This window comes from Bradyrhizobium sp. Y36, assembly GCF_002531575.1.
Lineage (GTDB): Bacteria > Pseudomonadota > Alphaproteobacteria > Rhizobiales > Xanthobacteraceae > Bradyrhizobium.
The window spans coordinates 165,244-222,914 of record NZ_NWTI01000008.1; the positions used below are offsets into that span (position 1 = coordinate 165,244).

Annotated in this window: 47 protein-coding genes (2 of these 47 only partly in view); 22 read left to right on the top strand and 25 right to left on the bottom strand. The window is 65.3% G+C overall.

Annotated features, from left to right (window positions below; all coding sequences use genetic code 11):
• The 9 genes from CO669_RS16655 to CO669_RS16695 all read right to left on the bottom strand — a co-directional run.
• Nucleotides 1–475: the beginning of a sensor histidine kinase gene (locus CO669_RS16655; RefSeq protein WP_097660878.1), read on the bottom strand. It extends 629 nt beyond the left edge of the window; 475 of the gene's 1,104 nt are visible here — the first part of the coding sequence; it begins with the start codon at nt 473–475; its stop codon lies beyond the left edge, outside the window.
• Nucleotides 472–912 carry a response regulator gene (locus tag CO669_RS16660; RefSeq protein ID WP_097660879.1) on the bottom strand — a complete coding sequence of 147 codons (441 nt, stop codon included), beginning with the start codon at nt 910–912 and terminating at the stop codon, nt 472–474. The genes CO669_RS16655 and CO669_RS16660 overlap by 4 nt, the downstream gene beginning before the upstream one ends.
• Nucleotides 909–2,435: a sensor histidine kinase gene (locus CO669_RS16665; RefSeq protein WP_097660880.1), complete on the bottom strand. Its 1,527-nt coding sequence runs from the start codon at nt 2,433–2,435 to the stop codon at nt 909–911. The genes CO669_RS16660 and CO669_RS16665 overlap by 4 nt, the downstream gene beginning before the upstream one ends.
• Before the next feature lie 105 nt (nt 2,436–2,540).
• On the bottom strand, nt 2,541–3,896 hold the full coding sequence (accC, locus tag CO669_RS16670) for an acetyl-CoA carboxylase biotin carboxylase subunit (protein ID WP_097660881.1): 1,356 nt from the start codon (nt 3,894–3,896) through the stop codon (nt 2,541–2,543).
• A 78-nt stretch (nt 3,897–3,974) separates the two neighbouring features.
• Nucleotides 3,975–4,463, bottom strand: coding sequence for an acetyl-CoA carboxylase biotin carboxyl carrier protein (gene accB / locus CO669_RS16675; protein ID WP_097660882.1), 489 nt, complete (start codon nt 4,461–4,463; stop codon nt 3,975–3,977).
• Between the two features lie 37 nt (nt 4,464–4,500).
• Entirely contained in the window at nt 4,501–4,968 is a 468-nt protein-coding gene (gene aroQ, locus CO669_RS16680; RefSeq protein ID WP_063194278.1) for a type II 3-dehydroquinate dehydratase, read from the bottom strand.
• 255 nt (nt 4,969–5,223) lie between these two features.
• On the bottom strand, nt 5,224–6,036 hold the full coding sequence (locus tag CO669_RS16685; protein ID WP_097660883.1) for a DUF1236 domain-containing protein: 813 nt from the start codon (nt 6,034–6,036) through the stop codon (nt 5,224–5,226).
• A gap of 209 nt (nt 6,037–6,245) precedes the next feature.
• Nucleotides 6,246–7,013, bottom strand: a complete 768-nt coding sequence (locus CO669_RS16690) for a DsbA family protein (protein ID WP_097660884.1) — start codon at nt 7,011–7,013, stop codon at nt 6,246–6,248.
• Between the two features lie 100 nt (nt 7,014–7,113).
• Nucleotides 7,114–8,514: a M48 family metalloprotease gene (locus CO669_RS16695; protein WP_097660885.1), complete on the bottom strand. Its 1,401-nt coding sequence runs from the start codon at nt 8,512–8,514 to the stop codon at nt 7,114–7,116.
• Nucleotides 8,515–8,705: 191 nt separating this feature from the next.
• Between CO669_RS16695 and CO669_RS16700 the strand changes: the two genes are divergently transcribed.
• The 3 genes from CO669_RS16700 to CO669_RS16710 all read left to right on the top strand — a co-directional run bounded on the left by CO669_RS16700 (nt 8,706) and on the right by CO669_RS16710 (nt 11,960).
• The gene (locus CO669_RS16700) at nt 8,706–9,893 is read left to right on the top strand and encodes a pyridoxal phosphate-dependent aminotransferase (RefSeq protein WP_097660886.1); all 1,188 of its coding nucleotides are present in this window, start codon (nt 8,706–8,708) and stop codon (nt 9,891–9,893) included.
• 89 nt (nt 9,894–9,982) lie between these two features.
• On the top strand, nt 9,983–10,540 hold the full coding sequence (locus CO669_RS16705) for a biotin transporter BioY (protein ID WP_097660887.1): 558 nt from the start codon (nt 9,983–9,985) through the stop codon (nt 10,538–10,540).
• A gap of 85 nt (nt 10,541–10,625) precedes the next feature.
• Nucleotides 10,626–11,960: a dicarboxylate/amino acid:cation symporter gene (locus CO669_RS16710; protein ID WP_097660888.1), complete on the top strand. Its 1,335-nt coding sequence runs from the start codon at nt 10,626–10,628 to the stop codon at nt 11,958–11,960.
• A gap of 35 nt (nt 11,961–11,995) precedes the next feature.
• Here CO669_RS16710 and CO669_RS16715 read toward each other — a convergent pair whose 3' ends face one another.
• A complete protein-coding gene (locus CO669_RS16715; RefSeq protein ID WP_097660889.1) occupies nt 11,996–12,880 on the bottom strand; it encodes an SDR family oxidoreductase in 885 nt (294 codons plus the stop codon).
• A 102-nt stretch (nt 12,881–12,982) separates the two neighbouring features.
• Here CO669_RS16715 and CO669_RS16720 point away from each other — a divergent pair, with 102 nt between their 5' ends.
• The gene (locus CO669_RS16720; RefSeq protein WP_097660890.1) at nt 12,983–13,819 is read left to right on the top strand and encodes a helix-turn-helix transcriptional regulator; all 837 of its coding nucleotides are present in this window, start codon (nt 12,983–12,985) and stop codon (nt 13,817–13,819) included.
• Nucleotides 13,820–13,879: 60 nt separating this feature from the next.
• A complete protein-coding gene (locus tag CO669_RS16725; RefSeq protein ID WP_097660891.1) occupies nt 13,880–15,964 on the top strand; it encodes a tetratricopeptide repeat protein in 2,085 nt (694 codons plus the stop codon).
• On the opposite strand, the gene CO669_RS16730 is transcribed toward CO669_RS16725, so the two are convergent.
• Both CO669_RS16730 and CO669_RS16735 read right to left on the bottom strand, forming a co-directional pair.
• Nucleotides 15,961–17,193 carry an NAD(P)/FAD-dependent oxidoreductase gene (locus CO669_RS16730; RefSeq protein ID WP_097660892.1) on the bottom strand — a complete coding sequence of 411 codons (1,233 nt, stop codon included), beginning with the start codon at nt 17,191–17,193 and terminating at the stop codon, nt 15,961–15,963. The genes CO669_RS16725 and CO669_RS16730 overlap by 4 nt on opposite strands.
• Before the next feature lie 245 nt (nt 17,194–17,438).
• Nucleotides 17,439–19,802, bottom strand: coding sequence for an Rne/Rng family ribonuclease (locus CO669_RS16735; protein ID WP_283806793.1), 2,364 nt, complete (start codon nt 19,800–19,802; stop codon nt 17,439–17,441).
• Between CO669_RS16735 and CO669_RS36530 the strand changes: the two genes are divergently transcribed.
• From CO669_RS36530 to CO669_RS16765, 7 genes are all read left to right on the top strand, one after another.
• Nucleotides 19,746–20,630 (top strand): hypothetical protein, encoded by an 885-nt coding sequence (locus CO669_RS36530; RefSeq protein ID WP_283806794.1) that lies wholly within the window; start codon nt 19,746–19,748, stop codon nt 20,628–20,630. The genes CO669_RS16735 and CO669_RS36530 overlap by 57 nt on opposite strands.
• Before the next feature lie 617 nt (nt 20,631–21,247).
• The gene (locus CO669_RS16740) at nt 21,248–22,543 is read left to right on the top strand and encodes an N-acetylmuramoyl-L-alanine amidase (RefSeq protein ID WP_097660894.1); all 1,296 of its coding nucleotides are present in this window, start codon (nt 21,248–21,250) and stop codon (nt 22,541–22,543) included.
• A 320-nt stretch (nt 22,544–22,863) separates the two neighbouring features.
• Nucleotides 22,864–25,377 carry a penicillin-binding protein 1A gene (locus tag CO669_RS16745; RefSeq protein ID WP_097660895.1) on the top strand — a complete coding sequence of 838 codons (2,514 nt, stop codon included), beginning with the start codon at nt 22,864–22,866 and terminating at the stop codon, nt 25,375–25,377.
• 111 nt (nt 25,378–25,488) lie between these two features.
• Nucleotides 25,489–26,620, top strand: a protein-coding gene (gene prfB / locus CO669_RS16750) for a peptide chain release factor 2 (RefSeq protein ID WP_097660976.1) whose coding sequence is annotated in 2 segments (ribosomal slippage) — nt 25,489–25,557 and nt 25,559–26,620 — 1,131 coding nt in all. Because the reading frame shifts where the segments join, the coding sequence is not laid out codon by codon here.
• A gap of 2 nt (nt 26,621–26,622) precedes the next feature.
• Entirely contained in the window at nt 26,623–27,501 is an 879-nt protein-coding gene (locus CO669_RS16755) for an NAD(P)-dependent oxidoreductase (RefSeq protein ID WP_097660896.1), read from the top strand.
• 142 nt (nt 27,502–27,643) lie between these two features.
• Nucleotides 27,644–28,555, top strand: a complete 912-nt coding sequence (locus CO669_RS16760; protein WP_097660897.1) for a DMT family transporter — start codon at nt 27,644–27,646, stop codon at nt 28,553–28,555.
• 106 nt (nt 28,556–28,661) lie between these two features.
• Nucleotides 28,662–29,897 (top strand): ABC transporter substrate-binding protein, encoded by a 1,236-nt coding sequence (locus CO669_RS16765; RefSeq protein WP_097660898.1) that lies wholly within the window; start codon nt 28,662–28,664, stop codon nt 29,895–29,897.
• On the opposite strand, the gene CO669_RS16770 is transcribed toward CO669_RS16765, so the two are convergent.
• The 5 genes from CO669_RS16770 to CO669_RS35985 are packed head-to-tail and all read right to left on the bottom strand — an operon-like array spanning nt 29,898 to nt 35,404.
• Nucleotides 29,898–31,163: an O-antigen ligase family protein gene (locus CO669_RS16770; RefSeq protein ID WP_097660899.1), complete on the bottom strand. Its 1,266-nt coding sequence runs from the start codon at nt 31,161–31,163 to the stop codon at nt 29,898–29,900.
• The gene (locus CO669_RS16775; RefSeq protein WP_198964060.1) at nt 31,160–32,554 is read right to left on the bottom strand and encodes a glycosyltransferase family 4 protein; all 1,395 of its coding nucleotides are present in this window, start codon (nt 32,552–32,554) and stop codon (nt 31,160–31,162) included. Before CO669_RS16775 ends, CO669_RS16770 begins: the two co-directional genes overlap by 4 nt.
• Nucleotides 32,551–33,291, bottom strand: coding sequence for an ABC transporter ATP-binding protein (locus CO669_RS16780; protein ID WP_097660900.1), 741 nt, complete (start codon nt 33,289–33,291; stop codon nt 32,551–32,553). The genes CO669_RS16775 and CO669_RS16780 overlap by 4 nt, the downstream gene beginning before the upstream one ends.
• 3 nt (nt 33,292–33,294) lie before the next feature.
• The gene (locus CO669_RS16785; protein ID WP_097660901.1) at nt 33,295–35,235 is read right to left on the bottom strand and encodes a glycosyltransferase; all 1,941 of its coding nucleotides are present in this window, start codon (nt 35,233–35,235) and stop codon (nt 33,295–33,297) included.
• 7 nt (nt 35,236–35,242) lie between these two features.
• The gene (locus CO669_RS35985) at nt 35,243–35,404 is read right to left on the bottom strand and encodes a hypothetical protein (RefSeq protein ID WP_198964061.1); all 162 of its coding nucleotides are present in this window, start codon (nt 35,402–35,404) and stop codon (nt 35,243–35,245) included.
• 123 nt (nt 35,405–35,527) lie between these two features.
• Between CO669_RS35985 and CO669_RS16790 the strand changes: the two genes are divergently transcribed.
• On the top strand, nt 35,528–36,427 hold the full coding sequence (locus CO669_RS16790; protein ID WP_198964070.1) for a DUF6502 family protein: 900 nt from the start codon (nt 35,528–35,530) through the stop codon (nt 36,425–36,427).
• Nucleotides 36,424–37,614, top strand: a complete 1,191-nt coding sequence (locus CO669_RS16795) for a DUF5666 domain-containing protein (protein WP_097660903.1) — start codon at nt 36,424–36,426, stop codon at nt 37,612–37,614. The genes CO669_RS16790 and CO669_RS16795 overlap by 4 nt, the downstream gene beginning before the upstream one ends.
• A gap of 34 nt (nt 37,615–37,648) precedes the next feature.
• Here CO669_RS16795 and CO669_RS16800 read toward each other — a convergent pair whose 3' ends face one another.
• Both CO669_RS16800 and CO669_RS16805 read right to left on the bottom strand, forming a co-directional pair.
• The gene (locus tag CO669_RS16800; protein ID WP_198964062.1) at nt 37,649–39,001 is read right to left on the bottom strand and encodes a M23 family metallopeptidase; all 1,353 of its coding nucleotides are present in this window, start codon (nt 38,999–39,001) and stop codon (nt 37,649–37,651) included.
• 111 nt (nt 39,002–39,112) lie between these two features.
• Nucleotides 39,113–39,802: a peroxiredoxin gene (locus CO669_RS16805; RefSeq protein ID WP_097660905.1), complete on the bottom strand. Its 690-nt coding sequence runs from the start codon at nt 39,800–39,802 to the stop codon at nt 39,113–39,115.
• 195 nt (nt 39,803–39,997) lie between these two features.
• Between CO669_RS16805 and CO669_RS16810 the strand changes: the two genes are divergently transcribed.
• Nucleotides 39,998–43,819 (top strand): YhdP family protein, encoded by a 3,822-nt coding sequence (locus CO669_RS16810; protein WP_198964063.1) that lies wholly within the window; start codon nt 39,998–40,000, stop codon nt 43,817–43,819.
• Nucleotides 43,820–44,013: 194 nt separating this feature from the next.
• On the opposite strand, the gene CO669_RS16820 is transcribed toward CO669_RS16810, so the two are convergent.
• From CO669_RS16820 to tyrS, 4 genes are all read right to left on the bottom strand, one after another.
• Entirely contained in the window at nt 44,014–45,708 is a 1,695-nt protein-coding gene (locus CO669_RS16820; protein WP_097660908.1) for a methyl-accepting chemotaxis protein, read from the bottom strand.
• Nucleotides 45,709–46,094: 386 nt separating this feature from the next.
• Nucleotides 46,095–46,499, bottom strand: a complete 405-nt coding sequence (locus CO669_RS16825) for a DoxX family protein (protein ID WP_097660909.1) — start codon at nt 46,497–46,499, stop codon at nt 46,095–46,097.
• A 218-nt stretch (nt 46,500–46,717) separates the two neighbouring features.
• Nucleotides 46,718–47,977, bottom strand: coding sequence for an MFS transporter (locus CO669_RS16830; RefSeq protein ID WP_097660910.1), 1,260 nt, complete (start codon nt 47,975–47,977; stop codon nt 46,718–46,720).
• A gap of 57 nt (nt 47,978–48,034) precedes the next feature.
• Nucleotides 48,035–49,288, bottom strand: a complete 1,254-nt coding sequence (gene tyrS / locus CO669_RS16835) for a tyrosine--tRNA ligase (RefSeq protein WP_097660911.1) — start codon at nt 49,286–49,288, stop codon at nt 48,035–48,037.
• Between the two features lie 169 nt (nt 49,289–49,457).
• Between tyrS and CO669_RS16840 the strand changes: the two genes are divergently transcribed.
• The 5 genes from CO669_RS16840 (at nt 49,458) to CO669_RS16860 (ending at nt 54,155) form a co-directional block, all read left to right on the top strand.
• Nucleotides 49,458–50,561, top strand: coding sequence for an anhydro-N-acetylmuramic acid kinase (locus CO669_RS16840; protein ID WP_097660912.1), 1,104 nt, complete (start codon nt 49,458–49,460; stop codon nt 50,559–50,561).
• A 147-nt stretch (nt 50,562–50,708) separates the two neighbouring features.
• The gene (locus CO669_RS16845; protein WP_097660913.1) at nt 50,709–51,764 is read left to right on the top strand and encodes a hypothetical protein; all 1,056 of its coding nucleotides are present in this window, start codon (nt 50,709–50,711) and stop codon (nt 51,762–51,764) included.
• A 50-nt stretch (nt 51,765–51,814) separates the two neighbouring features.
• Nucleotides 51,815–53,050, top strand: a complete 1,236-nt coding sequence (locus tag CO669_RS16850) for a deoxyribonuclease II family protein (RefSeq protein WP_158228771.1) — start codon at nt 51,815–51,817, stop codon at nt 53,048–53,050.
• A 92-nt stretch (nt 53,051–53,142) separates the two neighbouring features.
• Complete coding sequence (locus CO669_RS16855) at nt 53,143–53,820, top strand: glutathione S-transferase family protein (protein ID WP_097660915.1); 678 nt, start codon at nt 53,143–53,145, stop codon at nt 53,818–53,820.
• A gap of 11 nt (nt 53,821–53,831) precedes the next feature.
• A complete protein-coding gene (locus CO669_RS16860; RefSeq protein ID WP_097660916.1) occupies nt 53,832–54,155 on the top strand; it encodes a DMT family transporter in 324 nt (107 codons plus the stop codon).
• A 106-nt stretch (nt 54,156–54,261) separates the two neighbouring features.
• On the opposite strand, the gene CO669_RS16865 is transcribed toward CO669_RS16860, so the two are convergent.
• Nucleotides 54,262–54,909, bottom strand: coding sequence for an alpha/beta hydrolase (locus CO669_RS16865; RefSeq protein WP_024337874.1), 648 nt, complete (start codon nt 54,907–54,909; stop codon nt 54,262–54,264).
• A 338-nt stretch (nt 54,910–55,247) separates the two neighbouring features.
• On the bottom strand, nt 55,248–56,231 hold the full coding sequence (locus CO669_RS16870; RefSeq protein ID WP_198964064.1) for a LytTR family DNA-binding domain-containing protein: 984 nt from the start codon (nt 56,229–56,231) through the stop codon (nt 55,248–55,250).
• 53 nt (nt 56,232–56,284) lie between these two features.
• Between CO669_RS16870 and CO669_RS16875 the strand changes: the two genes are divergently transcribed.
• A complete protein-coding gene (locus CO669_RS16875; RefSeq protein WP_097660918.1) occupies nt 56,285–57,478 on the top strand; it encodes an acyltransferase family protein in 1,194 nt (397 codons plus the stop codon).
• 51 nt (nt 57,479–57,529) lie between these two features.
• A protein-coding gene (locus tag CO669_RS16880) for a cysteine desulfurase family protein (RefSeq protein ID WP_097660919.1) crosses the window boundary here: on the top strand, nt 57,530–57,671 show its 5' portion. It continues 998 nt past the right edge of the window; the window shows 142 of its 1,140 coding nt (coding positions 1–142); it begins with the start codon at nt 57,530–57,532; the stop codon falls past the right edge of the window.

The window sequence follows — 57,671 nt, forward strand, 5'->3', positions numbered from 1 at the left end:
CGCGCTCGGCGGCAAGCGCCGCGTAACGGTCGCGCGAGGCATGGATCTCGGCCTCGGCTTCCTCGCGCGCCTTCTGCAGTTCGGCTTGGCGCAGCGCGCCCTCGCACGCGACGTGGAGCAGGGGGATGAAATCGCCGGTGACGTCCTTGACGAGATAATCGGAAGCGCCCGCCTTCAGCGCAGTGACGGCGATGCTGGAATCCTGCGAGGCCGTGACGAACACCACCGGCGGCGCGCCCGGGATCGCCATGACCTGCTCCAGCGTCTCCAGGCCGTCGAGGCCGGGCATGTACTGGTCGAGCGCCACGACATCGATGCCGCCCTCGGCCCCGGCGCGGCGGATGCGCTCCAGGCCCTCCTCGCCGCTCGCGGCATGCACGACCCGGTAGCCGCGGCGCGTCAGGCCGCGTTCGACCAGGTGCGCCAGCGCACCGTCGTCATCGATGTAGAGCAGGGTGGGCGTGCGCTGGTTCATGGGGCGGCGGGCGGGACCTGGATGACCGAGAAGAACAGGCCGAGCTGCCGGATGGCATTGGCGAAATTCTCGTAGTTGACGGGCTTGGTGATGTAGACGTTGCAGCCGAGCTCGTAGCAGCGCTTGATTTCCTGGCTGTCGTCGGTGGTGGTCAGCACCACGACGGGCGAGGCCTTCAGGTATTTGTTTTCCTTGATCTGCTTCAGGATGTCGATCCCGGTCATGTCGGGCAGGTTGAGGTCGAGCAGGATCAGGAGCGCGTTGCCCTTCTGCACGAGCCCGCTGCCGTCCGCGCCGAACAGGTGCTTCATCGCATCCGTGCCGTTCTGGAAGGAGACGATCTCGTTATTGACCCCCGAGCGGCGGATGTTGCGCTCGATCAGGCGGGCGTGGCCCTCGTCGTCCTCGATCATGATGATGGTGACTGGCTGGGTCATCGTTCTGCGTTCCGGTTGCTCTCATTCCAGGCGATCGGCAGCGTGATGGTGAAGGTGCTGCCCGCGTTCAGTTCCGATGATACCGACATGGTGCCGCCGAGGCGACGCACAAGTGCACGCACATGCGCAAGACCGATGCCCTGGCCGGGCTTGTCCTGGGTTCCCGCCCGGCGGAACAGGTCGAAGATGCGCTGGTGATCCTTCGGATCGATCCCGCGGCCATTGTCGCTGATCTCGAAGATAGCGTAGCCGAGCTTGGTCCGCCCGCGGATTCTGATCTCGCCGGGCACGCCGCTTTTCAGGTACTTGATGGCGTTGTCGATCAGATTGGAGAAGATCTGCTCGAGTGCGAGGCGGTCGCTCACGATATGAGGCAGCGGCTCGAGGCGGATCTCGGCCTGTGCTTCCGCCGCCTGATGCGCCAGCGTCGACACGACGGCCTCGATCAGCTCGCCCGTGTCGACCTTCACCGGCTGGAATTCGCGCCGGCCCTCGCGGGTGAGGTTGAGGATGGCCGAGATCAGCCGGTCCATCTTGGCGATCGACGTCTTGATGAAGCCGAGCGCTTCGGAAAAGTCCTCGGAAAGCTGCTTATCGGCGCCCTCGAGTACGATCTCGCCCGGCCCGGCGGGGGCCAGCGGCGCGCCCTCCGCGGAAACCTGGGCGAGGCTGCCGATGCGGCGGAAGATGTCGCCGCTGAGCTCTTCGAGCTCGCTGGTGAAGCCCATGATGTTGACGAGCGGCGAGCGCAGATCGTGGCTGACGATATAGGCGAAGCGCTGGATCTCGTCGTTGGCCTCGCGCAGGTCGGCGGTGCGCTCGTCGACGACGGATTCCAGATTGACGTTGGCATCGCGCAGGCGCGCTTCAGCCTCGTCCCGGGCGCGGGCCGAGCGCCGCACCAGCCAGGTCGAGATCAGCGCCAGCACAACGACCAGACCGGAGCCGATACCGGTCATCGATGCAGCCAGGGTCTGGCTGCGGTCGGAGTTGGCGGAGCGGATCTGGAACAGCCGCTCTTCCTCGCGGATCATCGCGTTGGCCTGGTTGGTGATCGTGGTCGTGCTGTTGCTGCGGGCTGCCTCACGGACGAGCTCCGTGGCCCGGTCGAGCTGACCCTGCTTGACGAAGGTCATCTCGCGCGAGAACTGGTCGAGCCGGGTCTCGATCGCCGCGCTCAGCTTCTCGATACTTTCACGTTGCGCCTGGTTGTCACCGATCTGGCGCGTGAGCTTGTCGAGCGCCGGTACGATGGCCGCGACGGCCTTCTCATGGTCCGACTGAAAATCCGGTCCCCGCGTCAGGAGAAAGCCGCGGGCGCTGCTCTCGGCGCGCCGGACTTCGAGCAACAGGGCGTTGATCTGGTTCTCAACCTCGATGGTGTGAACCACCCATTTGCCGTCCTCGCGCGCCTTGTTGACGAGATAGACCGAGCCGGCGCTGATGACGGTCAGAATCAGAAGACCCGCCGCGATCAGCAGGATCTGCCAGAATGCGCGCCGTCGTTGGGCTTCGGCCGTCACGACGGCCTCACTCTGTCACATTCAGTGGAAATCAAAGCGCCCCCATGGAACTGTCCCCGCGTCGAGAACGCAATAGGGGCCAAAGGGTTCCCGCCGGAACGGGATTTATTGCGGGGTGGGTTCCTTGCCGGCCAGGTACTGTTCCAGCCAGTGGATGTGGTAATCGCCGTTGATGATGTCGTCTTCCCGCACCAGCGCGCGGAACAGCGGCAGCGTGGTCTCGATGCCTTCCACCACCATCTCGTCCAGCGCCCGGCGGAGCCGCATCAGGCATTCGGCGCGGGTTTTGCCGTGCACGATCAGCTTGCCGACCAGGGAATCGTAATAGGGCGGGATCGTGTAGCCCTGGTACACGGCGGAATCGATCCGCACCCCCAGTCCGCCGGGCGGATGGTATTGCAAGATGCGGCCGGGTGAGGGGCGGAAGGTCTGGGGATGCTCGGCGTTGATCCGGCACTCGATCGCATGGCCGATGACCTGGATCTCGTCCTGCTTGGCCGGCAGGTCGCCGCCGGCGGCGATGCGGATCTGCTCCAGCACGAGGTCGATGTCGGTGATGCTCTCGGTGACGGGATGCTCGACCTGGATGCGCGTGTTCATCTCGATGAAGTAGAATTCGCCGTCCTCGAACAGGAATTCGATGGTGCCGACGCCGAGATATTTCATCTCGCGCATGGCCTTGGCGCAGGTCTCGCCGATCTTGGCGCGCGCGGCGGCGGCCAGCACCGGTGAGGGGCCTTCCTCCCAGACCTTCTGGTGGCGGCGTTGCAGCGAGCAGTCGCGTTCGCCGAGATGGATGGCGCCGCCGCGGCCGTCGCCCAGGATCTGGATCTCGATATGGCGCGGCTTCTGGAGGTATTTTTCGAGGTAGACGGACGCATCGCCAAAGGCGGACTTGGCTTCGTTGGCCGCCGTCGACAGCGCCACCTGGAGGTCAGCCTCGCTGTGCGCCACCTTCATGCCGCGACCGCCGCCGCCGGCTGCGGCCTTCACCAGCACCGGAAAACCGATCTGCCTGGCGATCCCCATCGCGTCGTCGTCGGGCCCGACGGCGCCGTCGGAGCCGGGCACCACGGGGATGCCGAGCCGCTTGGCGGTCTTCTTGGCCTCGATCTTGTCGCCCATCAGGCGGATATGCTCGGCCTTGGGACCGATGAAATGCAGATTGTGCTCGCCGAGGATTTCCGCAAAGCGGGCGTTCTCCGACAGGAAGCCGTAGCCGGGATGCACGGCATCGGCGCCGGTGATCTCGCAGGCCGCGAGCAGCGCGGGCACGTTGAGATAGCTGTCCTTGGACGCGGGCGGGCCGATGCAGACGCTTTCATCCGACAGGCGCACATGCATGGCGTCGGCGTCGGCGGTGGAGTGCACGGCGACGGTGGCGATCCCGAGCTCCTTGCACGCCCTGAGGATGCGAAGGGCGATCTCGCCGCGATTGGCTATGAGGATTTTGTCGAACATGATGCCTCGGGGCGAATGGGGAATAGCGAATGGCGAATGGGAAGAGCAGCTATTTGCTACTCGCTATTCGCCACTCCCTCACTCAATGATCACGAGCGGCTCGCCGTACTCGACCGGCTGGCCGTCCTCGACCAGGATCTGCGTCACTGTGCCGGCGCGCGGCGAGGGGATCTGGTTCATGGTCTTCATGGCTTCGATGATCAGCAGCGTCTGGCCGACCGAGACCTTGCTGCCGACCTCGATGAACGGCTTGGCGCCGGGCTCCGGCGCCCAATAGGCGGTGCCGACCATCGGCGACGTCACGGCGCCGGGATGCTTCGACAGGTCGGGTCCGGCGGCGGCAGGCGCGGCGGAGGCGGCCGGCAGGGCGGCTGGAGCGGCAGCCATCGGCACCGGCATGGTCGCGGCGACGCTGAGGTTGCGGGCAACGCGCAGGCGCAGGCCTGCACGTTCGATCTCGATCTCGGTGAGGCTGGTCTCATCGAGCAGCAGAGCAAGCTCGCGGACGAGCGCGGAATCCTCGCTGGAAAACTTTGCGGCTGCTTTGTCGTCTGGCTGGCGCGCCATGTTCTTTGATCCGAATGTTCTGTTTGATGAGGGGGCTTCAGGCTTTGGGCTTGATGGCAAGCTTGGCGGCAAGGCCCTGGATGGCGAGACGGTAACCCTCGATGCCGAAACCGCAGAGCGAGGCGAAGGCCGCGCGTGCCGTGTAGGAGTGGTGACGGAAGCTCTCGCGGGCGTGGATGTTGGTCACATGCACCTCGACCGTCGGGATCTGCACCGCGAGCAAGGCGTCGTGCAGCGCGATCGAGGTATGGGAATAGCCGCCGGCGTTGATGATGATGCCCTTCATCTTGCGCGCATGCGCCTCGTGGATGAAGTCGATCAGCTCGCCCTCGCGGTTGGACTGCCGGCAATCGGCCTTGAGGCCGAAGGTCGCCGCGGTCTCCCGGCACAGCGCCTCGACGTCGGCCAGCGTGGCGTGGCCGTACTTCTCCGGCTCGCGCGTCCCCAACATGTTGAGGTTCGGCCCGTTGAGGACGAGGATCGTGTCGGTTGCTGGTTCGGCCATTCCAATCCCGGCAGGTGCTTCGGCGTGGCGGGGTTATAGGTAACAAAGCGGCCCAGGGGAAGCCTTGAAGGGCCTCCCAGGGGCCTTCAGGTACCTCATCCCCGGTGCAAAAACCTGTGCGGAAGCCACGGAAATTGCTTGTTAACCAGTTCTAATCGTGGCTGCCGGAGGGAAGCTCGCCGGGGAGGGCGACGCATAGCCCAAAGGCCCCTGCCGATGTCTCGGCAAGGGCCCATTCGGGTTCAGCGAGGCAGCTTAGCCTTCGATGATGTAGACGATCTCGCGCGTCTGCGGACGGACGATGATGTATTGGCCGCGGACGTAGATCACGTCATAGCCGCGCCACTCCGGATAGATCTCGACGATCCGGGGCGGGAGCGGATGGAAGCGAACGGACGCCGGGATCGAGGCACCCACCGAGATGTTGAAGTTGACGTTGGTGGTCTCTTCGATCTTGGTCGACTTGATCGCGGTGGAGATTTCGGTCCGCTTCTCGGGAGGCGGAGCGGAAGCGGTCGCAGAGGCGGTGCCGGTCGTGGTCTGAGACTTGGTGTCGCCAGCCTTGCTGTCCGCGCCCTTGGTCTGGGCGTTCATGTTGCCGCTCTTGGTATCTGTCTCAGAGCTCTTGGACTTGTCCATTTGGGACTTGTCCATCGTGCTCTTCGACTTGTCCTGCATGGACTTGTCCTGCGCGCCCTGGGCGTGCTCGCCCTTCGCCGAGCCGGCCTTGTCTTCAGCCGCGTTCTTGTTCATCGCGCCGGGCTTTTCCATTCCGCCGGACTTCTCCGCGGCACCGGATTTCTCCATCGCGCCCGAGGACTTCTCCTCGGCGGCTCCGCCCGGCTTCATGGCGCCGCCGGCCTGACCGACGGTGCCCTTGTCCCGGCTCATGGCGCCGCCATGTTCCGCCGCGCCACCCGAAGGCTGCGCATGCTGCGCCGGCTGCTGTTGCGTCGGCTGTGCGCCGGCCGCACCACCGGTGTCGCCTTTCATGCCCTGTGCGTTCGCCACACCGGCGCCCGCGACAAGAGCGGCCGCGGCAACCGAGATCATAAAGCGGTTCAACATAGAATTCTCCTCAGGTGGTTCTTTGCGTCATTGCCCGCGCCGACAACGAAAGGAGGTTTGAGTTGTTCCGGAACTTCGCCTGTTCCGCGGCATTTGTTTGTTGAACGCCAGATGAATGACCTGGCACGAAGACGCCAACGTTCGGCGCAAGAAAAAGGCCGGCTTTTGCAGCCGGCCCCTTGGTGCTGTCAGAACTGCGAAACGTCTGATCAACAAGTCGCCTTGCCGCAGCGGGCGATGCCGATCTTTTCCTTCAGACCTTCGACGCCGACCGCGCCGATCACGATCTGCTTGCCGATGACGTAGCTCGGCGTGCCGTTCATGCCCATCGCTTCGGCGAGCTTGAAGTTCTCCTCGATGGTGGCGCGCACCTCGGGGCTGTTGATGTCCTTCTCGATCCTGGCGGTGTCGAGGCCGGCCTCCTTGGCCGCTTGAAGTGCGCGTGCCTTGTCCGCGGCGCCGCGTCCGCCGAGCAGCTTCTGGTGGAAGTCGAGATATTTCTTGCCGGAGGGATCCTGCATGTGCACGGCGACCGCGACCTGCGCCGCCTCCACCGAACCCTGGCTCAGCACCGGAAACTCCTTCAGCACGACCTTCAGCTTCGGATCGGCCTTCATGAGGGTGAGCATGTCGTCCATCGCGCGCTTGCAGTAGCCGCAATTGTAGTCGAAGAACTCGACGAAGGTGACGTCGCCGTCCTTGTTGCCGAGCACGACCTGGCGCGGCGAGTTGAAGATCGCGTCCGCGTTCTGCGCGACGCTGGCCTCGTGCTTCTGCGTTTCGGCCGCGGCCTGACGCTTGCTGAGCTCGGTCATGGCCTCCTCGAGCACCTCGGGATGGCTGACGAGATAGTTCTTGATGATCGCCTCGATGTCGGTGCGCTGGCTGTCGGAGAAACTGTCGGCCGACGCGGGCGCGGCTGCGCCGAACAGGGCGAGCGCAAACAACGCGGGAGCAAGCAGGCGCAGCGAAGGCATAGGCAAAATCCTCTTATCCAAAGCAGGTTTCGAGAAACGTCCCGGCGGACTTAAAGCTCGGTGTCGTGACGTCGCGGAGTCGGGCGTCGTTCTGGTCATTTCAATTGCGCGGCGACTTCGCCGCCACGATGTCGTCGGCCTTGACCCATCCGGGCGTGCCGACGGCAAAACGGGTTTTCGCGCGCGTGGCAAGCTCGCGGGCGGTCTTGTTGTCGCCGCGCAAGTAAGCGGCCTGTGCCGAGGCGAGATCGGCCTCGGCATATTCTCCCTTCCGGCCGTAGGCCATCGCGAGCTGGGTATAGCCGAGCGCCGCCTCAGGCTCTCGCGCCACTGCGGCGCGGAGAATCCGAACGGCCTCGTCCGTGTAGGCCTTATTATCGGTTCCAACCAGAGCCTGCCCAAGTAACATCTCGATGAGGGGTGAATTGTTCGAGAGTGCGACAGCCTTGCGCAGGGCCGGGATCGCCTCGGCCGGCTTGCCGCTTTCCAGCAGGGCCTGGCCGCGCACCTCGTAGAAGTACGGGTTGTTCGGCTGGACCTGGATCAGCGCGTCGATCTGGGTAAGCGCGCTGCGCAAATCGCCGTGCAGATAGGTGCTGATGGCGCGGGCGTAGCGCGCCGGCATGCTGTCATTGGTCTGGGGATAGCGGCGGTACACCGTCTCGGGCCGCTCCATGAAGGCGGATATCTTGGCGCGCACCATGTCGTGGCGGAGCTGGAGCGCGGGATCGTCCTTCTTGTTCCAGTAGGGGCTGGAGCTTGCGAACTCCTGCAGCGCTGCGACGCGTTCGGCCGGCATCGGATGCGACTGCAGATAGGGATCGGCGCCGCGCGCGGCGAACAGGCTCTCGCTGGTGAAGCGCTTGAACGTCTCGTACATGCCCTTCGGGGACTGCTGGGTCGCGGTCAGGAATTTCACGCCGGCTCGGTCGGCGTTCTCCTCCTGCTGGCGCTGGTAGGACAGCAGCGTCCGGCGGATCACCTCCTGCGGAGCGGAGATCGCGGCGGCGCCGGCATTGGCGAGCCCGTTGTTGCCTGCGCTGCTGCGCTGGGTGCTGCCGGCGGCGATCGCGCCGGCGCCGAGCAGCATCGCGATGATCATCTGGGTCTGGGCGGCGGCGAGTTGCTCGCGCAGCTTGGACAGGTGGCCGCCGGCCAGATGCCCGGTCTCGTGCGCGAGCACGCCGATGATCTGGTTCGGCGTTTCCGATTGAAGGATCGCGCCCCAGTTGACGAAGATGCGGCGGCCGTCCGCGACGAAGGCGTTGAACGAGCCGTCGTTGAGGATCACCATCTGGATGTTCTGCTTCTCCAGACCCGCGGCACGGAGGATCGGGCGCGTGTATTCGCGCAGCAGCTGCTCGGTCTCGGTGTCGCGCAGCACTGGCGGCCCCTTGGCCTGCGCGCGCGCGGCCGAGAACGGCGTCAGCGCGATCGCCGCAGCCGTGACGAGGGCGGTGAGGGCGGAGGCCTTCTTGCGCAATGCGATTTGGAGCGACATCAAACGGTCTTGGTCAAACGGTCGGGACAGCTGTTTCGTGATTGGTTTTGGCGATTGGCGGCGGACCGGATACGCGATATGCCCTTGTGAGCCTTACCCCTTATGAGCCGTACAATGCGGCCAGTCTGGGGCGCAAGCGCCCCGTTTTCCGGACCGGTCGCGCCGGCCCGCCAGCGAAATAGCAGAATTCGATGCACGATGCGACATTGAGGAACCGGTTGGGGCAGTGGCTCGCGCCCTCCCGCCGCAGCGATGTTCCCCCGTTTATGGTGATGGACGTTATGGCCGCGGCGGCCCGAATCGAGGCTGCCGGGGGCCATGTCATCCACATGGAGGTCGGCCAGCCCGCGGCCGGGGCGCCCAGGACCGCGATCGCCGCAGCTCATGCGGCGCTCAAGGCGGGGCGGATCGATTATACCTCCGCGCTCGGCATCCCCTCCTTGCGCGAGCGCATCGCACGCCATTATCGCGATGCCCATGGCTGCGACGTCAGCCCTGACAGGATCGTGGTGACCACCGGCTCCTCCGGCGGGTTCATCCTGGCCTTCCTGTCGATGTTCGAGCCGGGCGACCGCGTCGCCGTGACGGTGCCCGGCTATCCGCCCTATCGTCACATCCTCACTGCGCTCGGTTGCGAGCCGGTGCTGATCGAGACCACCAATGACACGCGCCATGCGCTGACCGGCGAGGCCTTGCTCGCGGCCCACCGCAAGGCGCCGCTGAAGGGCGTGCTGGTTGGCAGCCCTGCCAATCCGACGGGAACGATGATGTCCCGCGAAGCGCTCGCCGGCCTCATCACGGCGGCGGAAGACGCCGGGATCCGCTTCATCTCGGACGAGATCTATCACGGGCTCGACTATGCGTTTCCGGCGGTCACCGCGGCCGCGCTCTCCGAGCACGCACTCGTGATCAACTCGTTCTCGAAGTATTTTTGCATGACCGGATGGCGCGTCGGCTGGATGGTCGTCCCCGAAATTTTGGTGCGGCCGATCGAGCGGCTGCAGCAGAACCTGTCGATCTCGGTGCCGTCGCTCTCGCAGATCGCCGCCGAAGCCGCCTTCGACGGTGCGGCCGAGATGGAGGCGATCAAGCACGGCTATCAGGAAAACCGGCGGATCTTGATCGAGGGATTGCCGAAAGCCGGCCTCAGTAAATTCCTGCCCGCCGATGGTGCATTTTATCTCTATGCCGACGTCTCGAATTTTACTTCCGACAGTTTCGAGTTCGCCAAGCAGATGCTGGAGCAGGCACGCGTTGCGGCCACCCCCGGCGTCGATTTCGATCCCCTTCACGGCCGCTCGTTCATTCGCTTTTCCTATGCGCGCTCGCCCGAAGAGATGCGCGAGGCAGTTGACCGGATCGCTCACTGGCTTAAATAGCCGCCAGTTTTCGACCACGTCCGGAGTTCATCTTGTCTGACCGATCTGTCCCGACCGTTGCTGCACCGCATTTCTCTCTCGCCGCGTTGATGTGGCCGACCTGGCCAGGCGAAACCGTCGGTGCGGTGCGCGCCATCGTGCTGGTTGTGCTCGGCACCTTCTTGATGACGCTATCAGCCAAGGTGAGCCTGCCGCTGCCCTACGTGCCGATGACGTTGCAGACGCTGGTGGTGCTGATGATCGGCGCTGCCTATGGCTGGCGTCTTGGCAGCGCAACCATGATCGCTTATCTCGCCGAGGGCGCGCTTGGCGCGCCGGTTTTTGCCGGGCCGGTGGGTGGAATTGCACCACTGGTCGGCCCGACCGCGGGCTATCTTTTCGGTTTCATTGCGGCCGCTTTCGTGACCGGCTGGCTCGCCGAGCGCGGCTGGGATCGCAGCGTGATGCTGCTGTTTGCAGCGATGGCTGCGGGCCATCTCGTCATTTTGGCTGCCGGCTTCGGCTGGCTGGCGTTCGGCCTTGGTCTCGGCCTTGCGAAGGCCTGGCAGGTCGGCATCGTGCCGTTCATTGCGGCTTCGCTGGTCAAGAATGCGCTCGGCGCGACATTGATGCCGGCGGCCCGACGACTGATCGAGCGCCGCCGGTAAAGCGGGCAAAGAGTTCGCGGTTCCAATTGACAGGGCCGGCCAAGTTGATCTTGGCTGGCCCAGCGTTTTGAGGGGGAGTGAAACGATGACGACGACAACGATGGCGGGTGCGCCGATTGCGCAGCCCGCAGCAAAGCCGTGGTACAAGGTTCTCTACGTCCAGGTGCTGATCGCCATCGTGCTCGGCGCCATCGTCGGCTGGCTCTGGCCGACGGTCGCCACCAACGAATGGATCAAGGCGCTCGGCGACGGCTTCATCAAGCTAATCAAGATGGTGATCGCCCCGATCATCTTCTGCACCGTCGTCTCCGGCATCGCCCATATCCAGGATGCCAAGAAGGTCGGCCGCATCGGCGTCAAGGCGCTGGTCTATTTCGAGGTTGTCTCGACTTTCGCCCTGGTGATCGGGCTCATCATCGGCAATCTGGTGAAGCCGGGCGCAGGCTTCGGCAGTGGGGCGGCGAACGAGGCGGCGGTTGCAAATTACGCCAAGCAGGCCGCGGGTCAGAAGTCCGTCGACTTCGTGCTGCACATCATTCCCGACACCGTGGTCGGCGCCTTCGCGCAGGGCGAAATCCTCCAGGTGCTGCTGTTCTCGGTGCTGTTCGGCTTTGCGATCATGAGCCTCGGTGAGCGCGGTCACACCATCCGCAGCTTCATCGACGATGCCGCTCATGCCGTCTTCGGCGTCATCTCCATCGTGATGCGCGCAGCGCCGATCGGCGCGTTCGGCGCGATGGCCTATACGATCGGCAAGTTCGGCACCGGCGCGATCCTCAATCTGGTCGGGCTGATCGCCACCTTCTACGTCACCGCGGCGCTCTTCGTCTTCGTCGTGCTCGGCATCATCGCGCGCCTCGCTGGGTTCTCGATCTTCAAGTTCCTGGCCTACATCAAGGACGAGCTGCTGATCGTGCTCGGCACCTCGTCCTCGGAAAGCGCACTGCCATCTTTGATGGAAAAGCTGGAGCGGCTCGGCTGCTCCAAGTCGGTGGTCGGTCTCGTGGTGCCCACGGGATATTCGTTCAACCTCGACGGCACCAACATCTACATGACGCTGGCGACGCTCTTCATCGCGCAGGCGCTCGGCTACGATCTCAGCTTCAGCCAGCAATTGACCATCCTGGTCGTGGCGATGCTGACCTCGAAGGGCGCCTCCGGCATCACCGGCGCGGGCTTCATCACGCTCGCGGCGACGCTCGCCGTGGTCGACCCGCGCCTTGTGCCGGGCATGGCGATCGTGCTCGGCATCGACAAGTTCATGAGCGAGTGCCGTGCGCTGACCAATCTGTGCGGCAACGGCGTCGCCTGCGTGATCGTCGCCTGGTGGGAGGGGGAGCTCGATCGCGACAAGCTCAACGCCAACCTCGCCAAGCGGATCGACCCGACCGACATGGAGACGGCGATCACGACGGACTGATCCGCAGGCAGCGTCCGTCGGCGCAAGACGCGCCGTCAGGCCTTGAAGTAATAGGGCTGGTCGAGATCCTCGATCAGCCCTTTTTCCTTGGGCGCCCAGCCGAGTGCGGCGCGCGTCTCCGCGCTCGAGGTGGGAACATCGACGGCGGCAAACCGCGCGAACCAGCCGAAATGCGCCTCCGCTTCCTCGGCGGATTTCGAGACCACGGGCACGCCGAGCCTCTTGCCGATCACCTCCGCGATCGCCTTGAACGGCACGCCTTGCTCGGCGATGGCGTGATAGCGGCGCGCGGATGCGCCTTGTTCGAGCGCGAGCCGGTAGATCCGCGCGGCGTCGAAGCGGTGTACGGCCGGCCAGCGATTGCCGCCATCGCCGATATAGGCCGCCGCGCCTTTCTCGCGGGCGATCGCGATCAGGCGAGGGACGAAGCCGTGATCGCCCTCGCCATGGGTGGTGGGCGGCAGCCGCACGATGCCGGCCCGGATGCCCTGCTGCATGAGGTCTTCGGCGGCTGCTTCCGACACGCGCGGAAAGTGGCGAGCTGCGACATCGTCCTCGGTGGCGAGCCGTCCCGGCGCGAGCAATGCGACGCCCGAGGTGACGATCAGCGGGCGCTCGGATCCTTTCAGCGCCGCGCCGAGCGCGAGGATCGCGCGGCGGTCGAGCTCGCAATTCTCGGCGAATTTCGAGAAGTCGTGGTTGAAGGCGAGGTGCAGCACGCCGTCGGAGCCGGCCGCGCCGCTGCGCAAGGACGCGTGATCCTCCAGCGAGCCGTGATGGATTTCGGCGCCCATCGCGGTGAGGGCGTCCGCAGCGGCACCGGTCCGGGCGAGGCCGGCAACGCGATGGCCGGCGGCGATCAGGTCAGCAACGACGGCGGAGCCGACGAAGCCGGTGGCTCCGGTGACGAATACGCGCATGAGCAATCTCCAGGGAAGCAGTCGGGCTTGGCGGAGAGCAGCATCGGCGCTAGAATTATCCGGGTAAAGTAGTGACAGTATCAGGGTATAATAGCTAACAGGATGAGCGAGACCGCCTCCGCCGAAAATCTGCTCGGGGCCTACCTGAAGGACCGCCGCACCCGGCTCGATGCCGCCGCGTTCGGCTTTGCCGGCAGCCGCAGGCGTACGCCCGGCCTGCGCCGCGAGGAGGTGGCGCAGCGCGCCAATATCAGTCCCACCTGGTACACCTGGCTGGAGCAGGGCCGGGGCGGGGCGCCGTCGGCCGACGTGCTGGATCGCATTGCGCGCGCCCTGCTGCTGACCGATGTCGAGCGCGAGCATCTGTTCCTGATCGGCCTCGGCCGCCCCCCGGAGGTGCGCTACCAGGCCAGCGAAGGCGTTTCTCCGCGGCTGCAGCGGGTGCTCGACGCGCTTGCGTTCAGCCCGGCGCTGGTGCGCACCGCGACCTGGGACGTCGTCGCGTGGAATCGCGCCGCAACTGCGGTGTTGACCGATTACGGTGCGATCCCGCCGGGACAGCGCAACATCTTGCGCTTCATCTTCTGCGATCCGCGCGTGCGCGCCGCGCAATACGACTGGGACAGCGTGGCGCGCTTCGTCGTGGCCGCATTCCGGGCCGATGCCGCGCGCGCGGGCGCGGTCTCGCATGTCGCCGATTTCGTCGACGAGATGTGCCGGAGCAGCCCGGAATTCGCAAGCCTCTGGCGCGACAACGACGTGCGCCATCAGGGCGACGGCACCAAGCGGCTGCGCCATCCCGTGCACGGCACGATGTCGTTCGAATATTCCAGCTTCAACGTCGAGGGCCGTTCCGATCTCAGCATGATCGTCTACAACCCGGCGACGCCTGAGGATGCCGAGCGGATCAGAAAGCTTCTGACTGAGCGGGAAGGCTGACGGAATTTTCGACCTCGCGCGTTTAACCCGCATCTCGGACCTCGAAGGGGGGGCGATCGCGTGGGCAATGCGGCGGCAAATCAGACGGTAGCGCAGGCGGCGGAACATTTTGCGGCGGGGCGACCCGAGCGGGCAGGCGTGCTTTGCGAGGAGGTTCTGAAGGCCGAACCGGATCACGTGCCGGCGCTGCATCTGGCCGCCGTGGCCGCCTTCGTCACAGATCGCGCGGCCGAGGGCGCGGTGCTGCTGCGCCGCATCTTCACCGTCGATCCCGACCACGCGCCCGCGCTCGTCACGCTTGGCGATGCGCTGGCGGTGAAGGGAGAGCAGGAGGGGGCGGTGGCGGCGTTCCGGCGCGCCCTGATCCGGCGGCCCGACGATGCCGGCCTGCACAACAAGCTCGGCGTCGCGCTCGGCGAGCTCGCCCGCTTCGAGGAGGCGGAATCCGCCTATCGCGGTGCGCTGGCGCTCGATGCGCATCTGACCCGCGCCAGCTTCAATCTCGCCGTCGCGCTCGCCGGACAGGGACGGCTCGCCGAGGCGGAAGAAGCCTATCGCGCGGTCATTGCAAGAGAGCCTGCCTATCGTGGCGCCTGGCTCAATCTAGGCAATCTCCTGATGGACCAGGCGCGGCTCGACGAGGCGGAAACCGCGTATCGTCATGCCCTCGAGATCGACCCCGACGATGCCGGGGTGCTCTGCAATCTCGGCGCCGTGCTGTATCGGCGCGGGGCGCTCGAAGATTCCATCAGTTCGTACCGCCGTGCGATCGCGCTCGCGCCGGACCATGGTCCGGCGCAGCGCGTGCTCGGCCTCGTGCTGCACGAGGCCGGTCACCTCGGGGAGGCCGCCGCGATCTACCGGCAAATCTTTGCGCGGGATTCATCGGATCACGTCATCGCAAGCAATCTCGGTGCCTGTCTCTCCGAGCTCGGCACACTCGACGAGGCGATCGCCGCCTGCGAGCACGCGCTGCTCGTGCGGCCCGATCACGCCCCGGCCTGGACCAATCTCGGCATCATCTTCGAGAAGCAGGGTCGCGCGGAGGATGCGGTTGCTGCACATCGCTGCGCGGTCGCGGCCGACCCAGCCTACGCCAAGGGCCACGCCAATCTCGCGGTCGCCCTGCGCAATGCCGGCGAGATCGACGCGGCGCTCGCGGCCTCGCATCGTGCAATCGCGCTCGATCCGGAGCAGCCGCTCGCACAGTACAACCACGCGCATTTCCTGTTGATGAACGGCGACTTCGCGGCCGGCTTCGAAGCCTATCGCTGGCGGCGCAAATGCAGGACGTTGTCGGACGGCGATCCCACCTTCAGCGAGCCGGAATGGCAGGGCGAGCCGCTCGACGGCCGCACCTTGCTGCTGTTCGCCGAATACGGGCTCGGCGATGCCCTGCATTTCGTGCGCTATGTGCCGATGGTCGCCGCGCGCGGCGGCAAGATCGTGCTCCAGGTCCAGCCGGCGCTGGCGCTTCTGTTGCGGCAGCTCCCCTATGTCACCGTGGTCGCGCGCGGCGAGCCGCTGCCGCCATTCGATTTGCAAATTCCGTTGATGAGCCTGCCGCGGATCTTCGGCACCACGCTTCACACGGTGCCGGCCGACGTTCCGTATCTTCATGCCGATTCCGCAAAGGTCTCCCGGTGGCGCGCGGCGCTTGCGGATGTGACGGCGCTGAAGGTCGGCGTGGCATGGGCCGGCAATATCAAGCACAAGGGCGACCGGCAGCGTTCGCTCTCGGCAGAGGCGGTGCTGCCGCGCCTGGTGATGCCCGGCGTGCAGCTCTACTCTTTGCAAAAGGAGCCGCGTCCCGAGGATGTTCCGGTGCTGGCGGCGCTCGGCAACGACGTCGTCGACCTTGCGCCTGCGCTTGCCGATTTCAGCGACACGGCCGCGGCGGTTGCCGCGCTCGATCTCGTCATCGCGGTCGATACCTCGGTTGCCCATCTCGCCGGCGCTCTCGCTCGTCCGGTGTGGATGCTGACGCCCTATGCGCTCGATTGGCGCTGGCTGCGCGAGCGCGAGGACAGCCCGTGGTATCCGACCATGCGCCTGTTCCGCCAGCGCGCCCCGCGCGAATGGGAGGATCCGCTGATGCGCCTGTCGGCGGCGCTTGCGGTGCTCGCCGCGCGTGGCGAAGGTTAGAAGCGCTCCGGCCGGTACGGCGCAGGATCGATCGCCGGCGTCTCGCCGCTCATGATCTCGGCGAGCAGACGTCCGGTCGCGGGTCCCAGGGTAAAGCCCTGATGGCCGTGGCCGAAATTCATCCAGAGGCCCGGGTGACGCGGAGCCTGCCCGAGCACCGGCAGCATGTCGGGCGTGCAGGGGCGGGTGCCGAACCAGGGATCCGGCTCGACGCGCTTGCCGAGGTCGATCAGCTCGCGCGCGGAGCCTTCCGCGCTGGCGAGCTGTACGGGTGTGGCGAGCGCATCCATGCCGGTCAATTCGGCGCCGGTGGTGATGCGGATTCCCTTCGCCATCGGCCCCATGGCGTAGCCGCCGGCTTTGTCGACCAGCGGCAGATCGAGCGATGCGCCGCCGCTGTAATGCATGTGATAGCCGCGCTTGCGCACCAGGGGGATGCGATAGCCGAATTTGGTGAGAAGGTCGGGCGACCACGGGCCGAGGGTGACGACGGCGTAGGCGGCATCGAGGCGCCCCTGGTCCGTGTCGACCGACCAGCCGGTCGCGGTCTGTCGCAACGACTGTGCATCGCCGAGCACGAGGGTGCCGCCGAGGCGCTCGAACAGCTCGGCATAGGCCGTGACCAGCGCGCCCGGATCGGACACCGTCCAGGTGTCGAGCCAATGGATCGCGCCGGGCAGGTCGTCACGCAAGAGCGGCTCGGCCCTGGCGAGCTCGCTGCCGGAGAGCACGCGGAAATTCACGCCGAATTCGCGGCGGTCCTCCTCCGCCGTCTTGATCGCGAGATCGAATGCAGCGGCGTCGCGATGCAGCATACGATAGCCGGCGCGACGGATCAGATTGTCGGCGTGAGCCTGCCGAATGAGGATGTCGTGTTCCGAAGTCGCATAGGCGATCAGTCGCGCCCACGCTTCGATCGCCTCGCGGTGACGCTTCGGCGCCGAGTGCCACCAGTAGCGGAGCAGGGGCTCGATATGGAGGTGAAGCGACGACAGGCTGTAGCGCACGTCGTTGGTGCGGCCGGTCGCGATCTTCAGGAGGGTCGCAAGGTCGCGCGGCATCGGATAGGGGCGGACCGCTTCGGCCTGGATCATCCCGGCGTTGCCGTAGCTGGTCTCGCGGCCCGGCTCCCTGCGGTCGACGAGCGTGACGGCCCAGCCGCGTTGCCGCAGATGCAGTGCCGCACTGACACCGACCATGCCGCCGCCGAGAACGATTGCGCTTTGCATCGGAAGAGTTCTCCTGTCTGACCGCGTCATTCCCAAGTGACGAAGCCGGGAGCGGACGATGGAGCCGGCGCCGCGGCGAGCCGCGCCAGGTCGGGCAAGAGGCGACGCGGTTCGGCAGCGCTGGAATCGCCAAGCTCGGACAATGCCGCTCCCCGTTCAGATTGCGAAAACGGCTTAGCACATCGGGACAAGTGCGAAACAAAAACGCCCGGCGGAGCCGGGCGTTCTGCAAGGGATGTTCGGCTCTACTCGCCGCCGCCGAAGCGGCGCGACCACCAGCCGGCGCGACGCGGGGCGGCCGGCGTTTCGCTGCCCGGTTCCGGCGCGGGCTCAGCTGCCGGCACCGGCGGGGCGACCGGTTCGGCCGCCTGCGCAACCGGCGCTGCCGGCTCGCTCGGGCTGCTCGACAGGAAGCTTACCTTTTCGCGGACCGTGGAGCGGCGCCGTGCGGCCTTGTCGTCGGTGGGTTCTTCCGCGGCGACGGGCTCGGGCTGGGCCGGTGCCTCGGTCTGCACCTCGGTGCGCGGCTCAGGCTGAGAAACGTGCGGCTCGGCGCTGTGCTCGGCTTGGGCAATCGGGGGCGCAGCCTCGCTGCCGAAACCGTCGAAATCGGCGACTGCGTCGCTCGCTTCCGGCGGCGCATTGACCGCGAGCTCGTCGCTGATGGAGCCGGCGAGACCGTCCTCGCCGCCACCACGCCGGCGACGGCCGCCGCGGCGTCCGCGCCGACGACGGCGGTCACCGTTGCCCTGCTGCTCGCCGCGAGCTCCCTGTTCCTCGCCTTCTTCGCCATCCTGCTCGGACTCGGCATCCTCTTCGCCTTCGCCGGACGCAACAGCCGCCTCGGGAAGGGTGGCAGGGCTATCCTCGCGCAACTCGCCCTCGCGCTGGCCGCCGCGGCCGCGCCGGCGCCGGCGCCGCTTGCGACGCTGGCCGTCCTGATCGATCGCGGCTTCGCCGGATGCCTGCTCCTCGGCGAGACCTTCGGTCTCTTCGGTTTCGACCTCGGATTCGGTCTCGATGTCGAAACCGTCCTCATCATCAAAAGCGTCTTCGATCACAGGTGGCGGGCTTGCAGCCGCCTGTGCCGCCAGCAGCGCCTTGGCGGCTTCCAGCGTATGCACCTGCTCGCCGCGGTCGATCAGGTAGGCCTGCGGCCCGGTGACGCTGGGATCTGCGATCACCGACAGGGTGACCTTGAAGCCGTTCTCGAGATCGCGCAGATGGCCGCGCTTGTGGTTCAGAACATAGAGTGCGACGTCGGTGCGGGTGCGGACCACAAGGTTGTGGGTCGCGCCCTTCATCAGGATCTCTTCGAGGCCGCGCAGCAGCTGCAGCGCCACCGAGGACACCGAACGGACATGGCCGGTGCCGCCGCAATGCGGGCAGGGATCGGTCGAGGATTCAAGCACGCTGGCGCGGATGCGCTGGCGCGACATCTCGAGCAGGCCGAAATGCGAGATGCGGCCGACCTGGATGCGCGCGCGATCCTGCCTGAGGCAGTCGGACAGCTTGCGCTCGACCGCGCGGTTGTTGCGCTTCTCGTCCATGTCGATGAAATCGATGACGATCAGGCCGGCGAGGTCGCGCAAGCGAAGCTGGCGGGCGACCTCTTCGGCCGCCTCCAGATTGGTCTTGAGCGCGGTGTCCTCGATATGGTGCTCGCGGGTCGATCGTCCGGAGTTGACGTCGATCGAGACCAGCGCCTCGGTCTGGTTGATCACGATGTAGCCGCCGGAGCGCAGTTGCACGGTCGGCGAGAACATCGCGTCCAGCTGGCTCTCGACGCCCATGCGCGAGAACAGCGGCTGGCCGTCGCGATACTGCCTCACCGCGCTGACATTGGCGGGCATCAGCATCTTCATGAAGTCGCGCGCTTCGCGGTAGCCGGACTCGCCGGCCACCGAGATCTCGTCGATCTCCTTGTTGTAGAGGTCGCGCAGCGAGCGCTTGATCAGCGAGCCTTCCTCGTAGACGAGGGTCGGGGCCTGCGACTTCAGCGTGAGGTCGCGCACCGTCTCCCACATCCGGATCAGGTACTCGAAATCGCGCTTGATCTCGGGCTTGGTCCGGGCGGCGCCCGCGGTGCGCAGGATGATGCCCATGCCCTCGGGCACGTCGAGGTCCTGCACCACTTCCTTCAGGCGCGAACGGTCCTGGGCCGAGGTGATCTTGCGGCTGATGCCGCCGCCGCGGGCGGTGTTCGGCATCAGCACGGCATAGCGGCCGGCGAGTGACAGATAGGTCGTCAGCGCCGCGCCCTTGTTGCCGCGCTCTTCCTTGACGACCTGCACCAGCATGACCTGGCGGCGCTTGATGACTTCCTGGATCTTGTACTGGCGGCGCGGGCGGAAGGTGCGTTCCGGGACTTCCTCCAGCACATCGTCGCCGCCGACGGATTCGACGTGCTCCTCTTCGGCTTCCTCGCCGTCCTCGTCCTCGTCGTCTTCCTCGTCGGACTCATGGAGAGGAGCATCGGAGCTCTCGTCGGCTGCGTACGCGGCGTCGGCCGGTTCGGTGGAGGCGGTCACGGCTTCAGCGAGAGCCTCGACATGCGTCTCGGCGGCGGAAGCCTCCGGCGGTTCGGCCGCGGTCTCGGTTGCGACCACGGGCTCGGCGCCGACGGCCGCGACAGGCGCGGGCGTCTCGCCGGCATGATCATGGTCGTGATGGCCGTCATGACCATGGTCATGATCGTGACGGTGATCGTCATCATGGCCATGCTGATGATCGTCGTGCCCGTGCGCCTCATGGTCATGATCGTGGTGATCATGGTCGCCATGTTCGTGGTCGTGATGTTCGTGGTCGTGATGCTCGTGGCCGACGTGCTCGCCGTGATGCTCTGCATCGGCGTGCAGATGCTCGCCCTCGTGCGGCGCCCCCTCGGTGTGCAGGGCCTCGCCCTCGATCGGCTGGGCGGCGGGATCGGCGCCGGCATCGAGGCCTTCGACGATGTCACTGCGCACGCGCTCGCCGTGACCGCGGCGACGGGCGTTGCGGTGGCGCGAACGGCGGCGGCCGTGGGAGCGGTTCTCGCTCTCTTCCTCGGCCTCGCGATGGGCCTGCTCCTCGGCCTCGATCAGCGCCTGCCGGTCGGCGACCGGGATCTGGTAATAGTCGGGGTGGATTTCGCTGAAGGCGAGGAAGCCGTGGCGGTTGCCGCCATATTCGACGAAGGCGGCCTGAAGCGAGGGTTCGACCCTTGTGACCTTGGCGAGGTAGATATTCCCGCGCAGTTGCTTGCGTTGTGCGGTCTCGAAGTCAAACTCTTCGACGCGATTGCCGCGGACCACGACGACCCGGGTCTCTTCCGGGTGGGTGGCATCGATCAACATCTTGTTGGGCATGTCTTAACTCTTGGCGGCGGCGGGCGCGATTCACCGTGGGCGCGTATCGCGCCGCCGGGTGACGCGACGGTCCACCTGATTCGGGGGTGAGGGGAAGGCCGAAACGCCGTCTCTCGCGCCTTGCCGAACCGGAAGCTTCAGGACCATGGCGGCGTGCGGGATTTTCACTCCGCAGCGTCGCGAATGGTCCTTCAGAATTCGTCGGCACAGTCTGGCGCATCAAGCGTCGGCCCGTATGAAACACTGGGCGGCGAGGCCGCCCTTCAATCAGTTGCTGTTGGCCAGGCATGGCGCGAGCGCGCTCGCCTTGGGGGATCACGAACCGCTCCCCTGGGATCAAGGGACCGGGTAATGGGTTACATCGCTGTCAGAACCGCCCGGGCAAGTGGAGTGGTAACCCGAGACCGTTCCGCCGCCGACGCTTGACCCGTTCCACCTCGCTGCCGCGCACCGCGCTGGCCTTAGAGGGAAATGGAAAACGCTGGAATTCCCAAACCTTGGGAGTTCCGGCGCTGCGCCGGCAGGCTGAATGCGACACAACCGGAAATATCGGCCGTCAGCATTCCGTACATACGAGGAATGAGCCATCCGTGCAAGGGAGCGTCGCATGGCGGTCACAGTCAGAGAGTTTCGCGCTTCCGTCATTAAGGATCAATTAACCCTGTGGTTCTATTGCGTTAAAAGGGCTGCTCGGAGGCACGGAATCGGTGGCGAGCCGCACAAATCAACGGGTCTTGCTGGTATGCGCGCTGCTGTGCGCCGCGGCATTGCCATGGGCTGATTCATCGCGTCTGAAGGCGGCGGAAAGCGAGCTGCAACCCGCTGTTGCGGCGTCGAATTTTCCAATCGCTTCGGGCGCCCGGCTGGCCGGCGATGGCAAGCAGACCCGCTTCATTCTCGACCTCGATCAGGCCATCACTTTCCGCGCCGTCACGCTGGCCGACCCCTTTCGGGTGGTCGTTGACGTGCCGCAGCTCAGTTTTCAGCTGCCCGCCGGCACGGGGGCGGGAGGACGCGGACTGGTGAAGGCCTTCCGCTACGGGCTCGTCATGCCCGGCGGCTCACGAATCGTGTTCGATCTGACGGGACCTGCCCGGATCGCCAAGTCCTACGTGCTCGAGGCGGCCAACGGCCAGCCGGCCCGGCTTGTGCTGGAGCTGGAGGAGGTCGACCGAGCCGCCTTCGTGCAGTCGCTCGCACCCGAAAACCGCCCCGAGTTGCGGCCCACGATCGCCGAGGCGCAGCCTGCAACGGCTCCCGCCGCGACTGGCCCTGACACGGCGCAGCAGAAGGCCGATGGTCGCCCGGTGGTCGTGATCGATCCCGGCCATGGCGGCATCGACAATGGCACGCAGTCGAGCGGGGAGAGCGAGAAGAACCTGGTGCTGGCCTTCGGGCTGGCGCTGCGCGACAAGCTTGAGAAGGCCGGCAAGTACCGCGTGGTCATGACCCGGGACGACGACACCTTCATTCCCCTCAATGACCGGACCAAGATCGCCCGCAATCTCAAGGCCGCCTTGTTTGTCTCGATTCACGCCGATGCGCTGCCGCGTGCCGAGGGCGACGCGCAAGGCGCGACCATCTATACGCTGTCCGACAAGGCCTCCGACGCCGAAGCCCAGCGGCTGGCGGACGCGGAAAACCGGGCGGATGCGATCGCCGGCTTCAACCTGGCGGAGGAACCGACCGACGTCGCGGACATCCTGATCGATCTGACGCAGCGGGAAACCCGCACTTTTTCAAATCGTTTTGCCCGCCTCTTGATGGGGGAAATGAAGTCGACGGTGCGGATGCACAAGCATCCTCTGAAGTCGGCCGGCTTCCGGGTCCTGAAAGCGCCTGACGTGCCCTCGGTGCTGGTCGAGATCGGTTATGTCTCCAACAAGGGCGACCTCGAGCACCTCGTCTCCGAGGGCTGGCGGTCCAAGGCGGTGGGCTCGATGGCGCAGGCGATCGACGGGTTCCTGACCAAACGGATGGCCACCGCGGGATCGTCGAATTGACGATCCGGGGATCGTCAATTGTCGACCCGGGGATCGTAAATGCACGACCCGGGGAACGTCGAATTGATGGCCCGGGGGGCTTCGAACTGAAAGGGTTTTTCCGTCTTGCCGTAAAAGCCCTAGTTTGGCCACAGCGGGCGCTTTATAAAAATGCGGCAGGGGGTTCCGGAATCGGCGAGAATCCCGTTCGGCACGCGTCTTAAGTCCGGCATCGATGGTATTGTGTAAGCCGGTGAATTCGCGACGTGAGGTTGGCGCCAGTTTGAGGTGCCAAGGGACCGATACTGGGCTGATTCAGAGTTTGAACGGATAAACACATAATGCGCTTGCTGGTGCGGTTCATGGGCTTCCTGTTCGCCGCGGGAACGGTGGTGTTCCTTGTCGGTGTCGGAGCCGTGGCAGGCTTGATCTGGCATTTCTCCAAGGACTTGCCGGACTACTCTCAGCTCCAGGATTACGAGCCGCCGGTCATGACCCGCGTGCACGCGGTCGACGGTTCGCTGGTCGGTGAATACGCCAAGGAGCGGCGGCTCTATCTGCCGATCCAGGCGGTGCCCAAGCTCGTGATCAACGCGTTCCTGGCAGCCGAGGACAAGAATTTCTACGAGCATGGCGGCATCGACTACACCGGCATGGCGCGCGCCGGTTTGGTTTATCTGCAGAACTACGGCTCCAACCGCCGTCCGCAGGGTGCGTCCACGATCACCCAGCAGGTCGCCAAGAATTTCCTTCTCACCAACGAGGTCTCGTTCGCCCGCAAGATCAAGGAAGCCTTGCTGGCGATGCGTATCGAGAAGACCTATTCGAAGGACAAGATTCTCGAGCTGTATCTGAACGAGATCTATCTCGGTCTCGGCGCCTACGGCATCGCGGCGGCCTCGCTGGTCTATTTCGACAAATCGGTGAACGAGCTGACGGTCGCTGAGGCGTCCTATCTGGCCGCGCTGCCGAAGATGCCGGCGACGCTGCATCCGGTGCGCAATCGCGACCGCGCCATCGAGCGCCGCAACTACGTGATCGACCGCCTCCTGGAGAACGGCTGGATCAAGCAGGCCGACGCCGACAAGGCGCGCAAGGAGCCGCTGGCCGTCACCAGCCGGTCCAATGGCGCCCACACCTTCGCCGGCGAATATTTCGCCGAGGAAGTTCGCCGCGACATCTTCGAGCGCTACGGCGAGAAGAAGCTGTACGAGGGCGGTCTCTCGGTCCGCACCACGCTCGATCCGAAGATCCAGGTCATGGCGCGCAAGGCGATGGTCACGGGGCTCGTGAACTATGACGAGCAGCAAGGCTATCGCGGCGCCATGAGCAAGCTCGATGTGTCGGGCGATTGGGGCGTCAAGCTGGCCGAGATCAAGTCGCTCTCCGACATCTCGCCATGGCGCATGGCGGTGGTGCTGGAGACCAGCGACCAGTCGGCGCGCATCGGCTTCCAGCCGAGCCGCGAGCTCGGTGGCGCCGTGAGCAAGCAGCGCGAGACCGGCATCGTCACGGTTGACGGCGTGCGCTGGGCGAGGGCGGCCCAGGGCAATGCCAAGGGCAAGACCCCGACCTCCGTGGCGCAGGTGCTGCAGCCCGGCGACGTGATCTATGCCGATCCCCTCTACTCCAAGGAGGGACAGCCGGTTGAAGGCCAGTACCGCCTGCGTCAGATCCCCGAAGTGTCCGGCGCGATGGTGGCGATGGATCCCTGGACCGGCCGCGTGCTTGCGATGGTCGGCGGCTTCTCGTTCGACCAGAGCCAGTTCAACCGCGCCACGCAGGCGTACCGGCAGCCGGGATCGTCGTTCAAGCCGATCGTCTATTCGGCGGCGCTCGACAACGGCTATACGCCTTCGACCGTCGTGCTCGATGCTCCCATCGAAATCGATCAAGGCCAGGGCGCCGGCGTGTGGCGGCCGGAAAACTTCTCCTCGGGCAAGTTCCAGGGACCGGTGACGCTGCGCAACGCACTGCGGCAATCCCTCAACACGGTGACGGTGCGCCTCGCGCAGGACATCGGCATGCCCCTGATCGGCGAATATGCCCGCCGTTTCGGCGTCTATGACGAGCTGCCGAACTATCTCTCCTACGCACTCGGCGCCGGCGAGACGACGGCGATGCGCATGGTCACGGCCTATTCGATGCTCGCCAATGGCGGCCGCCGGGTGAAGCCGACCCTGATCGACCGCATCCAGGACCGCTACGGCCACACCATCTTCAAGCATGACCAGCGCGAATGCCGCGGCTGCGATGCGCCCGGCGGCTGGAAGAACCAGCCCGAGCCGCAGCTGATCGATCGCCGCGAGCAGGTGCTGGACTCCATGACCGCCTACCAGATCACCGAGCTGATGGAAGGCGTGGTCCAGGCCGGTACCGCGACCGTGGTCAAGGAGGTCGGCAAGCCTGTCGCCGGCAAGACCGGCACCACCAACGAGGCCAAGGACGCCTGGTTCGTCGGCTTCTCGCCCGACGTCGCCGTCGCCATCTATATGGGCTACGACAAACCGCGTCCGCTGGGTAAGGGCAATGCCGCAACCGGCGGCCATCTGGCGGCGCCCATCGCGCGCGATTTCCTCAAGCTCGCGCTTGCCGACAAGCCTGCGGTTCCGTTCAAGGTGCCGGCCGGCATCAAGCTCGTCCGCGTTGTCTCCAAGACCGGCATGCGCGCAGGTCCCGGCGAGACCGGCGGTACCATCCTCGAAGCCTTCAAGCCGGGCACGGCGCCGCCGGACAATTATTCGGTCATTGGTGTCGCCGACGCCGACGGCCGCGGTGGCGGCATGCCGGCCTCACAGCAGCAGCAGCCGGATTCCGGCTTCTTCATGCGGCCGGGCACCGGTGGGCTGTACTAAGGCTTAGGACAAGACGGACGTTCGCGGTTCCGGCGGTTGCGCTTTGCAGCCGCCGCCGCTACATCCCCAGCTCAATTGGATGCGGGCCCGATCCCGCGATATGAGAACGACATGCGCGCCGAAATCGAACGGTTGGTAGAAGAGATCAAGCAGTCAGTCGGGCTGCTGAGGAGGCATCTTTGACGTCGAGAAATCGACGGCGCGCCTCGCCGAGCTGAACAAGCTCGCAGAAGATCCCAACCTCTGGAACGATCCCCAGAAGGCCCAGAAGCTGATGCAGGAGCGCACCTCGCTCGAGGATTCGCTGTCGGGCATCGGCAAGGTCGAGCAGGAACTCGAAGACGATATTGGCATGATCGAGCTCGGCGAGGCCGAGGGCGATGACGGCGTCGTAGCCGAAGCCGAAGCTGCGCTGAAGAACCTGAAGAAGGAAGTCGCGCGGCGCGAGCTCGAGGCGCTGCTGTCGGGCGAGGCCGACCGCTTCGATTCCTATCTCGAAGTCCACGCCGGCGCGGGCGGCACCGAGAGCCAGGACTGGGCGCAGATGCTGCTGCGCATGTACACGCGCTGGGCCGAAACGCACGGCTTCAAGGTCGAGTATCTCGAAGAGTCCGAGGGCGAAGAGGCCGGCATCAAGTCGGCGACCATCCAGGTCTCCGGCCACAACGCCTATGGCTGGCTGAAGACCGAAGCCGGCGTACATCGCCTGGTGCGCATCTCGCCGTTCGATTCCAACGCGCGACGCCACACCTCGTTCTCGAGCGTGCAGGTGTTTCCGGTCATCGACGACAGCATCAAGATCGACATCAAGGAATCCGACGTCCGCGTCGACACCATGCGGTCCGGCGGCGCCGGCGGCCAGCACGTCAACAAGACCGAATCCGCGGTGCGCCTGACGCATATTCCGACCGGCGTTGCAGTGGTCTGTCAGGCCGGCCGCTCCCAGCACAAGAACCGGGCGCAGGCCTGGGACATGTTGCGCGCGCGCCTTTACGAGATCGAGCTGAAGAAGCGCGAGGAAAAGGCCGCCGCCGACCAGGCCGCCAAGACCGACATCGGCTGGGGCCACCAGATCCGCTCCTACGTGCTGCAACCCTATCAGATGGTGAAAGACCTGCGCACGGGCGTGCAGACTTCCGACACGGCAGGGGTGCTGAACGGCGAGCTCGACGATTTCATGGCCGCGACGCTGGCGCAGCGCGCCTTCGGCACCACCGGTGCCGACATCGAGGACGTGGACTGATCATGCCCCGCGTCGCCTTCATCGGGCTTGGACGGATGGGTCACGGAATGGCCGGCCGTTATCTCGATGCCGGCTTCACGGTGACGCTGTGGAATCGCAGCAAGGCAAAAGCGGAAGACCTGATCGCGCGTGGCGCGCTGTGGGCGACTTCGCCGGAGGACGCCGCGATCGACGCTGATGCGGTCGTGACCATGGTGGCCGATGACGAGGCTTCGCGCGCGGTCTGGCTGGGGTCGGAGGGCGCGGCCAAGACCGCCAAGGCCGGCACCATCGCCATCGAGTGCTCCACTGTCTCCTATGACCACGCGCGCGAGATGAGCCGCGAGCTCAATGCGCGCGGGCTGATCTATATCGACTGCCCCGTGACGGGGTTGCCCGATGCGGCGGCCGCAGGAAAGCTGACGCTGCTGGTCGGCGCCGATGCCGCCGACCTCGAACGCGCGCGGCCTTATCTCGAACCGATCGGCTCGACCATCCGCCATTTCGGCGCGGTCGGCTCCGGCACCGTCTACAAGCTCATCAACAATCTGATGGGCGCGATCCAGATCGCCGGCCTCGCCGAAGGCCTTGCGATCGCCGAGCAGGCCGGGCTCGACATGAACCTGGTCCTGGACTCGATCCAGGCGGGCGTCGCCGCCAGCCCGCAGGTAGCGCGCCACTCCAAGCGCATGGTCGCCCGCGATTTCTCCGGCGCGACCTTCACCGCGGCGCTGCGGCACAAGGATGCCGCCTACGCCGTCAAGCTCGCCGAGAGCCTCCTGGCCGACAAGCCGCTGGTCGCGCGCGCGGCGGTCGAGGCCTACGCGCAGGCGAAAGCGGCGATGCCGGATGACGACGAAGGCAGGATGATCGAGCTGGTGTCGCGGCCGAAGAGGCCGTAGCTGATCGCATCCGAGTTGATGCGGGTGGTTCGCCTGGCTGTGTCCGAACATCGGCTTTGCAAACCTCCATTTCATCGGAATTCGGGTGGCGCTTTCGATCGCGTCGTTCTAGGCGGGCAGACTTGGCCGCCTGGTGAGACACATGCCTGCGAACGACAATCGGATCGACGCGCGAGACTGGTCGCTGCTCGCCGTGCTCTCGGTCCTCTGGGGCGGCTCGTTCTTCTTCAACGGCGCGGCCTTGCGCGAATTGCCGCCGCTGACGCTGGTTTTTCTGCGCGTCGCGCTTGGCGCGGCGATGCTGCTGCCGCTGCTGCGTATGCAGGGGATCGGCTTTCCCAGGGGGATAGCCGGCTGGAAGCCGTTCGTCGTCATCGGGCTGCTCAACAATGTCGTCCCGTTCTCGCTGATCGTCATCGGGCAGACCTTCATTCCGAGCGGGCTCGCATCGATCCTGAATGCGACGACGCCGCTGTTCACCGTGCTGGTGATGACGGCAGCGGGTGAAGAAGCGTTGCAGATGCGGCGCTTGGTCGGGGTGGTTCTGGGTGTCGCCGGCGTGGTCATCCTCCGCGGATGGGGTATCGAGACGCGGCCGGGGCAGGGGCTCGGCATCCTGCTCTGCCTCGGCGGCGCGCTGAGTTACGGCTTTGCGGCGCTTGCCGCGCGGCGGCTGCTGAAGGACTCGCCACCCCTTGGCACGGCGGCGTTTCAATTGATGGCGTCGACGGTGATGATGGCGGTCATCGCCGGCCTGGCGGAGCAGCCATGGCGTCTTGCAGCGCCAGGCGTTGCGACATGGTCCGCGGTGCTCGGGCTTGCCGCCTTGTCGACGGCGCTTGCCTACATCGTCTTCTTTCAGATTCTGCGACGCTCGGGCGCGAGCAATGTCATGCTGGTGACGCTGCTCATTCCTGTCACCGCCATCCTGTTGGGGTGGCTGGTGCTGGGCGAGCCGATCTCCGCGCGTGAGATCGCGGGCGCGCTGGTCATCGGCAGCGCGTTGCTCGTCATCGACGGGCGCGCCATGCAACTGCTGCGGCGCAGCGCATAGTTCCAACTCATTCGTTTCATCTTACGGAAAATCGCGGCGCTTGCCAGCGGCATGCTCGCTTGCGACACTCTCGACAAAACAAGACTACAAAATAGGGGAGAGAACGATGCCGGGTCGTCGCGAAAACCTTGCTGCCCTCGCCATGCTTGCTGCCGGAGTGCTCGCCACGACACCGGCCTCGGCGCAGAAGAAATACGACCCCGGCGCCAGCGATACCGATATCAAGATCGGCAACATCATGCCCTACAGCGGACCGGCGTCCTCCTACGGCGTGATCGGCAAGACCGAGGCCGCCTATTTCAAGATGATCAACGAGCAGGGCGGCATCAACGGGCGCAAAATCAACTTCATCAGCTATGACGACGCCTATTCGCCGCCGAAGGCGATCGAGCAGGCGCGCAAGCTGGTGGAGAGCGACGAGGTGCTGTTGATCTTCCAGCCGCTCGGCACGCCCTCGAACTCCGCGATCATGAAATACATGAATGCGAAGAAGGTGCCACAATTGTTCGTCGCCTCCGGCGGCACCAAGTTCGGCGATCCCAAGAATTTTCCGTGGACCATGGGCTTTCAGCCCAACTACCAGAGCGAAGGGCGGATCTACGCGAAATACATCCGCGACAAATTTCCGAACGGCAAGATTGCGGTGTTCTGGCAGAACGACGACGCCGGCAAGGATCAGTTCAAGGGCCTGAAGGATGGGCTCGACGACAAGGTGGGCATGATCATCGCCGACAAATCCTACGAGGTCAGCGATCCCTCGATCGACTCGCAGATCGTCGCACTGCACGATTCCGGCGCCGACATCTTCTTTTCGTGGGCCGCACCGAAAGGCTCGGCACAGGCCATCCGCAAAGTGGGCGAGCTCGGCTGGAAGCCGAAATTCTTCCTGGCCAACACCGCGACCTCGGTCGCCTCGGTGCTCAAGCCCGCCGGGCTCGATTATTCCAAGGACATCATCTCGACTGCCTATCTGAAGGATCCCACCGATCCGACCTGGGACAAGGACCCTGCCGTGGTGAAATGGCGGGAGTTCATGGACAAGTATTACCCCGACGGCGACAAGGCCAACGCCAACAACATCTACGGCTACGTGCAGGCCGAAGCGATGTCACAAGTCTTGAAGCAGTGCGGCGACAATCTCACACGCGAGAACGTCATGAAGCAGGCGGCCAACCTGAAAGACTTCCACACCGACCTGATGCTGCCCGGTATCATGGTCAATACGTCAACGGACGACTATTTTCCGATCGAGCAGATGCAACTGATGCGCTTCAACGGGCAGGCCTGGGAGCTATTCGGCGACGTCATCACCGGAGAAGTCGGCCACGAGCGCAGCCAGTAGTCAGGATTGGCCGGCGGTCCCCTTCAGCACCGTGCCGCCGGCGACGCCGACGCCGAGCACATACATCCAGCCCTCGTGGAAATCGAACAGGTGCGAGTTCAGCAAGGAACTTGTGATGTTCTGCACCACGATGACGAGACCGATCCAGGCTGCAGGCCCGTCGCCGAGGAACAGGCGGAGATGGGCGATCCATAGGGCGTAGAGCAGGACGACGCCGAGAAGGCCCCACTGCACGGCGACGTTGAGGGTCTGGTTGTGCGGATTGCTGACGATCTCCGCATCGAGATTGCTGTCGGCGGTGGCGGCGCGCTCGAATTGCCGCTTGATCGAACCGGTGCCGTGGCCGATCAGCGGCGCCTCAGCGAAGGCATGAAGCGACTTGCGCCAATAGGTCAGGCGTTGGGCGGTCGAGGCGCGGCTGATGTCCTCATGGCCGTGGCGATATTCGATCGCGATGTCGGCGATGCGCTGGCGCAGATAGGACGACGTCGTCCAGGCGAGCGCGGTCGCGGCGACAGTGGCCGCGAGCAGGATCAGCGCAGCCCGGCGGCTCAGATGCTTCCACGCGAACAAGGCCAGCAGCACGGCGATGCAGAGCAGGGCGGTGCGGGCTGAGGCCACGAACACCATGTTGGTGACGAACAGCAGGATCAATGCGAGGCAAGCGGCCGTTGCGACCGCGCGCTCGCCGCGCCAGAAGGTGAGAGCCGGCAGCGCGAGCGCAAAGGCGCAGAGCGTGAACTCCTGGCTTTGGTCGATGTAGTTCTTGACGGGAACGCCCGGTGATGCCGTCGCGGTGAGTTTCCAGGCGGGTTCGAGCATCACGGTCCAGGAGACGACCGCAAGCACGGCACAGGACACGAGAAAGGCGAGGCCAACCCAGGCCCCGCGATCCGAGCGGCTGAAATGGTAGAGCAGCGGCGGGATCAGTACGAGCTTTGCGGCAGGCTTGATTGCGTGCAATCGGTCAGCCCAGGCGCCGTCCGACCACAGCATGCCCGTGAGCGCGAGCAGCAGGATCGCGACGGGCAGAGCACACGCCGGTCGCGCAAGCCTGCGCGCATAGTCCGGCCAGTCGATGGTCGGCGTCACCGCGAGCAGAAAGAGCCCGACAAAGATCGAGGGCGCCGTGGTCGACCACGGCAGCGAGGCCGCGATCAGGACCACCAGCACGTCCGCGGCCCGGGCCAGCGCGGGCGATTTGCGCCAGGTCTGCCATCGGTCCTGATCGGCCGGAGCGGACAGCCGCGTGGTGTCGGCGCTCATCCGTACGATGCGAGCTGTGGGGTCGCAAGGCTTTCGGCGGACACCGGCTGGCCGAGGAAATCGCGGGCCTGCGTCTCGTAGCCAAAGCGCTGCGCGAGCGCGTGGCGCTGCGCACGGATTCTGCCCCGCCACTCCTCCTGCCGCGTCAGCGCGCGCGTGACGGAGGCGGCGATCGAGTCCGTGGAGAACGGGTCGAAATAATCGGCGAGCTCGCCCGCGACCTCTCGGAACACGGCGATGTCGGAACACAGCACGGGGGTGTTCGCAGCCAGCGCTTCGATGATCGGCACGCCGAAGCCTTCGGCGAGGCTCGGCATGATCAGGCCGTGCGCCTCCGCAATCAGGGCCGCCTTTTCGTGCTCGTCGACGTAACCGGCGAACCGCACGTTCGGCGGCGGATTGCGCATCCGGCCGATCTCGCCGGCATAGCCGATCACGACGAGATCGGCCTGGGGCACGCCACGGAAGGCGCGGACGACGGTGGCGACGTTCTTGCGCGGCTCGTTCGAGACGATGACGACGAAGCTCGGCCGCCCCGGACGGCCCGACGGGGCTGGGAGGTGCAGGACATCCGGGGCGTCGAACCGGGTGCGGGGATAAACGACCCGCGCCGGCAGGTGCGCAAATTGCGGCAACAGGTCCCTGAACCGCATCATGCTGTAGTTTGAAACGAACGCGAGCTCGTCGGCCTGGCCCAGGCTGGTGAGGAGCCGCGACAGAAACAGCCGCGTGGCGACGTCGCTGAGCTTGAGGTCGGTGAGCGGCAGCAGATCGTGCACGACGCAGATCACCTTGGCGCCGGGCTTGCGCGTGATCGCCACCCGCGTCGGGGTGTCCACGACGATGACGTCGTAATTGCGCGCGTCGACCCGCGGCGGCGGCAACAGGAAAAAGGCCGAGGAGTCCTGGTAGCTGTAGAAACCAGGTTCGAGCTGGAAATCCCCGAACAGCTCGAGATGGCGTAGATCCGGCGGGACGTATTCGAGCGCCGCGGTCCGGTTCTCGATCAAGCGGGCGCCCAAGGCCCGCAGGCCGACCGCGCGCAGGAAGCAGAGAATGTAGTCCCACGACACCGACATGGTGGCCTTGTGGCGGATCCAATCGATCGTGCGGCGCAGGCCGCCGCGCACGAGCGGCTCACCCATGTTGATTTCGTCGAGGAAGCGGTAGAGCGCGAGCAGCTCGATGTTGCGCGCCTCGGCAGGGAACAGTTTCGTGCGCCGTTCGCGACGCTGCAGCTTGCGATAGCGCCGTGTGGTCTCGACCAGCAGCGTCAGATCGTGACCTTCGGCCGCCAGCGAACGCACCAATTCGCGCGTGAAGTGGAAGATGCCGCGCTTGTGGTTGGGCTCGCCCAGTGCTTCGGAGACGACGAGGATGTTCTGCTTCATGCGCGTTTCTCGCGGAGCTCAAGGGCGTGTGCGGCCGGCGGCTCGACCGTGACGGTCGAGGCGATACGGCCGTGATCGAGATTGATGATACGGGTGCAGGTGCGGCGCAGCAGCGGCTGGTCGTGCGAGGCGATGACGACGATTGCCGCCCTGGACACGAGGTGTAGCAGCCGCGCCTGGGCTTTCTCCGCGAAATGCTCATCGACCACGCTGAGCCATTCGTCGAGCAGCAGGATATCCGCGGGAAAAGCGGTCGCGGTCGCGAACAGCACCCGCATCAGCATGCCCGAAGAGAACATCCGCAAGGGAAGCCGCCGCATCCGGGCTTCGAGCTCGGTGAAGGCCCAGATCTCGTCGATCATCGTTTGGGTCGGCTTGCGGCCGCTGATCCGCAGCAGCAAGGCGATGTTGTCCTCCGCGACGAAGTCGAGGTTGACGCCGGCGTTGAGGCCGAGCAGGGGCACGACATTGCCCCGGATCGTGATGCTGCCGCTGCTCGGCGGATAGACGCCGGCAATCAGCCGCAGCAGCGTCGATTTTCCGGAACCATTGGGGCCCGCAAGCCCAATGCGGGCGCCGGTTTCGGCCTCGATGGTCACGTCATCCACGGCGCGGATGATCCGCATTTCGCCCGGCTCGCGGATGAGGTGGCCGAGCAGCCGCCGCTTCAGCGAATAGTCATAGGCGCCGTAGAGCGGATAATCGAGGCATACGTTGCGCAAGCTGATCGAGATCATGGCTCAGATCCAGAATGCGGCTTTACGCAGGTGAACCAGCGTCAGCACGCTCGCAACGGTCAGCAGCGCCAGTACCACGAGGACATAGACGATGCTGGTGGGATCGACATGGACGCCCGTGAGCGGCTCGCGCCACACCGCGAACAGGTGGGTCAGCGGATTGAGCCGCATCACCATCGAGCGATGGTTGATCATGTCCGATGACCAGATCACGGGTGAGGCGAGAAAGGCGAGCATCAAGGTCGATTCGATGATCGGCTTGAGGTCGCGATAGCGGGTTGCCATCGCGCCGAGAACGAGGCTCAAGGCGAAGGTGCAAGCCAAGAACAGCAGTAGGCCGGGCAGCGCCGCCAGCGCGTGGGAGAAGTCGTGGGGCGACAGGATGAGCCACAGCACCAGAGGCACGCAGGCGTTATGAAGCGCGAACAGGCCCTGGCGGAACGTGCATTGCAGCAGGAAGATGACCGGCGGCAGTGCGCGGTCGCGGATCAGGCTCGCGGAATTCTGCAGTGCCGTGGTGGCGTCCAGCACCACGCTGTTGAGAAAGGTCCATGCCGTCATCGACAGCGCGAGCATCGGCAGACGCGACAGCACGTTGGCATTCGACATCTGCCCGATCACCGAGCCGAGCACCGCGACGACGATCGCCATCTGCAGCGACATCCAGAACGGGCCGAGCAGCGAGCGAACGTAACGGTGGCGCATGTCCGACCAGGCCAGGGTCGCCGCGATCCGGATGCCGTCGAACCATGCGGTCGCCGGCGGCGGCTCGACGTTCATCGATCGTTGCTCGCGGGGCGCCGCAACGGCGTCGCGGTAGACGGTCTCCATGCCTTGCCTGAAGGCCGCGGCCGAATAGCGGGTGAGGGCGCGCGTCCGCGCGGCAAGTCCCATCTGGCGGCGGCGTTCGGGATCGCGGATCAGGGTGTCGATGGCCTCGCCCAGTTTTCCGGCATCGCCGGGCGGCACGGTGATCGCCTCCATGCCGTGGCGGGCAACGCGCGGCACGGCGGTGTCGAGCGCCGTGTTCACCACCGGGCGGCCCGCGGCCATGGCCTCCAGCTGTGCGAGGCCGAAGGTCTCGGCGTTGGTGATCGACGGCAGCACGAAGACGTCGGCAAGACACATCAGCTTGATGCGCTCGCAATCGTTGACCGAGCCGAGCAGGCGCACGCGCTCCGTGAGGCCAAGCTCCTCGATGAGCTGCATCAGCCTGGGTCGCTCGGCGCCTTCGCCGATGATCCAGGCTTCGAAATCATGGGCGGCCGCGGCTCGGATCAGCACGTCGAATCCCTTGTAGGGCACCAGCCGGCCGCAGGCGAGCACGAGCCGGCCGCGGTCGTTGACGTGGTGCGGCTCGATCTTCGGCCAGTCATAGCCCGAAGTGTCGATGCCGAATGGCACGACATGGCATTTGTCCGCGAATTCACGCAGCAGCGGCGTGTTGTCGACCAGCACGTGGTCCGAGACGATGATCGCCTTGGCCTGCCGCAGCGTTCGCCGCATCAAGGGTTCGATGAACCAGCGCAGGCCGGCATGGGTGACGATGTCGGCGTGCCAATGCACCACGAGCGGTCGCTTGCGGCCGAAGCCGAATGCGAAAACGAGATCGGCCAGCGGGAAGGGCGCATGGAGCGCGAGCAGGTCGTGGTCGGCGATCTTGCGCCACAGACGCCAGGGATAGGTGGGCGCGGCGGGCAGCGACAGCAGATTGCCGAACGAGCGGACGCGCTCGACCGGCACGTCGTTGACGACGATCTGGCGCTTCTCGGTCGATTGCGAGCAGACCAGCACGGCGGAGGCGAAGGCGTCCTTCAGGCTCGCGCAGATGTCGCGGATCACCGTGAGCGTGCCGCCGAACAGGTCGGGATAGTAGATCTTGAAGATGTGCAGCACCGACGGGCGGCGCGCGGTTTCGTGCGAGGTTTCTTGGGTGTGATGCATGATGGCGTCAACCTGCCAGCAGTGCTGCGACGAACGGTGCTGCCAGCACCGAGATGAAGATCACGCCGCGCAGCAGCGCCGGCAGCATCGGTTCGATCGCGCCGCGCCCCCAATCGGGAGCCGGCACGGCACGCGGTGAACTGGAAATGCGGACCAGATGGTCAGCCATGTCGTGTCCCTTTACGTCGCGCCCTCAGTGGCGATCCGTATATGTGGGAAAATTTACCACGTCAATCGGAAAGCAGGAAGAAGTGGGATTGTGTCCCACGCCGCGGATCGCTACAATTCCGACATGAATGCCAAGCCAGGGTCCAAAGCAGCGGCTCCGCAGCCGAATGCCGCCGCGAAGCTGCACGCGCCGCTGGCGCGGCTGCTGCGCCCCCTGGTGCGGCTCTGCATTCGCAGCGGCATGACCTTTCCGGCGCTGGCGCAATTGCTGCGCGAGCTGTTCGTCAACGTCGCCGAGCACGATTTCGCGCTGGAGGGAAAGGAGCAGACCGACAGTCGCGTCAGCCTGCTCACCGGCATTCACCGCAAGGAGGTGGCGCGGCTCCGCGGCGCGGGCGCTCCCGTGCACGAGGCGCCGGCGGCGGTATCGCTGACCAGTGCCGTGATCGCACGCTGGCTGGCGGCACCCGAATTCACCGACGCCAAGGGTGAGCCGCTGCCGCTTCCGCGCACGGCGGAGGACGATGCGCCGTCGTTCGAGCAGCTGGTCGCTTCCGTCACCAAGGACGTGCGCCCGCGCGCGGTGCTCGATGAGTGGATCGACCGCAAGCTCGTCACCATCAACGCGGATGACGAGATCGAGCTGGTCGAGGCCGCCTTTGTTCCGTCAGGCGAGGACGACAGCAAGTGGCACTATCTCGGCCGCAATCTGCACGACCACATCGCGGCCGCCGCGCAGAACGTCTCGGATGGCCCACGCTTCCTCGAGCGTGCGGTGCATTACAACAACATCTCGCCGAAGCTGGCGCGGAAGCTCGAGGCGCGCTCGCGCGAGCTGGCCATGGATGCGCTGAAGACCGCCAACCGCGAGGCCAACCGCGCGCTCGCCAAGGACAAGGGCGGTGACGCCCGCTGGAATTTCGGCATCTACATCTACAGCGAGGATGCTGACGAGGAGGGCGATTCCAAGGACGACAATAGGGAGAGAGGCAAGGAAGGCGGCAAGGAGGGCGGTTCTTCATGAGCCGGTCGCCGCTGATCTCGCGCCGTCTGCTGTTGATGGGATTTTGGCTGGCCGGCACGGCGATGGCGCGTGCCCAGGTCAAGCGTGGCACCGATCAGGGCATCGGAGGCACCGGCATCACGCGCGGTGACGATCACGGCATCGGGGGCACCGGGATCGTCGGCGTCATTCAGCGCTTCGGCAGCATTTACGTCAACGGCGAGCGCGTCACCTATGCCAGCGACGTACCGGTCCGGATCGATGGGGAGGCGGCAAGCTCCAAGGCGCTGCGCATCGGTCAGCTTGCCCGCGTGGTCGCGGTCCGTCAGGCCGATGGCACACTCGTCACGCGCAACATTACGATCGCGAGCGAAGTTGCAGGTCCCGTCGAGGCGGTGAAGGGCAACGAAATGACGGTGCTCGGCCAGAAGATCGTCGTCAGTGACAAGGAGAGCAAGCTCCGTCCGGGCTCGCGGGTCGCCGTCTACGGGCTGCGTCGTACCGACGGCGTCATCGTGGCAAGCCTGGTCGAACCTCGACGCGCGACCACCGAGCGTGTGACAGGTCTGGTCGAGCGTGGGCCTGACGGCTTGCGGATTGGCGGATTGAAGCTGAATGGCGTCGATCCGTTACTGGCCGGCCAGCGCGTGCAGATCGAAGGCAGCACGAGCCAGGGCGTGATGCAGGCGGCGCGCACGCGGATCGATGATTTCTCGGATCTCGTCGGCGCGAGCCGTCTGTCGGTCGAGGCTTATGTGCAGCGCGCGGGTGCGAATCTCCAGCTCGGCTCCGGCTTCGTGGCCCGTGACGGCTCACGGTTCGGACCGGCGGCCGGCGAAGCGCGCATGGTGGTGGGCGGTGCGTTCGACCGTTCCCGCGGCTTCCAGGTGGATACGGCTCAGACCATTGGCCAAGGATCGGGAGCGCCTCCGTCCGGCGGCGGCAATCCTAACCGGTCGCCCGGTGGCTCGATCCTGCATCCGAATCGCAGCACGCCCAATCCGGGTGGCGGTCAGCCCGGCGCACCGGGCGCACCCGCGCCGGGATCGCCGTCGGGAGCAACGCCCGGCTCTGCGCCGACAGGACCTGGTGGTCCGTCGGCCCCCGGCGGAATGGGATCGCCCGGCGGACCTATGGGCCCGGGTGGTGGAATGGGCGGCGGCGGCTTCGGTGGTCCCGGAGGCGGGATGGGCGGCGGCCGGCGTTAAGCGACGCGCGGGCCGGCACTGAGGAGCGCGGGATTTAGCTCGCGCTGAGACGTACGCCGGCGCGCAGGAATTTCTGCGGATCGACGGCTTCGCCCTCGATGCGGGTCTCGTAATGCAGATGCGGACCGGTAGAGCGGCCGGTCGAGCCGACGAGACCAACCACCTGGCCGATCTTCACGATCTCGCCGACCTTGACGTTGATCTCGGAGAGATGGCCATAGCGGGTCGAAAGCCCGTTGCCGTGATCGACCTCGACCATGCGGCCGTAACCGCCGGACCAGCCGGCGGAAACCACCTTGCCATAGGCGGTGACGCGAACCGGATCGCCGGTGGCGGCGCGAAAGTCGAGCCCGGTATGCATCGCGGGTCGGCCGAGAAAAGGATCGCTGCGCACGCCGAAGCCGGAGGTGAATTCGACCTCGCCGATGACGGGCTTGCGATAGGGCACCAGCGCCAGCGTGCGGTTGAGACGGTCCATTTCGGCGCGGGTGACGTTGATTCGATTGAGCTGTTTCTCGAACGGCCCGGCATTGGCCGTCAGCTTGACGGGAACGAATGGTCCGCCCATTGCGCTGCGCGGCACGGCGGCTTCGAGATTAGCGAGATTGAGGCCGAGATCGCTGACCACGCCGCGCATCCGGCGCATGCGCGAATCCATGCCTTCTTCGACGGCGCTGAGCGCCGCTATCTGGCGACGCTCGACCTGATCGAGCGAGGTCGTGAGCCGGACCAGGACGTTGTCAAAACCCTGGTTCTTGGCGAATTGATTGGTCTGGGGAGTCGCCACGGTCGGCGCGCGCGATTCGAGCCGCGCCTCACGATCCGGCGGCGCCACGAAGATGACGGTATCGCTGATCGGCGAGGGTTTTGGCGTGCTCTGACTCGAATCGCCGCGCTGAGGCGTCGCGCGTGGAATCGAGCCGGTCACGTCAGGCATGGCTCCGAGCGCCGTCGCCCGGGACTCCAGCGCCGTCTGGCGCTTCATGATCTGGTCGAGCTTCTGGTCGAACTGTTCCTGGTCGAGCAGCTGGCGGCTGGTGGTGCGATCGACCTTGGCACGCAGCTCGGCAATGCGATCCTCATAGGCGTATTGCATCTCGGCTTGGCGCGCGATCAGCCGGGTCAGAACGTCGTCGCGGAACGCAAAATAGGTGGCGGTCGCCGCCGACCAGAGACCGAGCAGTACCACCGTTCCGACAACGATCCAGAACACCACGGGCCCGAAGCGGACCTGCTTGCCGGCATGGACAATGGTGTAGGCATCGTCGGTGGCGGGAAGGGGGATCGCTACGGCCGCCGCGACGGCGGGACGCCTCTGCAAGGGCCGGCCGTGGTCGTGAGCATGATGTTGGGGGTACTGCGAATATTGGGCAGAACTTTTCGACATCGGCACTCCCGCGCCGGTCGGATGAGTCCGTACGGCCCTAATTGCCGCAGCAATCTGGGCTGGTCATGGTTAATTTTCCGGAAACGGGGACGCGCGAATCTAAGGGTCTGGTTAAAGACTTCTTGCCGCTTCCAGTACCGCGTCGGCATGACCGTCGACCCGGACATTGCGCCAGATCCTGACCACCTTACCGTCGGCGCCGACCAGTATAGTGGTGCGAAGAATCCCAAGGAAGCTCTTGCCGTACATGGACTTTTCGCCCCAGGCGCCATACGCTTCCAGCATCTGATGCTGCTGATCCGAGATCAGGGGGACGCCGAGACTGTGTTTGTCGCGGAACTTCTCCTGGGCCTTTAACGGATCGGCGGAGATCCCGAGCACGGCGGTGCCGGCGGCCGAGAAGGCGCCGGCGAGGCGGGTGAAGTCGATCGCCTCCCGGGTGCAGCCGGGCGTGTCGGCGCGGGGATAGAAGAACAGGACGAGCTTTTGGCCGGCATAATCCCCCAACGTGACCACGTCGCCGCCGTCGCGGGGAAGGCGGAAGGCGGGGGCCTTGTCGCCCTCGGCCAGGCCGGATTTCGCGCCGGCGGGCGAGGGCGCCAATTTGGAAGAATTTAACTGTTTCGGCGCGGCCTTATGTGATCCTGCTTTTGCTATGATCGCGACTGATTTGCCGGCCGCCGTCCGCTGCGTTTTGGCGGGCTTTGCTTGACTGGATGCCCGCGTTTTCGGGGCCTTCTTTTCAGCCGTCGGACTGCCGGAGGGTGCCTTGGACGATTTCTTTCGGGATTTCTTGGACATACGCCTTCCTTTCGTCGCTTTCGGCGGGTCAACCGAAGCGGTATTGCAGCTCTCGTCCGGCGTGTCGGACTCGCGCCCTCGGCTGGGCAAGTCTGACGACGCCGGAGTATGGTTACAAGGAATTCCACGCACCACCCCACTGCTCGTTGAACGCGCTCCCGGGGCGAGATGACGAACAGCAGGAATATTAGAGGTATGGCGGCAGTGCCGGCGCAGGGAGCTTCGCTTCCCGCGGACGGCTGCGGTCCCGGCGGCGCTCAATACAACGATGGGCGCCTGTATCGAGAGGCAATGGCAAGGAATAAGTCGCCCCAGGATTACAATCGGGACTTCGATCGGCACGGCGGTCAGCAACAGCCGCAGGAATGGGACGACGCCGATTGGGATCCGGATCAGGAGGCGGCCGCGGGGCATCGCGCGCGCCGGCTGTTGTCGCGTTCCAATTCGGGCTTTCATCGCTTCGGTGACGGGTTTGGCGCGTTGCGCCGCTGGCTGGTCGCCGACCGCTGGCTGAAGCGGGTCGTCCTTGTCGTCGGGACTCTCGCCATCGTCTTCGTCGGGTGCTTCGGTGCACTGTGGTGGCGGCTCGGAGCCGGTCCGATCAATCTCGACATCGCGACGCCATGGCTCGCGGCCGCGATCGAGGACAATATCGGTCACGGCAACACGGTCGAGATCGGAGGCACGCAGATCGAGCGCGCCGGCCGGATCCGCATCGCCGTCCGCATCCGTGACATCATCGTCCGCGACCGTGATCGCGCCGTGGTCGCCAGCGCGCCAAAGGCCGAGGTGAAGCTGTCGGGGGCGGGCCTGCTGATGGGGCACCTGCGCGCCGAAAGCCTCAATCTCGTCGATGCCGAGCTCGCGATCCGCATCGCGCCGGACGGCACCGTCACCGTATCTGCCGGCGATACCGCAAAGCCGCTGGCAACCGGCGTTGCCTCCAAGAAGGAGGCGGGCCTGCCGCCGACCTTCCCGCGCAGTGGCGTTCCTCCGCCGCCATTCGCCACGGCCCCTGCGAGCCAGGATCCATCTCAAGCCGCCTCGCAAGGCGCGCCCCAGGCGACCGCACAAAGCGGCATCCTTCAGGGCCTCGACTGGCTCGACAGCCTGAGCATGACCGGGCTCGACGGCCAGAACCTCAACGAGATCGGTCTGAAGAACGGCAATCTGATCGTCGACGATCAGCAGCGTGGCAGCAAATGGTCGTTCGAGAACATCAGCCTCAGCCTGCGCCGGCCGAGCCGCGGCGGCGTCACGCTGAGCCTCGGCGAGGAGGGCGCGCATCCGTGGCTGCTGCGGGCCACGATCGGACCGGCCGAGAACGGCGTGCGCTCGGTCGATATCAAGGCCGACAAGGTTTCGACCTCCAACATCCTCCTGGCGCTGCGCGTCAAGGATCTCACCTACACGGCCGATCTGCCGCTGACCGGCGAGCTCAAGGGCGAGCTCGGCCGCGATGGCGTGCCGACATTCTTCCGCGGCAAGATCACCGTCGGCGCGGGCCATATCATCGATACCGACACGCCCGACTATCCGATGGCGATCGACCAGGCCGAGATCAACGTCGAGTGGGACGCCAATCGGCGGGTGCTGGTCGCGCCGTTCAAGGTTCTGTCGGGCGCGAACCGCCTGACGCTTCTGGCCCATCTCGAGCCGCCCAACGGCACCGTCAATGACTGGCAGCTCGGCTTCAGCGGCGGCTCGATCCTGCTCGGCGGCATCGACAACGAGCCGCCGCTGGTCTTCAACCGCATCGCGATCGGCTTCCGTTTCGACACCGATCACAAGCGCTTCCTGCTGACGCAGGCCGATATCAGCAATGGCGAGATCGGCGTCGCCGGCACGGGGGCCATCGACTATTCGGGCGAACCGCGGCTGACGCTGGGCTTTGCGGGAACGCCGATGTCGGCCTCCGCGCTGAAGCGGATGTGGCCGACGCTGGTGGTGCCCGAGTTGCGCGAATGGGTGATCGAGCGGATCGAGCGCGGCACGCTCCAGCGCATCGAGATCGGCGTCAATTCGCCGACCAAGAACCTTCCGCGCAAGGGGCCGCCCATTCCGGACGACGGCCTGTCGGTCAACATCGTGGCGAGCGGCGTCGCGGTCCGTCCCGTGGACGGCATGCCCGTCGTGCACGATGCCGATTTGAAGGCGCGCGTGACCGGCCGCACCGCGACCGTGACGATCGGGCAGGGCATCGCCGATACGCCCGCCGGCCGCAAGGTCACGATCTCCGATTTCGTCTTCGAGGTGCCTGACATGGCGCCGAAGCCATCGCCGTCGCGGACCAGATTCCGCGTCGAGGGTCCGGTGCCCGCGGCGGCCGAAATGCTGGCCAATGATCGCCTGAGCGATCTGTCGTCGACCGTCGTTGATCCCAACACCAGCAAGGGAACGTTCACGGCGAACATTCAGCTCGGCTTGCCGGTCAAGGGCGAGCTGACCAAGGCTGACACGACCTACGCCGTCACCGCCGACCTCAGCGGCTTTGCCGCCGACAAGCTGGTGATGAATCAGAAGCTGGAGGCCAACACCCTCAAGATCGTCGCGAACAATCAGGGCTATCAGGTCAAGGGCGACGTCAAGATCAACGGGCAGGCGGCCTCGCTCGACTACCGCAAGCCGGCCGAGGGCGAAGCGGACGTCAGGCTGCAGGCGACGCTGGACGATGCGAGCCGCGCCCGCCTCGGATTTGATCTCAGCCCGGCCGTCAGCGGATCGTTGCCGATCAAGCTGTCGGGCAAGATCGCCGGCGGTCCCGAGCAGACGACGAAGCTCGGCGTCGAGGCCGACCTGACCTCGGTCAAGCTCGACAACATCCTGCCGGGCTGGGTCAAGCTGCCGGGCAAGTCGGGCAAGGCCAGCTTCAAGGTGGTGCCGACGGCGCAATCGACGCGCCTCGAGGACATCGTCATCGAAGGCGGCGGCGCCTCGATCAAGGGCTCGCTCGAGGTCGATGCGAACGGCGACCTCATGAACGCGAACTTTCCGGTCTATTCGCCGTCTGACGGCGACAAGGCGTCACTGAAGGTGGAACGCAGCCAGGACGGCGTCGTCAAGGGCACGATGCGCGGCGACGTGTTCGACGGCCGCGGCTTCCTGAAATCGGCGATCTCGGGTAATTCCAAGGACGACAAGAACAACAAGATGAAGAACGTCGATTTCGACATCGACGTGAAGCTCGGCGCCGTCATGGGTTTCAACGGCGAGGCGATGCGCAGCATCGACGCCAAGATGTCGAAACGCAACGGCGCCATCAAGGCCTTCACGCTGAACGGCAGGATCGGCAAGGACACCCCGGTGGCCGCCGATCTGCGCGGCGGACGCGCGCAGGGCAACCGCGAGGTGATCTATCTCCAGACCAACGATGCCGGTTCTCTGCTGCGCTTCACCGACACCTACACCAAGGCGGTCGGCGGCCAGATGGTGGTGGCGATGGAGCCGCCGACGTCCGAGCCCAACACCTCGCGCGAGGGCTTGATCAACGTCCGCGACTTCACGGTGAAGGGCGAAGCGCAGCTCGAACGCGTCGCCGCCGGCGCGCCCAACGGCACCGGCAACGGCGTCTCCTTCAGTGCATTGCGTGCCGAATTCATCCGCCAGAACGGCGCACTGACGATCCGCGACGGCGTGGTCAAGGGCCCGATGATCGGCGCCACCATCGAGGGCTCGATCGACTATCCCGGCAACCAGGTGTGCATGAGCGGCACCTTCGTGCCGATGTACGGGTTGAACAACATGTTCGGCCAGATTCCGGTGCTCGGGTTGTTCCTGGGGGCTGGCGACAAAGAGGGACTGATCGGCGTGACCTATGAGGTCGTCGGCACGCCGGCCGCGCCCGTGATGCGCGTCAATCCGGTCTCGGCCATGGTGCCGGGTGTGTTCCGCAAGATCTTCGAATTCAACACCGGCAAGCAGAACACGCCGTTCGAGGAATTCCCGTCGCAGTCCAACGACGGTTCGTCCGGCTCAACCCGCCAGCTCTCGAGCGGATGTAGCCTGACGCGGCGCTAACCACCCACATTCCCAGGGGATCGTCATGCCCGGGCTCGTCCCGCCTGCGCGGCCGCGGCCGCTTCGACGGCGAAGGCCCGGGCATCCACGTCCTTCGTGCGGCACGGCCAAAAACGTGGATGGCCGGGACAAGCCCGGCCATGACGAATGTGACGACGCTTTCGCGCCAAACGTCCTGAGTCTGGAGCAGCGCGTCAGGCTGCGCGCACGCCTGCCAGGAATGTCCCGACTTCACCCGAGAGCTGCTCGGCCTGCTTGGAGAGGTTGCTGGCTGCGGTGAGCACCATGCCGGCGGCGTTGCCGGTCTCGTTCGCAGCGGTCGAGACGCCGCCGATATTGGTGGTGACCTCCTTGGTCGCCTCTGCGGTCTGGGAGACGCTGCGGGCGATCTCGGCGGTGGCCGCGCCTTGCTCCTCGATCGCCGCGCCAATCGAGGTCGCGATGCGGCTGACCTCCTCGATGGTGGCGGTGATGCCGCCGATGGCGTCCACGGCCTCCTTGGTCGCGCCCTGGATCTGGGCGATCTTGTCGCCGATCTCACGCGTTGCTTCCGCGGTCTGGCTCGCCAGCGACTTCACTTCAGACGCGACGACGGCAAAGCCGCGGCCGGCTTCACCGGCGCGTGCGGCTTCAATGGTGGCGTTGAGCGCGAGCAGGTTGGTTTGCGCCGCGATGCTGGAGATCAGCTCGGCGACGTGCTCGATCTGCTGGGCGCCGTCCGAGAGCGCACGCACGATCGTGTCGGTGCGGCGCGCGCTGTCGACCGCGCGTCCCGTGACTTCGGCGGACTGGGCGACCTGGCGGCTGATCTCGGTGATGGAGGAGGAAAGCTCCTCGGCGGCGGCCGCGACGGTCTGGACGCGCTGACTGGCTTCGGTGGCGGCCGAGCCGACCACCGCGGCGCGGCGGTTGGTGCCTTCGGCGGTCGAGGACATCGACTTGGCGGTATGCTCGAGCTCGCCGGAGCCGGAGGCCATCAGGCCGACGAGCTGGCCGACGGAGGCATCGAAGCGGTCGGCAAGCGCGATCAGGGCGTCACGCTTCTCCTGCTCGGTGCGGGTCTTGGTGGCGGCCTGTTCGGCCTCCAGCGCGCGCGCCGTCAAAGCGGTCTGCCTGAGCACTTCGAGGGTCTCGGCCATGCGGCCGATCTCGTCGCCGCGGTCGGTTTCCTCGACCGGCTTGTCGATCGCGCCTTCGGAGATCTCCTGCATACGGGTCTTCTGGCGCTCGAGCGCGCGGAGCACGTCGCGGGCGATCAGCCAGGACAGGGTCGCCATCAGCAGCATCAGGCCGATGCCGATCGCAGCGAGCTCCAGCGTCAGGGCGCGCACGTCGGCGTCGATGTCGTCGACATAGAGGCCATAGCTGATGGTCGCGTTCCACGGCGCGAATTTGCGCGCGAACACGGTCTTGCGGACCGGCTCAGTCTGGCCGGGGCGGGGGTAGAGGTAGGAGGTGACGCCGCCCTGCGCGGTTTCGGCGCCGGCCTTGATGATGGCATCGGCGATCAGGACGCCGTTGGAATCCTTGGCCCCGGTGATCTTGCCCTCGAGCTGCTGGTTGGCGCCGTTCACCAGAATGGATGTGTCGGCGTTGTAGACGACCGGGTAGCCCTGGTTGCCGTTGAAGTTCATGCGGCGCCCACGCTGGTGGAACTGGGCCTTGGCATCGGCCAGCGTCAGCTTGCCGGCGGTCACCTCTTCCTGCAGCGATTGCGCGAAATTGTAGAGCAGCTCGACGGCGGTCCGCATCTGCTGGACGCGGTCCTCCATCATGCGGCTCTTGCTGAGGACGGACGACACGCCGATGATGGCCGTGACCGTGAGGGCCGAAAGACAGACCATGCTGGCAAGCTTGGTGCGGATCTTGAGGTGACTCAGCAGCTTCATCACGGCCTCGACGAAATGGTTGTTATTGCTCGCGTCGGTAGCATGAAGTTCTTACTATTCATGAATAGACGCGTGCGACGTGCTGCCGCGCGCGCAGCGTCCGCAGCCGCATGCGCAAACATGCAGGCCGAATGCGCCTCGTTTGCACCTGACGGAGCAGGTCGCGGAGGACGAGCGATGTCGGAATCTGGTGGTGATCAAGCCCGGCAGGAGCGGCAATGAACCGATTCGCTCACCGCATCGTCATGTCGGTGCTGCTGGTTGCGGCCCTCGTTCTGATCTGGAACGTGCTGGGGGCGCGCTGAGACGGCGCCGGCGGACCTGCCGGTGCCGTCCTGATTGCGGGTCAAAGAGAGGCGCGTCAGCGCCGCCGCGCGAAGGTGCCGCTATCGCTTGCCCATCGCCGCATCGGCGCTGACCGAGCCGCCGCCGGCGGCCGACAAATAGAGGCAGGCGAAGCAGAACAGGATCGCGGCCGTGCCGCCGTTGAGCAACGGCAGGAACACCGGCGTCTCACCCTTGAACATGTGGCCCATGAAATAGGCGAAGGCCATTTCACCGGCGAGAATGAAGGCGGTGAGGCGGGTGAACAGGCCGAGCATCAGAAGCGCACCGAGGACGAGCTCGATCGCACCGGCCGTCCAGATCAGCGGCGGGATGTTGGCGAAGTAGGGAAGCACCGGAAACTTGAAGATCTTCGCGACGCCATACTGGAACAGCAAGAGGCCGGTGATGAACCGAAACAGGCTCAAGAGAACCGGTTGAAAGCGAGTGAGATAGGGAAAGTCCATTGGTTTGTGCCCTCCATCCAATGCGCGACTAGGATCGTATTCAGCTTTGCCTCGCAAGCCACCCCGGATCAATTCCACGCTGACATTTTCGTCATGTCCGACAAAACCCCGCAGTTCGTCCGTTCACGCCGCTTGTGCCGGAGTTTTTTTGTATGACGTCCGCCTGTCGTCCGTAATTCCCCGGTGACGTCGAGGGATGCAGGTTACGTCGGGGAGACCTACTCCCGCAAGGCGGGGACGACCAGGAACGGAATCATGCCGAGGATCACGCTCGCAAGTGCGAAGACGAGCAGCAGATTGTAGCCGTGCGTGAAATCGTGGATGAGGCCGCCGCTCCATGAGCCGAACGCCGAGCCCAATCCACTGCCGATCGAGATCGTGCCGAAGATCGTGCCGACGCGCCTGCCGCGGAAGATCTTCATCGCGGTTGCCGTGATCAGCGGGCCGCGCGAGCCCATCATGCTGCCGAAGCAGACGACGAAGCCGGTGAGCAGGATCACGTTCGGATAATATTGCAGCAGCCAGAGCAGGACGATGCCGAGGATCGAGATCGCGTAGCTGAGCAGCACCGACGGGCGCCGCCCGATCATCCCGTCGAGCGCGGACACCCCCAGCATGCCGAACACCAGCACGACGCCCGAAAAGCCCCAGGCCGTCGCGGCCTGCAGCGGCGGAAAGCCGGCATCGATCAGATAGGCGACGATCTGGGCGGCGATGGAGTACATGCCGACGGCGGTGAAGAAAAAGGTCGAGAACAGCGCCCAGAACGCGTGATGGCGCATCGCGCTGACAAGCGTCCAGCCATTGTCGACGAAGTCCGGATCGCTTCTCTTCGTCACATGCGGCGAGCCGGCCGAAAACATCCGCCAGGGCAGCAGCAGCAGCGGCACCAGCAGCGCGAGTGCGGCCAGGCCATAGAGCTGGTAGGTCTCTCGCCAGCCGAGCCGGTCGATCAGGAGCTGCGAGGCCGGCAGCAGGGCCAGCACGCCGCCGCCCATCGCCGAGTACACCACCGCCATCGCGGTCGGCAGCTTGGGGCCGAACCAGCGGCCGAGCAGGATCGAGTTCGGGACGTTGCCGATGAAGGCAACGCCGATGCCGACGCAGATGCCGATCGACAGCTGGAATTGCCACAGTGCCTGCGCCTGGCCAGCGATCAGGAAGGCCGAGCCGAGCAGGAACAGTCCGAGCGCGTAGACGATGCGCGGTCCGGAATGGTCGAACAAGCGTCCGACCAGCGGCGCGGTCAGCCCGCTGATCAGCCAGGTCAGCGAGTAGATCGAGACGACCTGTGCGCGGTCCCAGCCGAAATTCTCCGAGATCGGCTTGAGGAAGACGGTGAAGCTCTCGCTCAGGCCGCGGCCGAGAACCGCCAGCGTGAAGCACAGCGCGAGCACCACGAGCGCGGTGCGCACGGCGCCTCGCTGCGCACTCGAAGCGTGTTCCCGCGACGCTTCCTTGGGCGTGTTCTGATCCATTGCCCGTCAGGGAGCGCGCATCCGCGCACCCTGACAAGCGGCGAAAAGCTCATACGCCTATGCAGGCTTGAGCAGGACGTGCTTCTTCTTGCCGAAGGACAGCTTGACCACGCCTTCCGGCGTCAGATCGGCCGCCGAGAGCGCCATCTTCTCGTCGGTGACTGATACGTCGTTGACGCGCAGGCCGCCGCCCTTGATCTGGCGCCGGGCCTCGCCGTTGGAGGCGACGAGGCCCGCCTTGACGAAGGCATTGAGCACGCCGAGGCCGGCGCCGAGTTCGCTGCGCGGAATTTCCACGGTCGGCAGGCTCTCGGCCAGCGCGCCTTCCTCGAAGGTGCGGCGTGCGGTTTCGGCGGCTTCGTTCGCGGCGTCGCGGCCGTGCAGCAGCGCGGTGGCTTCGGTGGCGAGCACCTTCTTGGCCTCGTTGATCTCCGAGCCCGCGAGCGCCTCGAGCTTCTTGATCTCGGCCAGCGGCAGCGTCGTGAACAGCTTGAGGAACTTGCCGACGTCGGCGTCCTCGGTGTTGCGCCAATATTGCCAGAAATCATAAGGGCTGAACTGGTCGGCGTTGAGCCACACCGCGCCTTGCGCGGTCTTGCCCATCTTGGCGCCGGAGGCCGTCGTCAGCAGCGGCGTCGTCAGCGCGAACAGCTGGTGCGTGCCCATGCGGCGGCCGAGATCGACGCCCATGATGATGTTGCCCCACTGGTCGGAGCCGCCCATCTGCAGCTTGCAGCCGGTGCGCTTGGCGAGCTCGACGAAGTCGTAGGCCTGGCAGACCATGTAGTTGAACTCGATGAAGCTCATCTCCTGCTCGCGCTCGAGGCGCAGGCGCACGGAGTCCATGGTCAGCATGCGGTTGACCGAGAAATGCCGGCCGACGTCGCGCAGCATCTCGATCCAGTTCAGCCTGGTCAACCACTCCGCATTGTCGAGCATGATGGCGTCGCTCTTGCCGTCGCCGTAGTTCAGCACCTTGGCGAACACGCCGCGGATCGAGGCCTTGTTGGCCTCGATCTCGGCGACGGTGCGCATCGCGCGCGTCTCGTCCTTGCCGGAGGGATCGCCCACCATGGTGGTGCCGCCGCCCATCAGCGTGATCGGCTTGTTGCCGGACTGCTGCAGCCAGTGCAGCATCATCATGGTCAGATAATTGCCGATATGCAGCGAACGGGCGGTGCAATCGTAGCCGACATAGGCGGTCGCTTCGCCCTTGGCGGCGAGCGCGTCCAGCCCCTCGAAATCGGAGCATTGGTGGATGAAACCACGTTCCTGCAGGGTATTGAGGAAATCCGATTTAAATGCAGTCATCTGTCGGCGTGCCCAGAAATTCTTGGTTTACTGTTTTGGGAGCAATTTATTTAAGGGTCTTCCGTGGGAACCCGATTGCTGCCCGCCACTTGGCGCTGTGGCATTATAAGATGTGCCCCTCTGGCACAAGATCGGCATGCCGGAGGGGGTGTTTTGAGGACGCTGATCCATGATGTTGACGGCACTCGGTTTGATGAGCGGCACCTCGCTGGACGGGGTGGATGTCGCGCTGATCGAAACCGATGGAAAGCAGGTGAAGGCGTTCGGGCCCTCCGGCTACCGGGCCTATAGCCCGGCCGAGCGCAATCTGCTGCGCCAAGCGCTGAGCGAGGCGGTCAACCTGCCGCAGCGCGATGCCCGGCCGGGCATCCTGGCCGAGGCCGAGCGCGCGGTGACCCAGGCCCATGCCGAGGCGGTCGCCGCCTTCATCGCCCAGAACCGGATGAAGCCAGAGGACATCGACATCGTCGGCTTCCACGGCCAGACCGTGCTGCACCGGCCCGAGAAGCGGCTGACGGTGCAGATCGGCGATGCGCCGGCCCTGGCAAGGGCGATCCACATTCCCGTGATGCATGATTTCCGTGCCGCCGATGTCGAGGCCGGCGGGCAGGGCGCTCCGTTCGTACCCGTCTACCACCGTGCGCTCGCCAACTCGCTGGACCGCGAGGGGCCGATCGTCGTGGTCAATATCGGCGGCGTCTCCAACATCACCTATATCGACGGCAACGACACGCTGATCGCCTGCGATACCGGCCCAGGCAACGCGCTACTCGACGATTTCATGTACCGCACCATGAACCAGGCGTTCGACGCGGAAGGAAAGTTCGCGGCCCTCGGCAATGTGGACGAAGCCTGGGTCGCGCGCGGGCTGGAGCTGCCGTTCTTCGCGCTGCCTCCGCCCAAATCGCTCGACCGCAACGATTTTGCCGCCTTGAGGCTTGGGGATGTCGCGCCGGCCGATGGCGCGGCCACGCTCACCGCCTTCACCGCGGCGGCGATCGCGCGCATCATCCCGCTGCTGCCGCGGCGGCCGCGGAGCTGGATCGTCTGCGGCGGCGGTGCCCGCAACCTCACCATGCTCAGGATGCTGCGCGAGCGGGTGGGCTCGGCCACCGTCGAGGCCGCCGAGTCCCTGGGCTGGGCCTCCGACGCCATCGAGGCTCAGGCCTTCGGTTTCCTGGCCGCCCGCGGCCTGAAGGGACTGCCGCTGTCCTATCCGGCGACCACGGGTGTGCCGATGCCGATGACGGGCGGGGTGATCGCCCGGCCCTGAACGAGCGGGCGCGCGGGCTCTTCTTGCAGATGGCCGCACAACGTGGCGATGGGCTCGGGAAAAACCACAAGCCGCTAGACTCGTCTAAATGTTCAATTTAGGATTGAGACATTTCAGAAGTGCATTATTGAGTAGCGGAGATTTCCCATGGCGGACGAAAATTCGCCGGCGCAGGGCATTGCCGAGTCCCAAGGCGTCGTCACGCTCGACAGCAGCTATACACGCGGCCAGATCAACGGCGCATTATCACTGTCCGAATACGTGCTGAGTACCGGTTTCCAATCGGCAAGCGGCGAGGCAGTGCCGCTCGACGCGATTGAAGTCGTCCAGGGGGCCGCCGTCAAACTTGGGATATTGGCCACGGGCGATGGAACGGCACCGCAACCCGGGCGCAGCATTTCGGCGACCGACTGGAATGAATTCGAGCGCGCCTATTACCGGCTCGCGACTTTTGCGAGTCCGGTGACGGCGGAGACGCTTGATGCGACGCGCGCCATCACGTCGATCTCGGATGAGTCGGAGACGTGGTGGAATCGTCTGATCGGCAATTCTCCTGCGCTGCGATTTACGCGGCGGTTTTCCTTCGTCTCGATCGTTATCGCGATAGCGATCCTGACCGGCGAGTGCCTCGTCTACTACTGGGGTCTTGATGCAGACACCACGCGATATGCCTGGCAGCGGAACCTGGCGCAGATCCTTCTGCCCTGGGGCTACGGCGCTCTCGGCTCCTGCGCCTACCTGCTGCGATCGGCGCATTATTTCATCTATCAGCGTTGCTTCGACTTGCGACGCAAGCCGGAATATTTCAATCGCGTGCTGCTGGGCGCCATATCCGGTGGCGCGATCATCCTGTTTGTCGATTACCTCGTCGACAGTGACAGCGGCGACACGCTGCATTTGAGCTCAGCGGCGCTCGGTTTCGTTGCCGGCTACAGCACCGACTTCTTGTTCAACACGATCGAGCGTATCGTGGCCGCGATATTCCCGAGGGACAACTCCGATCTGAACCCCAAGCAGCAGGCTGGAAAAAAAGCCGCGCTCCCGAAAGATCAGCGCGGCGATGGATCGCCGGACGAAGCGAACAAAAAACGCGGAGGGGAAGACGGAGCCAATGCGCAGCCCCGACGGGCGAGAAACAGGAAGGTCGCAATTCCTCCCGCAGAGGGCATGGGCGCAGCGACGGACGGGACACCGAAAAGATGAGGCCGGCTGAAGCGCGTGCCGCGGGGGCTTGGCGGCCGTTGCGAGGCCGGGTGATCAAGCTTCTGCTGGGCCTTGCGCTCACATTCGCCGGCGCTTCGGCTTGGTGTGCCGAGGACACGCCGCGTCCGTTGCTTCAAAAGGATGGCCAGCCGGTCGATTGGTGGTTCACCTTCAAGTTCAACGCCCAGAAGTCGTTCGCTGGCTGCGGTCCCGTCGAGGGACCGCGTGCCTGCATCTTTGGCGGCAAAGTACGGGCAAAGGACCGCTTCGGCCAGCAGTTCGCGTTCGCGAGCAGCAGCGCAGGCAAGTTGAGCCAGGGCAAGGGCTGCGTCGGAGCCACGACCACCGATCCGGTCGGCGCCACCTTCGATCAGGTCTACAACGGTCATTTCTTCTATCTGATCTGGAACGATCAGTTCTACGGCGACCCAATCAAATCGGCCAACTCGCCATGGGGCCATTCCAAGGGGCTGCTCGCCTGGAACGATGCAGGCGAGGGCTTTGTCATGCAGGTTTCGACGCCGTCATGGCCGGGTTCGGGCAGCAACCGCATCGTTCGAAAGGCCGGCAACACTCTTGGATGCATCAGCAGCAACAACAATCTGCTGGCCAGCCAGCATTTCTTCGCGCTCAAGCTGACCAAGGACGATCTTGTCAAGGTTCTCAAGGGACTGAAGGCGGCGGGTGTGGCCACCGATCCGACCAAGAAACAGATCGTTCGAAACGGCGGTCCGGATGATGTTCAGGAACTGGTCGGCGAGCTCGGTGAACTTCCGAAGAAGAAAAAGCCGGGCACCGCGGCGGGAGATTTCTTCACGCGCGAGGATCTGTCGACCAAGGTGATCCTGATTGCCAAGACGGCGAGTTTGACCGCGCCTCCATGGGAGTTCGTGTCGGCGGTCCTCAACGGCACCGCCGAGCGAAGCGCGACGTGGTGGACCAAACCCAAAATTCCTTCCACCAACAAGAATTCGAAGGTGAAGTGCCTGGAGCCGTTCGAGCTGGACAAGAAACCCGGGCCGGTCGCCATTGCGCTGACGGGCGCATGGAAAGACCAGCCGATCAAGCTGAACGCTCCGTCCAACCACGCGAAGATCGGGGTCTCGAGCGCGGGTGGTCACAGCTACGTTATCTTTGGCGATCTGAATCAGCAGGGCGCATTGAATCCGCCGGGTTGCGCCAGCAGCCAGAACGGTCGCGGCGGCTTGTTTTTTGTGATCGACAACAAGCCGTTGCACGACAGTGTTGCCGATCTGATCGACGGAAATACAGCGCCGATGAAGTGACGGTACGGCCATCGAAAGCGCCTGCTGGAGTCCTTGACATACATGCAATCGCATGAAAAATTCATGCAGATGCATTTATTGTGAGGAATGCCGTGACCGCCTCCCTGAAACTGATCAGCCACAAGCTTTGTCCCTACGTGCAGCGCGCGGTGATCGCGCTGAAGGAGAAGGGCGTGCCGTTCGAGCGGATCGACATCGATCTCGCCAACAAGCCCGACTGGTTTTTGAAGCTGTCGCCGCTCGGCAAGGTGCCGGTGCTGGTGGTGACGACCGGGCAGGGCGAGGTCGCGCTGTTCGAGAGCAACGTGATCTGCGAGTACATCGAGGAGACGCAAGACGGCGCCAGGCTGCATCCGGCGGATGCGCTCAAGCGCGCCGAGCATCGTGCCTGGATGGAGTTCGGCTCGGCGATCCTCGGCGATCTCTGGGGCCTTGAGACCACGACGGATCCGGCGACGTTCGAGAGCAAGCGCCAGGCGCTCGTCGGAAAATTTGCGCGCGTGGAAGCGGCGCTCGGCGCAGGCCCGTATTTCGCAGGTGGCGCGTTCAGCCTCGTCGATGCGGTGTTCGCACCGATCTTCCGCTACTTCGACCTGTTCGACGAACTGACCGCGCACGGCATCTTCGCGGATGTGCCGAAGGTGCGGGCGTGGCGGGCAGAGCTGGCCAAGCGCCCGAGCGTGCGCACGGCCGTCGGCGCGGACTATCCGCAATTGCTGCGCGCCTTCCTCGTTCGCCACGACGCGCATCTGCTCAAGCTCGCCGCCTGAGCGCGACGCCGATGTCGCAATCCATGGCGTGGCTGATGCTGGTGATCGCCGGCGCGCTCGACGTCGGCTGGGCGATCTCGATGAAGTACGCCGAAGGCTACACGCGGGCGGGCTGGAGTATCGTTTCGGTGGTGCTGCTCGCAGCCTTCGTTGTCCTGCTCGGGCGCGCCCTGAAGGTGCTGGACGTCGGCGTCGCCTATTCGGTGTGGACCGGCATTGGGGCTGCCGGCACCTTCGTGATGGGCGTCGTGCTGTTCGGCGAGACCTTGAGCGCGATGAAGATGGCCGGCATCGCGCTCGTGTTGATGGGGATTGTGGCGCTCAAGCTGGCTTGATGTGCACGTAGCCCGGATGGAGCGAGGCGCAATCCGGGAAGGGTGTTTCTGCAGCACGGGTTTCCCGGATTTCGCTTCGCTCCATCCGGGCTACAAGGCCTGCGCCTCAGCGAACGTTCGCCAGCCGCATGTCCAGGTACGCCGTGATGGTTTCCATCAGCGGCTCGAGCTTGGCGTCGAAGAAGTGGTTGGCGCCAGGGATGATCTGCTGGTCGATCACGATGCCCTTCTGCGTCTTCAGCTTCTCGACCAGCGTGTTGACGTCCTTCGGCGGCACCACCGCGTCCTTTTCGCCATGCACGATCAGGCCCGAGGACGGGCAGGGCGCAAGGAACGAGAAGTCGTAGAGGTTGGCCGGCGGCGCGATCGAGATGAAGCCCTCGACCTCGGGACGGCGCATCAGAAGCTGCATGCCGATCCAGGCGCCGAAGGAGAAGCCGGCGACCCAGCAGGCGCGCGCTTCGGGGTTGATGGTCTGTGCCCAGTCGAGCGCGGCCGCCGCATCCGACAATTCGCCGGTGCCGTGATCGAACGAGCCCTGGCTGCGGCCGACGCCGCGGAAGTTGAAGCGCAGCACCGAGAAGCCGCGATGGGCGAAGGCGTAGTAGCACTGGTACACGATCTGATGGTTCATCGTGCCGTGGAACTGCGGATGCGGATGCAGGATCATCGCGATCGGCGCGTTCTTCTGCTTGGCCGGGTGATAGCGACCCTCGAGGCGGCCGGCAGGGCCAGTGAAAATAACTTCAGGCATGGATGATCTCTGATTGAGTCCCTTGCAGGTGATCCCTGCGCAATCGTCCGATTGTGGCTCTACCAGCGCTGCCGCCGGCGAGAGCACGGATGAAGGGTGGAGAGGCGCGCCCTCGGATGATGCGCGAGTGGCGCGCAGGTGAACTGACGCGCGCTTCTAACACGAGGCAAGGGTCAAAAAGCAAGCTTCTTCGACATCTCTCAATGGGCTCAAGAGCTTAGATCGTCATCGCGGCGTCATGCCGGGCCTGCCCCCGGTGGCGGGATGCGGACCGCATTTAACCGGGCGACGGCAGGAGCTGGATGCGCCGCTCTCGCATACCGATCAACCGGTTGGAATCATGACTGTTTATGGATCGTCGGCCGATCGCCGGAGGCGATTCCCTCCGGGACGCTTCGGCTTCCGAGCGTGGCGACCGCCGGCCGGTAACGCCGGCTGCCTCCGAGCGTCTGTCCGTTGTCGAAGGCGAGCTCGAAATCTCCGGAAGCCCTGAGGTCCACGCCGCTCACCCGGTCGAGATTGGCAAGCCTGGTCCGATGAACGCGAACGATCGAAAAGCGCGACAGCTCGCTTTCTGCCGCTGCGAGCGTGCCCCGGATCAGGTGCCGGGTGCCGTCAGCGAGGCTGTATTCGATGTAGTTGCCGGCGGACGCGACCCAGAGGATGTCGCGCGGTACCACGCGGATGCGGCTCGTGCCGTCGCGCAGCCAGATCACGTCGGGAGGCGACGGTTGTTGCGGAGCCGGCGGCGCGACTGTGGCGGTCTTCAGCTCACGCCGGCTTTCGAGCAGCCAGAGCGTGCCGGCGATCAGGACAAAGGCCACGGCGTCCTTGCGGAATTCATAAAGGACCGTCGCGAGCGAGAAACGGAAATCGTAGGCGCCTCCGGCGAGCCAGAGCGCGAGCTTCCGCACCCAGACCATGCCGGTGATGTGAAGGGCTGAGAAGCCGAGCAGGGCGACGCTCCCGATTCCGACCCGTGCGGCGAGGCCGGGCGTCCGGCGCATGCGGCGGACCGCCAGCACCGGGATCGGCAGCAGCAGCAGGATGACGGCGATGCTCGACATCTCCCAGAACAACCGCCGGCCGATGTCGTAGCTGTCGCCGCGCCAGGCGGCGTCCTGGGCGCCCGAAAACGCATTGACGATTCCGATCGCAAGCGCGACCGCCGCAATCGCAGCGAATGTCGTCCGGTCGCCGCCGCTGGTCCCGAAGGGCCCGCGACTCGTCCCAGCCGCAGGCGGCTCGTCCCCTCGCGTCCGATTCTGATCCCAAACCGTCTCGACGCGGGCCGCCGGCGGCGCATTTTCGGCGTCAGCCATTTTCGACCTGGCTCGAAAACCGCGTTCGTCGTCCCCTCCAGGAGCAGAAAACCATGACAACACCACAGCAATTCCAAAGCTCTGATAGGCGTATCGATCTGGACTGGGTGCGGATTTTAGCCTTCGGGCTGCTGATCTTCTACCACGTCGGTATGCTCTATGTGTCCTGGGGATTTCACATCAAGAGCGTGCACCGGCTGACCTGGCTGGAACCGGTGATGCTGTTCCTCAACCCCTGGCGGCTGTCGCTGCTGTTCCTGGTGTCCGGGGTGGCCACCCGCTTCATGCTCGACAAATCCAGCCTGGCCTCGCTTGCCGCTGCGCGGTCGGCACGGCTGCTGATCCCGCTGATCTTCGGCATGCTCGTGATCGTGCCGCCGCAGTCCTATGTCCAGATCGTGGAGAGCCTCGGCTATCCCGCGGGCTTCGTCGATTTCTACACCAGGCACTACTTTGCCTTCGGTGCGCAGTTCTGTCCGAACCCCTGCATCGTGTTGCCGACCTGGAACCATCTCTGGTTCGTGGTCTATCTCTGGGTCTACACGATGGCCTTGATCGGCGTGCTCGCGCTGTGGCCGGCCGGCGCTGACTGGCTGGGCCGGACGCTGGCTCGCGCGCTCGCCGGGCCATGGCTCCTGATCGTGCCGTGCCTGCTGTTCGTGGCCTGGCGCCTGGTGCTGTTCCCGGCATTCCCGTCGACGCATGCGCTGTTCGGCGACTGGTACAACCACGCGGACCACGCGACGGCCTTCCTGATCGGTTTCCTGCTGGCGAAGCAGGAGGGGATCTGGCGCGAGGTCGAGCGCCAGCGCTGGGCGGCACTGGTGGCTGCGGCCGCCTGCTTCTCGGCCTTCATCCTGGTTCGCGCCGGTCTGTTTGCGCCGTCGCCCGCGCTGAAGTCTTTCGCAGCCTCGGCCTATGGTTGCTATCAGTGGCTTGCCATCGCCGCCGTGCTTGGCTTTGCGCGGCGCTACGTCACGGCTGACAGCCCCGTGCGGCGCTATCTGACCGACGCGATCTTTCCGTATTACATCGTGCATCAGACCGGGATCATCGTGATCGCGCATCAATTGCACGGCAGCGGTCTTTCGGCTGGGAGCGAGGCCTCGATTGTCATCATCGGGACTGCGCTCACATGCATGGCGACCTATGAAATCGTTCAGCGCATCGCCTGGCTGCGGCCGCTGTTCGGATTGCGCGCGGTGCCGCGGACGGTTGCCAGGATGGAGCAGCATCAGCCGGCCTGATGCGCACGGCCGTCCGATTGGCCGGACGGCAAAAGGTGCTAAGAGGGCGACATGCCGACCCGGGTCTATCTCGACTGGAACGCGACCACGCCGCTGCGCCCCGAGGCGCGGGCGGCGATGGTTGCCGCCTATGACCTGATCGGCAATCCGTCCTCGGTCCATGCCGAGGGGCGGGAGGCGCGGCGTGTGGTCG

Excerpts from the sequence above, each read along its gene's own strand:
- CO669_RS16860 (WP_097660916.1), top strand. The coding sequence starts at position 53,832 with ATGTCGCAATCCATGGCGTGGCTGATGCTGGTGATCGCCGGCGCGCTC.
- CO669_RS16845 (WP_097660913.1), top strand. The coding sequence starts at position 50,709 with ATGGCGGACGAAAATTCGCCGGCGCAGGGCATTGCCGAGTCCCAAGGC.
- CO669_RS36530 (WP_283806794.1), top strand. The coding sequence starts at position 19,746 with ATGCGTCTCGGCGGCGGAAGCCTCCGGCGGTTCGGCCGCGGTCTCGGT.
- CO669_RS16705 (WP_097660887.1), top strand. The coding sequence starts at position 9,983 with ATGTGGCCGACCTGGCCAGGCGAAACCGTCGGTGCGGTGCGCGCCATC.
- CO669_RS16700 (WP_097660886.1), top strand. The coding sequence starts at position 8,706 with ATGCACGATGCGACATTGAGGAACCGGTTGGGGCAGTGGCTCGCGCCC.
- CO669_RS16660 (WP_097660879.1), bottom strand. The coding sequence starts at position 912 with ATGACCCAGCCAGTCACCATCATCATGATCGAGGACGACGAGGGCCAC.
- CO669_RS16770 (WP_097660899.1), bottom strand. The coding sequence starts at position 31,163 with ATGAGCGCCGACACCACGCGGCTGTCCGCTCCGGCCGATCAGGACCGA.
- CO669_RS16785 (WP_097660901.1), bottom strand. The coding sequence starts at position 35,235 with ATGCATCACACCCAAGAAACCTCGCACGAAACCGCGCGCCGCCCGTCG.
- CO669_RS16825 (WP_097660909.1), bottom strand. The coding sequence starts at position 46,499 with ATGGACTTTCCCTATCTCACTCGCTTTCAACCGGTTCTCTTGAGCCTG.
- CO669_RS16730 (WP_097660892.1), bottom strand. The coding sequence starts at position 17,193 with ATGCAAAGCGCAATCGTTCTCGGCGGCGGCATGGTCGGTGTCAGTGCG.
- CO669_RS16760 (WP_097660897.1), top strand. The coding sequence starts at position 27,644 with ATGCCTGCGAACGACAATCGGATCGACGCGCGAGACTGGTCGCTGCTC.
- CO669_RS16810 (WP_198964063.1), top strand. The coding sequence starts at position 39,998 with ATGGCGGCAGTGCCGGCGCAGGGAGCTTCGCTTCCCGCGGACGGCTGC.
- tyrS (WP_097660911.1), bottom strand. The coding sequence starts at position 49,288 with ATGACTGCATTTAAATCGGATTTCCTCAATACCCTGCAGGAACGTGGT.
- CO669_RS16830 (WP_097660910.1), bottom strand. The coding sequence starts at position 47,977 with ATGGATCAGAACACGCCCAAGGAAGCGTCGCGGGAACACGCTTCGAGT.
- CO669_RS16690 (WP_097660884.1), bottom strand. The coding sequence starts at position 7,013 with ATGCCTTCGCTGCGCCTGCTTGCTCCCGCGTTGTTTGCGCTCGCCCTG.
- CO669_RS16805 (WP_097660905.1), bottom strand. The coding sequence starts at position 39,802 with ATGTCCAAGAAATCCCGAAAGAAATCGTCCAAGGCACCCTCCGGCAGT.
- CO669_RS16865 (WP_024337874.1), bottom strand. The coding sequence starts at position 54,909 with ATGCCTGAAGTTATTTTCACTGGCCCTGCCGGCCGCCTCGAGGGTCGC.
- CO669_RS16685 (WP_097660883.1), bottom strand. The coding sequence starts at position 6,036 with ATGTTGAACCGCTTTATGATCTCGGTTGCCGCGGCCGCTCTTGTCGCG.
- CO669_RS16820 (WP_097660908.1), bottom strand. The coding sequence starts at position 45,708 with ATGAAGCTGCTGAGTCACCTCAAGATCCGCACCAAGCTTGCCAGCATG.
- CO669_RS16870 (WP_198964064.1), bottom strand. The coding sequence starts at position 56,231 with ATGGCTGACGCCGAAAATGCGCCGCCGGCGGCCCGCGTCGAGACGGTT.
- CO669_RS16710 (WP_097660888.1), top strand. The coding sequence starts at position 10,626 with ATGACGACGACAACGATGGCGGGTGCGCCGATTGCGCAGCCCGCAGCA.
- CO669_RS16795 (WP_097660903.1), top strand. The coding sequence starts at position 36,424 with ATGAGCCGGTCGCCGCTGATCTCGCGCCGTCTGCTGTTGATGGGATTT.
- CO669_RS16695 (WP_097660885.1), bottom strand. The coding sequence starts at position 8,514 with ATGTCGCTCCAAATCGCATTGCGCAAGAAGGCCTCCGCCCTCACCGCC.
- accC (WP_097660881.1), bottom strand. The coding sequence starts at position 3,896 with ATGTTCGACAAAATCCTCATAGCCAATCGCGGCGAGATCGCCCTTCGC.
- aroQ (WP_063194278.1), bottom strand. The coding sequence starts at position 4,968 with ATGGCCGAACCAGCAACCGACACGATCCTCGTCCTCAACGGGCCGAAC.
- CO669_RS16775 (WP_198964060.1), bottom strand. The coding sequence starts at position 32,554 with ATGAAGCAGAACATCCTCGTCGTCTCCGAAGCACTGGGCGAGCCCAAC.
- CO669_RS16715 (WP_097660889.1), bottom strand. The coding sequence starts at position 12,880 with ATGCGCGTATTCGTCACCGGAGCCACCGGCTTCGTCGGCTCCGCCGTC.
- CO669_RS16745 (WP_097660895.1), top strand. The coding sequence starts at position 22,864 with ATGCGCTTGCTGGTGCGGTTCATGGGCTTCCTGTTCGCCGCGGGAACG.
- CO669_RS16765 (WP_097660898.1), top strand. The coding sequence starts at position 28,662 with ATGCCGGGTCGTCGCGAAAACCTTGCTGCCCTCGCCATGCTTGCTGCC.
- CO669_RS16720 (WP_097660890.1), top strand. The coding sequence starts at position 12,983 with ATGAGCGAGACCGCCTCCGCCGAAAATCTGCTCGGGGCCTACCTGAAG.
- CO669_RS16790 (WP_198964070.1), top strand. The coding sequence starts at position 35,528 with ATGAATGCCAAGCCAGGGTCCAAAGCAGCGGCTCCGCAGCCGAATGCC.
- accB (WP_097660882.1), bottom strand. The coding sequence starts at position 4,463 with ATGGCGCGCCAGCCAGACGACAAAGCAGCCGCAAAGTTTTCCAGCGAG.
- CO669_RS16755 (WP_097660896.1), top strand. The coding sequence starts at position 26,623 with ATGCCCCGCGTCGCCTTCATCGGGCTTGGACGGATGGGTCACGGAATG.
- CO669_RS16875 (WP_097660918.1), top strand. The coding sequence starts at position 56,285 with ATGACAACACCACAGCAATTCCAAAGCTCTGATAGGCGTATCGATCTG.
- CO669_RS16780 (WP_097660900.1), bottom strand. The coding sequence starts at position 33,291 with ATGATCTCGATCAGCTTGCGCAACGTATGCCTCGATTATCCGCTCTAC.
- CO669_RS16840 (WP_097660912.1), top strand. The coding sequence starts at position 49,458 with ATGATGTTGACGGCACTCGGTTTGATGAGCGGCACCTCGCTGGACGGG.
- CO669_RS16800 (WP_198964062.1), bottom strand. The coding sequence starts at position 39,001 with ATGTCGAAAAGTTCTGCCCAATATTCGCAGTACCCCCAACATCATGCT.
- CO669_RS35985 (WP_198964061.1), bottom strand. The coding sequence starts at position 35,404 with ATGGCTGACCATCTGGTCCGCATTTCCAGTTCACCGCGTGCCGTGCCG.